Genomic DNA, 57,671 nt, shown 5'->3' with positions numbered 1-57,671 from the left:
TTTATAGCAGCATCTAAGAATCAACGCCCTACCGTAGAGTGTTCTTTAAAATATTATTTTTGTTTACATGATTTTTTTTCTAAGATATGGTTTATATGCTTGAATGTTAAACGTGGATATGATTTAAAATACCTGATTCAATTATCTCAACTTTATGATTTATACAAAAAAATAAGTAAATTGAATTTAAAAAACAAAAAAATAGTGACTTTTTGTGATGCTCATCCGGAAGATAATCTTATTTCTCAACTTTGTAAAAAATACTTTGAGTGTCATACATATACCTTACAACACGGTTATTATACTTTTTCTCCAGGGTCTATAAACCAAGAGGTGTATTTGAATTTTGTCTCCGATTTTATGCTTTGTTGGGGGAATACATCTGTAGACAACCTTGTTGACTGTGGTGTTGAACGAAAAAGGTTGATTCCTTTTGGGTGTTTTAAAAAAGCTGAATTAATTTCTGAAAAAGGTAGTGGTATATTTATACTCCTTAATGGGAGGCACAATGCTTTGGGAAATAAATATTTGCTCACTCTTGCTGAAGAAATAGCGTTACAAACAGAATTCAATGTTTTTGTTAAAAAACATCCTGATGATTTGGATGACTATTCATACATCAATAATGTGACTTTTATTGATTCGATAAAACAGGGTATGGAAAACTCAAAAGTTGCAATTTTGTCTGAGAGTGGTATATTTTTGGATTTTTATCTTTCATGTTTCCCTTTTTTCATTCTTAAAACACCTTATACAAAAATGGAGTTTTCCAGATTACCAAATGCCATCGATTTAGGTGAAATTATGGATATAATCCAAAACGAAAAACCAATTTCATCACAATTATTTCCATTGCTAATTACCATATCTCCAGATTTTAAGGTGCTATAATGAAGATAATTAGATTTTGGGGATGGTATAGTGACTATGATTGTTTCACGATTGACTCATTGCACAAATATTACAATGTAAAAAATATTTCAATGTCAAGAATGACAAGAATGTTTTTCAAATTTATCAGGTCTTTTTTTTCTTCGGATGTGGTTGAGAATTTTATCAAATTTATTTTGAAGAAAAAATTAAATCGTGATTTTGTTTTAATATTTAGTGATGATGTCTTACACTATTTATTTTTAGTTAATGAACTGAATAATCCAAGGAAAATAGTTGTATTCAGAAATTTAATTAATAAGGAATATAAGGCGAGAATTGAAAGGCTGCGTGAGAATGGTTTTGAAATGTATACATTTGATCCATTCGATGCACAATTTTTTAATATTCAATTCAAAGGGCAATATCTGCCTGTATATAAAGATGGAACGGATTTTTATGAGAATAAAGCTTATTTTTTGGGTTTGAATAAAGGAAGGCGAAAAATATTGGAACGTCTTTCTGAAAAATTAACAGAGAAAGGTATTAAGCCTGACGTTACCATAATTGAAGAAAATGATTTTTTATACTCACTCTTTCGAAAGAAAGTAAGTTATCTGGAGAATGTGAGTGGTGTATTAAATTCAAGTTATATTATAGATATAGTTCGTGAAGGCCAAAATGGCTTAACATTAAGAGTTCTTGAATCTGTTTTTTATCGGCGAAAATTAATTACCAATAATAAAAAAATTGAAAATTATGATTTTTTTAATTCAAGGAATATATTAATATTAGATGATGACATGAACATTCCTGATGAATTTTTAAAAACACCATTTATGGCTCTATCTGAAAATGTATTGGATAAATACAAATCAGACAATTATTACATTAGCATTATTGAAAAGGTATCCTAGTGTGATCCGAATTCTCGATTTATCAGCTATTCTTCTCATCGTGTTTATCTTTGCTTTTTTATTTGTGATGAAAAAAAAGAATGAAAAATTGTTTTTCTTGATTTTTATTATATACTGCATTTTTTTAAGCTTAAGAACAATTGGTGATGATACTGCCGAGTATGTTGATATTTACACGGCTGTAGTACCTCAGTTTTCATGGGATATGCTTCAGGTTGTTAATGGTTTCAGGATAGAAGTGTTGTGGTTTAATTTCATCGCTATTTTAAAAATGATAGGTCTGAAAAAACATTATTTATTTTTCTTTCTCTCTGCTTTTTTACCTTCACTAGCGATCATCTGGGTCTATAGAAAAACACGTTTGTTTTCAGTGTCTGTATCTGCATTTTTTTATTGTCTTTTTATATTAATATTATACCAATCTGCAATAAATGGAGTTCGTGCATTTGCTGCTAGTTGTTTCGTATTTCTCGCGTTATGGTTTTTTTATGATAAAAAAAACTTGAAATGTCTAGTAACGGCAATTTTTGCAATAATGCTGCATACTAGCGCTTTTATTATTTTGCCGTTTTTTTTGTTTTTTAAAATAAAATTCAATATACGTTCGATTATTTTGGTTTCTTCTTTATTCTTGATAACCATTGTTGTCATTTCTCAGTTGGATTGGGACGACCCTTTCTTGGCGTATATTTATTTTAAACTCGATTATTATTTATTTTCTATTGAAGATGACATGTTGAATGGAAATCTTGGTAGGGAATCGTATATCCTTTTTGTGCGGAGTTTATTTGTTGCATCAATTCTTTATAGTTTCATTTTGTTATTGTTAAGTAGTGACTCTTATAAACAAAATGCATTTATTGAAGGTTTGTACAAATGTGCAATATTCACAACGATTAGTTGTATGTTAATGATGATATTTGGTATTTATATATTTTCTTATAGGATATTGATGTTTGTACAGATAAATCTTATTTTTACCACCTTGTACAGCATGGTATATAAACCCAAAAAATATAAATTGCCTTTCTTTATAGTGGTGACAGGTTTTTATTGGATTCTATTCATATTTTATGCAAGTAGAGTTTATGATTCCTGATTTTTTGTAGTAATCGAACGATTATGATTATAATGTGCCTTTACATGATCTGTCCTTGATTTAATGCCACCTTGTTTTCAAATCAGTCAACGAAAGCGAGGTCACTATGACAAGACAACAATATACCCCAGAGTTCAAGCGCGGAGCTGTAGTGGATCACAAAATCGGGACACTGGGATAGCCTGTTTCCACTGTTCTTCATACACGCAAGGTGGTACGCCACCATTGTTTGTATGAGGACGAAAAGCATTGTAATAACGGTTTATCCAGTCGTTGATATCACGTATCGCATCACCAAAATCAGCATAGCCTCTTTTTGGTAACCATTCGCTTTTGAGACTGCGAAAGACTCTTTCCATTGGCGAATTGTCTAGGCAGTTTCCTCTGCGACTCATACTCTGCATTACTCCATGTCGCCAGAGTAACTTTCTGTATTTGTTGCTTTTATACTGACTTCCCTGATCCGAATGAAACAACAGCCGCCCATTACGTTGTCGCGTTTCCAGGGTATTACGCAAAAGCCCTGCACACCAAATCAGGATCGGCGGTTAATGAAAGAGCTGAACCGATAATTCGACGTGCACATAAATCAACAACTAGTGCGAGATAGCACCATTTGTCCTGCACGTGAATAAAACTTATATCACCGCACCAGACGCAGTTTGGTGCGGCAGGGTTAAACTGCCGACTCAATAAGTTTGGCAATGCCATGCTGTTATCATCGTTTATCTGGTAACGGTGGTTAACCGGTTGGTTGCTTGTCAGCCCGCACTCCTGCATCAGGCGTCGCGCCAGCTATCGGCCCGCATCAATCCCACTCTGTCGCAGCATCTGGTTCATTGTTCGGCTACCTGCGGCACCACGACTAAGAGCATGCAATGATCTTACCCGACTTCGTAACTCAACTCTTTGCACATTTATTGGACTCTTCAGTTGCGCGTAATAAACGCTGCGGTGAACACCGAATAGATGGCAAAGAACCAGCAAAGGCCACTTTGTTTTCAGCCGTGTGATTAACGCGATAGTTTTCCGGAGATTTCGCTCATCAGCACGGCAGCCTGCTTTAGTATTTCTTTTTCCATCTCAAGACGCTTTATCTGCGCTTTAAGCTGCTGAATTTCACGTTGCTCAGGTGTAATGGCATTCCCAACCGGCTCAATACCCAGAAGTTCTTGTTTATACAACCGTATCCATTTGCGCAGATGGTCAGGATTGAGTTCGAGTGCCAGAGCAACTTCTCGGGCATTGCGCTGGTATTTAACAACCTGCTCGATAGCTTCGAGCTTGAACTCTGGGGAAAATGTGCGTTTAATCCGACGAGTTTTGATTATTCATCACCTCATGTTAACCGTTCAACATTAACAGGATTTAGAAGTGTCCTGAATTACTGATCCACTCCACTACATTACCTAAAACAGGACGTTTCAGCACATCAGAAAAAGTCGCTACCTGAGATCGCTTTGTGGCTGATTAGGTGTAATCTTAGTGTCATGCGTGGCGTTGTGGCATTACCCTCGCTGGGTGAAAACGATCGGCCAGATCAAAATAGTTAGATAAAAACCATCAGATTGAAGAGAGTCAATCCATGACATCATTGAAAGCTATTATCCCTGTAGCAGGTTTAGGGATGAATTTGTTACCAGTGACCAAGGCAATTCCTAAGGAAATGTTGCCATTGGTTGATCGCCCGGTGATTGAGAAAATCGTCAACGAGTGTGTGAGGGCGGGGATTAAAGAAATTGTTCTGGTGACGCATGCGTCGAAAAACGCAATTGAAAACCACTTCGACACCTCGTTTGAGCTTGAATCTCTGCTGGAAGAACGTGCCAAGCGTCAACTGCTGGCCGAAGTACAGTCAATCTGCCCGAAAGGCGTGACGATTATGAACGTTCGTCAGGGGGAAACGCTGGGGTTAGGGCATGCAGTCTCCTGCGCTCGCCCAATCATTGGCGATAGTCCGTTTGTGGTAGTGTTGCCCGATGTGGTGCTGGATGAAAGCACTGCCGATCAGACGAAGGAAAACCTGGCGCTGCTGATCTCTCGATTTGAAGAAACAGGGCGTAGTCAGGTGCTGGTGAAACATCGTCCTTATGAGGTGTTGCCTGAGTACTCTGTCGTCGATTGTGACAAACCGCTGGTGAACCCCGGCGATGCCGCAGCGATTACGTCTATGATTGAAAAGCCTGAGGCACCATCTGAAACGGGGTCTGATCTATCTGCCGTCGGACGTTATGTGTTAACTGCCGATGCCTGGCCACTGCTGGAAAAAGCGGTCCCTGGTGCATGGGGACGTATTCAGTTAACGGATGTGATTGCCGACATGATCGCGACTCAGCAGGTTGATGCTGTGCAAATGTCAGGCAAGAACTTTAACTGCGGCCGTAAATTGGGTTATGCACAAGCATTTGTGTCCTATGGATTGCGCAATCCTGAGTTTGGTGCCGAATTTAAAGAAAGTATTAAGGCGCTGCTGAAAAAGTAATATTGAGTGATAACTCGCTGTAAAACCGCAGATCGTTGAATCGTTCTGCGGTTTTTTCTTTTTCCCACCATACGTTCCGATTGGGTGAGCTTTCGCTATCAAACCAATCACTACCCACTCACGCAAAGCTGAGTTACCATGTCGGCCTGTTTTTAAATTGCTTGCGAGGTCGCACCGCGAGACGTTGTCGCCGTTGCAGGCAGGTTATCCTTCAGACAGGAGTTGCTTTAATGTCCAAACAGCAAATTGGCGTTGTTGGTATGGCGGTGATGGGGCGCAATCTGGCGCTGAACATTGAGAGCCGCGGCTATAGCGTTTCCATCTTTAACCGTTCTTCCGATAAAACTGATGAAGTTATCGCGGAAAATCCGGGTAAAAAACTGGTGCCTTCTTACACCGTTGAAGAGTTTGTCGAATCCCTGGAAAAACCACGCCGTATTCTGCTGATGGTGAAGGCCGGTGAAGCAACCGATAAAACGATTGAATCGCTGAAACCTTACCTGGAAAAGGGCGATATTCTGATCGATGGCGGTAACACCTTCTATAAAGATACGATTCGCCGTAACCGCGAACTGTCCGCTGAAGGGTTTAACTTCATCGGTACAGGCGTATCTGGTGGTGAAGAGGGCGCGCTGAAAGGGCCTTCCATCATGCCGGGTGGCCAGAAAGAAGCGTATGAACTGGTTGCTCCGATTCTGGAACAGATTGCCGCGCGTGCTGATGGCGAAGCCTGTGTGACCTACATTGGTGCTGATGGCGCAGGCCACTATGTCAAGATGGTGCATAACGGCATTGAATACGGCGACATGCAGCTTATTGCTGAAGCCTATGCATTGCTCAAGCAGGCACTGGATCTGGGCAACGACGAGCTTGCCGCCACGTTCTCTGAGTGGAACAAAGGCGAATTAAGCAGTTACCTGATTGAGATCACTGCCGATATCTTCAGGAAGAAAGATGAAGAAGGCAACTATCTGGTTGACGTGATTCTGGATGAAGCGGCTAATAAAGGTACCGGTAAATGGACCAGCCAAAGCTCTCTGGATCTGGGTGAACCGCTGTCTCTGATCACGGAATCCGTTTTTGCCCGCTACCTGTCTTCACTGAAAGATCAGCGTGTTGCGGCCTCTAAAGTGCTGACGGGCCCAACGGCTCAGCCATTCGGTGGTGATAAAGCCGAGTTTGTTGAGAAAGTGCGCCGTGCGTTGTATCTGGGTAAAATCGTTTCTTATGCTCAAGGCTTCTCACAGCTGAAAGCGGCATCAGACGAGAACAATTGGGATCTGAACTACGGTGAAATCGCCAAGATTTTCCGCGCTGGCTGCATCATTCGTGCACAGTTCCTGCAGAAAATCACCGATGCGTACGAGCAGAAAGCAGATATCGCTAACCTGCTGTTGGCCCCTTATTTCAAGAAAGTGGCTGACGAATACCAGCAAGCGCTGCGCGACGTGGTATCTTACGCGGTTCAGCAAGGTATCCCGACGCCAACGTTCTCAGCGGCCATTGCTTATTACGACAGCTACCGTTCAGCCGTGTTGCCTGCTAACCTGATTCAGGCTCAGCGTGACTATTTCGGTGCACATACTTATAAGCGTACGGATAAAGAAGGCGTATTCCATACCGAGTGGCTGGAATAGCCGTTTCTTATGCTTAAATAGCGCTGTTTGTTAATAAAACGCCAGATTAGGAAATATCTGGCGTTTTTTGTATTGATGAATCAGTGGATTGATATCGTTAAGATATCTATGACTTTTTTTCTGGAATACTGTAAATTTCATTAAAGAAATCTGCTTTTTTACCGAGATCATTGCTGTTTATTACATTGGGATCTTGCTATTTTTAACGGTGTTGCAAAAATTGAGTTGTAGTTTGCTTTCTGGTGTTGTTTGTCAGAGGTGGTTTTATCTCATAGAGGGGTTGTTTCCTCATTGATAGTTTCATCGCCATTGAACTGTAACTCATTACTGGGAGGATCCCAGTAACGGTCGGTAACGGCACAAAACTCAATCGGTTTGCTGTTGTGCTGGCTGAAATGAAGGACGGGGTATGGTCTTTTCGACGGTACCCCACCCTGAAGTATTTCATGTTAAAAAGGAAATCGTAATGAAGAAAACGTTAATCACGCTGGCTGCGGTACTGGCCATGTCGTCAAACGCGTTTGCTGTTGATGGCGTCTCTAGCAGCACTGCTGCTGGTACCTCTACCACCACGACCACCAGCGCTGCTGCTGCTGGTGCCGCTGGTGCTGGTGGTGCTGGCTTTGCTGCTGGTACTACTGCTCTGATTGCTGTCGGTGCTGCTGCTGCGATCGGTGTTGCTGTTGCAGTTGCTGTTTCCAGCAACGATGACAGCTCTCCTGCGGGAACAACGACGGCAACTACTGGTACTCGTAGTTAATTTCGTTTTAATTCTAAGGCCACTTCGGTGGCCTTTCTTTTTCCGGGCTACGCTGTTCAACGAGAACTGCATTCCATGACAAAAATAAAACGAATGGCAAAGGTGAGAGCGCTAATTGCCATACCTCTTTTATCGATTGTGCTGACTGGCTGTTCCCAAAATGTGGATCAAGTGGGGAAAACCTTCAAGCTGGCATTTTTCGGCCAGGATGACACCCATGTGACGGCTAAACAGGTTGCCAATACGCCCTATGCATCGGCCTATCTGAAAGTGGGTAAAGCGCCACAGGCGTTTGTTGTGCTCGCTTTCGCCGAGCAGAATCAGTTGAAATGGATCGGGGCCGATAAAAATATGGTATCGACCCAATATGGGCGCTTGGTGAAAACGCAGGGCTTCGGCGAAGACATTACCTATGTGGATAACCTGCAGCACGATCCCCTGGCGTTAGGCCTATTGAAGACATCAACGCCAATGACATGGCAGAGCCGGGTTGAATGGGCTCAGGTCTTCCGAGGCGGATACGCGACCACGTCCGTTTTTCAGGCCCGCGGCAAAGAAACCGTAAAAATTCTGGATATCCCGCGTGAGCTGCTGCGTTTTGATGAGCAGGTGACCGTCCCCGCGTTGAATGAATCTTACACCAATAGCTACTGGCTCGATCCGACTAACGGAAGTGTGGTTCAAAGCCAGCAGTATATGGGGCCGGATATGGCATTGGCCACATTCACCGTATTAAAACCCTACGTACAATAAGGGGCTGCAATGTTGGCACTCAATCGTATCGCTACCTTGTTGCTGCTGGTTTCCGGCGTCGCGACGTCTGCGCAACTGACTGTAAAATCGCCTCAAGAGACAATCGCTGTCGTTAAACTGGACGACGGTACGCGTCTTGAAAAATTTTACGAACAGGTTTCCTGGCCACAGAATATCAATTGGCAGACGGCATTTATTTCTGATTTTGCAACAACACAGAAGGTACGTGCGCAAGGGGATGTCTTGCTGCAAAAGCTGGCTGAACTGGAAACGCGCTGGCGCAATTCAGGCGATGGCGATCTGGCGATCTCCGCCTGGCTGCTGAGAAAGACGATTAACCCGATTAATGTTGCGGGTCGTATCCGTACCGATCTGGATCCTGACCGCGTACGTGTCTATATAGAAAATAATCGCCCTCTGGTGGGGGAATATGCACTGTATGTGGCGCCTCATGATGACAAGTTGTCGCTGATCGGTCTGGTGAATACGGCCGCTGATGTGGGTGAGCTGGAGACATCGGGGAAAGTGGCGCTGCGCGCCGGATGGTCGGTCGAGAATTATCTCTCTGGACGTCGGCTTCTCGCGGGAGCGGATAACAGTTACGGCTATCTGATTGCTGGCAATGGCAAGTGGCGCAAAGTGCCGCTGGCGCTGTGGAACCGCCAGCATGTTGAACCTGCTGCGGGCGAAACGCTCTTTATTGGTTTTAATCCCTCAGTTTTGCCACAGGATATGTCATCACTTAACGATCAGCTTGCTGACTACCTTGCTAACCGGACTCCACTCGAATGACAAAGAACAGAAACGTTAAACTAAGCTGTCTGTCGTTGGCGATTGGCGGCATTTTGAGTGCACAGGCGATGGCGGCTGAAACAGAAAGCAGCCGTACTGCGACCAACCCCAATACGCGCTTTCAGCCTGCGGGAGTGTCACAGTCTGATTTTGGTGGCACGGGCCTGTTGCAGATGCCGACGGCGCGTATGGCGGAAACGGGCGAGTTTAGCCTCAATTACCGCGATAACGAAGAATATCGGCGTTATTCCATATCCCTCCAGCTTTTTGACTGGCTGGAAACCTCAGTACGTTATACGGATACTCGTACAGCACCGTATAGTTTTAGCTCTGGTTTTAGTGGCAATCAAACCCATAAGGATAAAGGCTTTGATGTGAAAGCGAGGCTGTGGCAGGAAAGTTATTGGCTGCCGCAGGTTTCTGTGGGATTGCGCGATATTGCTGGCACGGGGCTGTTTGATAGTGAATATCTGGTGGCGAGTAAACGTTTTGGGTCTTTTGATTTCACCCTAGGAATGGGGTGGGGCAACATGGCCGAGAGCGGCAATATTAAAAACCCAGCGTGTTCATTCAAAGCCAGCTTCTGCCAACGTAGTGACGGTTATTCTGGTCGCGGCGGACAATTTGAGGTTGGGAATTTCTTCCACGGTTCGGCTGCGCTGTTTGGGGGGATTGAGTACCAGACGCCGTGGGATCCGTTACGCTTAAAACTCGAGTACGATGGCAATGACTACAGCCGAGAGTTTGCTGATCGTTACCGTAGTGAAAAAATCAAACATGATTCCCCTTTCAACATTGGTGCTGTCTATCGCGTCGGCGATGTGCTGGATACCACACTGTCGTGGCAGCGCGGCAATACCCTGATGTGGGGCTTTACCCTACGTACTAATTTCAACGACCTGAAGCCGAACTATTTAGACGATGCACCACCCGTCTATGCGCCAGTGCAGGATGGTAAAGGCACTAACTGGCAGCTCGTTTCGAAAGAGCTGAATGATAAGGCTGGCTTTAAAGACGCCGATATTTACGCCGATCAAAATCAGGTCACTATCGTTGCCGATCAGACAAAGTATCGTGATAGCGAAGAGGCCGCACAGCGTGCCGCGACGGTATTGGCGAACCGTGTACCTGGCAACATTGATGAATACCACCTTGTTCAGCGCAGCCAGCGTTTACCGATTGCCAGTACTGAAGTGGATGCCAAAGCCTTCCATCAGGTTAAACAGGCTGCCGTTCCATTGGGTCAACCGGATCCTGAAACGCATCGTAAAGAGCCGGTATCCGACGTGCGTGGTCAGCAGGTGTTGCTCGCAGAACCCGATCGTCTGACGTATTCATTAGATCCGACGCTGACGCAGTCTTTCGGTGGCCCAGAATCTTTCTACATGTATCAGGTCGCACTGAAAGGTAACGTGGACTACCGTCTGAGCGATCACTGGAGCGTAGGCGGAACGGCAACGCTGAATCTGGTGAATAATTATGACAAGTTCAATTTTAAAGCGCCGCCGGCGGATGGCGCAGCGCTGCCGCGCGTCAGAACCTGGGTGCGTGAATACGTTACCTCTTCGGATCTGCTGTTGACCAACCTGCAATTGACTCGCATGGATAATCCCGCGCAGGACTGGTATACGCAGGTTTATGGCGGCTATCTGGAAATGATGTATGCCGGTGTCGGTTCTGAAGTGCTGTATCGTCCGTTTGGTAAAAGCTGGGCGCTGGGGCTGGATGTGAACTATGCCAAACAGCGTGACTGGAATGACATCATGAGGATGGCCGATTACGATGTGGTGACGGGTCATTTGACTGCGTACTGGGAACTGCCGTTTGTGGAAGGTGCGGTAGCGAAGGTGAGCGTGGGTCGTTATCTGGCAGGGGACAAAGGGGTAACTCTCGATCTGTCTCGCCGCTTTGACAGCGGAATTATTGCCGGTGCCTTTGCGACCAAGACCAACGTCAGCGCCGCGGAATATGGTGAAGGGAGCTTTACCAAAGGCTTCTATGTCTCCATACCGTTTGATCTACTGTTCACTGAACCGACGGTGAAACGTGGCGCGGTTGGTTGGGTACCGTTGACGCGAGACGGTGGTCAGATGCTACAGCGCCGCAGTTCGCTGTATGGCCTCACCGAGCACTAATCGATTTCAGTTGGTTTAGGCTTAATCAAGCCCGTCATGGCCGAGTGCCACGACGGGCTTTTTTGCACTTTTGTTCTTAGGATGGCGATGATCATTAAAAAAATACTGAGTAATAACGCCGTGCTGGTGTTGGCAGATGACCAACGGGAAATTGTGGCGATTGGTAAAGGTGTCGGCTTTGGTAAAAAAGTCGGTGACCCTATCGATCTGCAGCGCATTGAAAGCCAGTTCGTGAAGAAAAGCGATGGTATATCGGATGTGCTGTCACAACTGCTGGCAGATATTCCACCTGATTGTCTGGCTGTCACGCAGCAGATTATTACCCTGGCGCAAAAAACACTGCGGCTTGATGTGCAGGACACACTATTTCTGGCATTAAGCGACCATATTAATTTTGCTATTCAACGTCATAAAAAAGGGCAGACAATCAAGAACCTGATGCTGTGGGATATTCGCCACTTTTATCGCGATGAATTTGCCGTTGGGTTGGAGGCACTGGCGTTGATCCGTACCCGGCTGGATATCAACCTACCGGAGGATGAGGCGGGGTTTATTGCGCTGCATCTGGCGAATGCGACGAATAACAGCGATATGCAGAGCACGATGCAAAGCACAAGTATCATTAAAGATATTTTAACCATTCTGAAATACGATTTGCATGTCGTTTTTGATGAACAGTCTCTCAATTATCAGCGTTTGATTACGCACTTAACGTTCTTTGCTCTGCGTTTGTTAAATCGGGAAACGGTGAGCCACGGCGATGATTCCATCTATCAGGGGATTACCGAACTGATGCCGCGAGCCTACAACTGCGCGATGAAAGTTTATGAATATGTGGAAAAAAACTACAACTGCCAACTGACCACCGATGAAATCATGTTTCTGACCATTCATATCAACCGGTTACAGCCTTCTCCCTCTTAATCACATAGGCCATCCTGGTGGGTACATTCGCGGCAATGACCGGCAGGGAACGACAGCCACGGGTAAGACAGCCACGGGTAAGACCACCGCGTGTTAGCACTTGTGTTACCCTATTTCGCTTTTACGATAGCAGCTCGTTTCGTTATGTAACAAAATAAATTCAAAAATTGCTCACTGTTGCTGACATGCTTTCAGCCATAATGTTCTTTTTTCTCGCTATTTATTCGTGAACCGCAATGGGGGTCGTTATGTCAGCCTCGCCGCCGATGTTTTTGACGGTAGATGTACGTCGCTCAGGGCTACGCTTTTCCCAGCGAGTCTATATTCCACGGATTGTCGGTACGATACTGTGCGCTCTCTTTATTTCCTCGGTACTGATTACCCGGCCTATCCCAACGCTCTTGTGGGGGCTACTCTTCCTTAACACCTTTATCTGGCCTCACATTGCCTACACGCTGTCCCTGCGGTCGCGCGACCCGATGCAGTGCGAGAAGCGTAATTTATTGATTGATGTGGTGTTTGGCGGCATCTGGATAGGGTTTATGGGCGTGAATCTTCTGCCCAGTGCCCTGATTGCGGCGATGGTTGGGATGAACTGTACGGCTGGCGGAGGGGTAAAGCTGCTTGTTCAGGGCATCGTATTACAGTGTGTCGCCTGTGTGCTGGTGCTTGTGCTGTTTTCCGCGCCTGTCTCGCTGGAGACGACACCGCTACAGCTTTATGCCTGTCTGCCGATGTTGCTGGTCTACCCTATTTCTCTCGGTTATGTCACTTACACCACCGCGCTGAAATTGGCAGAACACAAACGTATGCTGATGGAAGTCAGTATTCATGACGGGATGACCAGCCTCTATAACCGTCACCACTGGGAGCGCCTGCTGAAACATGAGTATGACAGTTGCCAACGCTATAAGCGCACGGCGACGTTAGTCCTGTTTGATATCGACCATTTTAAAGCCTTTAACGATAACTTTGGGCATAACGTCGGCGATCAGGCGATATTGCTGCTGGCGCGTGAGCTGACATCCGGTTTTCGGGAAACGGATGTGATTGGGCGATTCGGCGGAGATGAATTTGCCGTTATTTTACCGCAGACCAGTGCGGGAGACGGATTGGACGCTGTGAATCGTATTCGGGAGAGCTTATCGCTGAAGTTTCTGAACCAGACGCCGCAGTTGGCGGTGTTTGTCAGCGTTGGTATCGCGGAGATTTCACCGGAGATGGGTCAATATATTGACTGGTTAAAGGCGGCAGATATGGCGCTTTACCGAGCGAAAAATAAAGGCCGCCGCCGAACCGAAGTGGCCTGAATACATAAAGAAACGGCGGGAGATTCCGCCATGATTCTCAAGATTGGTTTATAGCCAGCAGGCGGCGCAGTGTCACTCAAACGGATCCATCAGCAGGAAGGTGCACTCGGCCCGCTGGTGGCTATTGATCATCGGAACCAGACGCTGGAAGTGTTCGGTCTGGCAGTGAATATCCAGCGCGGCTCTATCCGGCCAGGTTTCGATAAAGGTAAAATGCCCCGGATCTTTCTGATTGATAAAAAGCTCATAGGAGATGCACAGCGGCTCCTGTCGGGTTTTCTCTACTAATTCGCGGTACAGCGGCATGACGATTTCAATGTACTCAGGCTTAATAAAATCCTGTGCGATCACTTTAAGCATAAAACGGCTCTCCCTCTCTGTGAGTCCTGCTGATTAAATGATTCCGACTAGCCGCGCTGCTGTTTTTCACTCTGATCTGCCCCGTTTCCCTGCCGGTAGGCCAGCGATACCATCAGCGATTGCACCAGACATAGCGTGGCGGACTGTGAACGGAACGCATCAACCTGCGCTTCCTTTACGACAAAGCAAACGTCGCTGAGTGTCGCTAGAGGGCTAATTTGACTGTCGGTAATCACAATTTGCCGCGCGCCGGCTTTCGCGGCCATCTCACTGACCATCACGGTTTCCTGTGAATAGGGCGAGAAGCTGATGGAAACCACCACGTCGCGTGAGTTGACTCGACTGAGTTGTTCACGAAACATGCCTCCCAAGCCGTTGACCAGAATCGGGCTGCTTTCCAGATGGCTGAGCGCATAGGTGAGGTAAGTGGCGACGCTGAACGAGCGCCGTAGCCCGACGATATAGATGGTCTCAGCCTGTGCCAGCAGATCGACGGCTTTTTGCAGATCCTCTGGCGGGGTGCGTGCCGCCAACTGCTGCATCGCCTGCGCGTTTGAGCGGGCAAACTCATGCAGAATATCCAGCGGCGTTTCTGGCACGGCGTCAGCTTCCATCGCCCGAAACAGCCGCGCCCGGTCGGTATAGCTGGCGGTTTCCTCCACCAGATTCATACGGAACAACTGTTTCATTTCGTTGAAGCCGCTGAAATCAAAGGCGTTGGCGAAGCGAATCAACGTTGAGGGGGGAACGTCAGCGCGTTCGGCGATCACCGCGACAGTATCGAACGCGATGCTGTTGGTATTATCCAGCACATAGTGCGCCACCTGCTGTAACCGCTTGCTGAGCGAATCATAACGCTCGCGGATCTGTTCCTGTAACTCTCTCAGGCTGGTTGCCATGGGCATATCGGGTTATCTCCCAAAGACGTATAAGAACCTATCCCATTAGGGCGATTTCATGACTGGCGCCTGAAACGGAACAGAAAATTCATTTCTGGATACGGTTGTTTTATCTGTACGACATTTTGGCGGCACACCTTTTATCGATACGGCTATTTTCAGAGGCTGCTCGCCTGTCTTTATGGACGGCTGTCTTCAAGTTTACATAAAAACTCGCAGCAGATCACAATAATCAACATTTATTTTATTTTTACGTTAAATGGAATATTCATTTCATATACTGTAATCCGATGTCAGCCGTTTGTCTCCTCAAAACCCACAAAGGTGTAAACATGGAAACCGTATCTAACTTCATTCAGGGGGCGATTGCCTCCAGCAACAGCCAACGCTACGCCGCGGTGTATAACCCAGCGACGGGCGAGCAGATTCGCCAGGTTGTGATGTCTGATAAGGCGGAAGTCGAGCAAGCGATTGCCAGCGCGGCGGCGGCATTCCCTGCGTGGTCAAAACACTCTCCGCTCCGCCGTGCGCGCGTGCTGTTTCGCTTCAAAGCGCTGCTGGAAGAACGAATGGATACGCTGGCCCGCCTGATTTCACAGGAGCACGGCAAAGTCTATTCCGATGCCGTGGGGGAGGTGACGCGCGGTCTGGAAGTCGTTGAATTTGCTTGTGGTATTCCACATCTGCAAAAAGGCGAACACTCGGCGAATGTTGGCACCGGTGTGGATAGCCATTCGCTCATGCAGCCGCTCGGCGTGTGCGTCGGGATTACGCCGTTCAACTTCCCAGCGATGGTACCCATGTGGATGTTCCCGATTGCGCTGGCGACCGGCAATACCTTTGTGCTGAAGCCCTCTGAAAAAGATCCGTCGCTCTCGCTGCTGTTAGCGCAACTGCTGAAAGAAGCGGGCCTGCCGGATGGCGTCTTTAACGTCGTTCAGGGTGACAAAGAAGCGGTGGACATCCTGCTGACCGATCCGCGGGTACAGGCGGTGAGCTTTGTGGGGTCGACGCCGGTGGCGGAATACATTTATCAGACGGCGTCGGCACATGGCAAACGCTGTCAGGCGCTGGGCGGGGCGAAAAACCACTGCATCCTGATGCCGGATGCCGACATGGACATGGCTGCCAGCGCGATCATGGGCGCGGCGTTTGGCGCGGCAGGCGAGCGCTGCATGGCGCTGTCGGTGGTGGTGGCCGTTGGTGATGACACGGCGGAAGCATTGCATCAGCGTCTGAGCGCACAGATCAAAGCAATGCGCGTCGGGCCAGGTCTGGTTGACGGGCAGGAAAATGAAATGGGGCCGGTGATCAGTGCACCGCACCGTGCGAAGATTGCCGACTATATTCAAAGTGGCGTCGAGCAGGGCGCGACGCTGCGCATCGATGGTCGCACGCTGTCCGTACAGGGGCATCCGCAAGGCTACTTTATCGGACCGACGCTGTTCGATAATGTCACACCGGAGATGACGATCTATCAAGAAGAGATTTTTGGCCCGGTGCTGTCCGTGGTGCGGGTGCCGGATTACCAGACGGCGGTGACGCTGATTAACAACCATGAATACGGCAATGGCACCGCTATTTTTACCCGCGATGGTGAGACTGCACGCCAGTTCTGCGAAGAGGTGCAGGCAGGCATGGTCGGCGTGAACGTACCGATTCCGGTGCCGATGGCGTTCCACAGCTTCGGCGGCTGGAAGCGCTCCATTTTTGGGCCGCTGAACGTCCATGGCAGCGACGGTGTGCGCTTCTACACCCGTATGAAAACCGTCACCAGCCGCTGGCCTGCCAGTGTCCGTCTGGAACACCACACCAGCAGCTTCGTCATGCCCACGCTGGAGTGAGGATGTGTGTCACGTTAGTAACGATAACAAGAACCAGAAATGTGCTGCATCAAGAATGTGTAGTTTTAGGGGGAACACGGGGATGAGGTTCCCGCAGGGACGCCTCGCCCCGTGGTATACCCGTGTATCTCGATATTGCAGCAGGGATCAGTAATTTAATCCTCCCTTACGTGAAGGAGTAGATCAATGGATACGTGTCGCATCACCATGGCGCAGGCGCTGGTCAGGTTTCTCAACCAGCAATACCTCAGCGTAGACGGTGAAGAATCCCCCTTTGTGCAGGGCGTCATGACCATTTTCGGTCACGGTAATGTGCTGGGCATCGGCCAGGCGCTGGAGCAGGAGGCGAATCGTCTCACCGTGCATCAGGGGTGCAACGAACAGGGAATGGCGCAGATCGCCGTCGGATTTGCCAAACAGCACAAGCGGCGGAAAATCTATGCGGTAACCTCATCCGTAGGGCCGGGGGCGGCGAATATGGTGACTGCGGCGGCGACCGCCACCGCCAACCGAATTCCGGTGCTGCTGCTGCCCGGCGATCTCTTCGCCTGCCGCCAGCCGGATCCGGTGTTGCAGCAGGTCGAGCAGTATCACGATCTGTCGATTAGCACCAATGACTGCTTCAAACCCGTTTCCCGCTATTGGGATCGCATTAATCGCCCTGAACAACTGATGAGTGCGCTGATTAATGCGATGCGCGTGCTGACCGATCCGGCTGATACCGGTGCGGTAACGCTGTGCTTGCCGCAGGATGTGCAGGCGGAAGTCTGGGATTATCCGGCATCGTTTTTCCGCAAGCGCGTCCATCACCTCGAACGACGCCCGCCGGATGCGGCACGACTGGAGGAGGCGGCAGCGCTGATTGCGAAAAAGCGTCGTCCGATGCTGATTTGTGGCGGTGGTGTCCGTTATTCCGGCGCACATGAGGCGCTGGCGCAGTTTGCCGAGCAATTTGCCATTCCGTTTGGCGAAACGCAGGCAGGTAAAGGTGCGATTGTGTCATCACATCCGCTGAACTGCGGCGGTATTGGCGTGACGGGCGGGCTGGCGGCGAATCGGCTGGCGCATGAGGCGGATCTAATTATCGGCGTCGGGACGCGTTTAACCGATTTCACCACCGGTTCCAAGTCGCTGTTTCAGACCCCGAACGTCGAATTTTTACTGCTCAACGTTGCCGAGTTCGATGCGTTAAAACTGGATGCGCTACCCCTGATCGCCGATGCGCGTGTCGGGCTGGAAGCGCTGTCTGAACGGCTGGCGACGGCATCGTATCGTAGCGGCTGGCAGCAGGCCGTCGCTCAGGTTCGTGCGGAATGGAAACGTGAGCTACAGCGGCTGTTTACCGTGCAGGATAACGGTGAACGGGTGCCAGAAGTGGTGGATGGTCTGGAAGACAAGCTGGATGAATACCGCCAGATGCTGAATACCCATCTGACGCAAACGCGCGTGCTGGGCATACTGAATGAGGAACTGGAAGACAACGCGATTGTGGTGGGGGCGGCGGGTTCGTTACCGGGCGATCTACAGCGCGTGTGGCAGGTGAAAACGCCGGACAGCTATCATCTGGAGTATGGCTATTCCTGTATGGGATACGAGATTGCGGCGGCGATTGGTGCACGCCTTGCGGCACCGCAACAGCCGGTCTACGCGATGGTCGGCGACGGTTCCTATTTAATGCTGCATACCGAACTGCAAACGGCGGTACAGGAGGGCATCAAAATCACCGTGCTGCTATTCGATAACGCGGGCTTTGGTTGTATCAACAACCTGCAAATGAGCCAGGGAATGGGAAGCTTCTGTACGGAAAATCGCTACCGCGATGCGGAGTCGGGACAACTGCGAGGCGCACTCATTCCGGTGGATTTCGCCAAGAATGCGGAAAGCTACGGCTGCAAAGCGTGGCGAGTACATGATGAAGCCTCACTCAGGCAGGCGCTGACGGAATCACGTAAACATCCGGGACCCGTGCTGCTCGATATCAAAGTACTGCCGAAGACCATGACGCACGGCTACGAATCCTGGTGGCGCACTGGCACGGCACAGGTTGCCGACAACCCGGAGATCGAGGCTGCTGCCAATAGCGTGAAAGCCGCGCTCTCCCGCGCACGGCAATATTAGGTGATCTCCCCTTAGTGGCTATTTCTGAGTCACAAATAATGTCGGGACGTAAGTGGGATTTGGGCGTTACTCGGCGTAAAAATTATGCAGCGGTGGGCGTGAGCATCGAGTGAGCGGCATGGATGCCGCGAAAGCCAGTGCCGCGTAGGACAAAAACGTCAGAGACGTTTTTGAACAGCACTTGTGCTGGCCCGAAGGGCGAGTCCCATTTATGGGGCGAGTAAACGCGTCACTGGCGGCTCGAATCGTGCTCATGAACACCGATGGCATCGCGAAGCGACATAATTTAGCCGGAAGCCTGGGTTCGCAGGGCGGCGGCGACTGAGCGCCCTGCGTCGGGTGCGTGCTACGAGGTAGCATGGAATGGCAGTATTGTAGCGCACGAAACCTTCTCCTCGTTCGCATACAATTTGACGAAGGGACAGCCTGTGCAGATGACGTTTGCGATCTTTAGTGCTGCCTAATCCTCCCTCTAGACTCCCGAATTAAACTGAAATATTCATTTCATTTTCAAACCACGGTTTCATTTTCTCTCCTATTGCGTTCCTGTGCTGCTTCGATCCGCTGACAGCCTTGTATACCTCCACAGACGTACTCATACGATGTGTGATTGGGGTTGCAGAAAACAGCGAAGATGTCATGAAAATGTTAACTGGCACGCAAAAACATAATTTTCAATTTATACAAAACTGAAATAAATGTTTTATTTTATCTATCAGGATTCGCGGTAAAGAGCGGGTGATGGGGCTGGGGAGAATGCGACTAGCCGTTATCCGTCACTTTTTCAGTCTGGCATTACACGCCACTCAGGCAGCAAGGGAGCATCTATGTTTAACATCGCTTTACTGGGCGCGGGCCGCATCGGTCAGGTCCATGCAGTGAACATCGCGGCACACAAAGAAACCAACCTGTACGCGGTGGTCGATCCCAACCCGGCAAATGCCACGGCGCTGGCAGAACGTTATCATACCAAAGTAAAAACGGTTGACGAGGTCATGAACGATCCGGCGGTGCACGCCGTCCTGATTGCCTCCGCGACCGACACGCACGCCGACCTGATTGAGCTGGCTGCCAAACACGGCAAAGCCATTTTCTGTGAAAAACCGGTGCATCTGGATATTGCCCGTGTCCGTGATTGCCTGACCGTCGTCAAACAGCAGAACGTACCATTGTTTGTCGGCTTCAATCGCCGCTACGACCCGCAATTCCGCCGCGTCAAAACGCTGGCGGGTGAAGGTCGTATCGGCAAGCCGGAATCTCTCCTGATTATCTCCCGCGATCCGTCGCCGCCGCCTGCTGAGTATGTCCGCGTTTCCGGCGGTATGTTCCGCGACATGACGATCCATGATTTCGATATGGCACGTTTCATTATGGGCGAAGAGCCGGTGTCGGTCTTTGCGCAAGGCAGCAATCTGGTCGATCCAGCAATCGGTGAAGCGGGCGACATCGATACCGCGTTTATCGTGCTGAAATTTGCTTCTGGCGCGATGGCGACCATCGTCAACAGCCGCCGCTCTGGCTACGGCTACGATCAGCGTCTCGAATTGCATGGCGCGAAAGGCGTGCTCAGCGCGGGCAACATCCGCGAAAACGTGGTCGAGCAGTGGACCGACGACGGTTGTCTGGCGGCGAAACCCGAATACTTCTTCCTGCAACGCTATCACGCCGCCTACGCGGCAGAGTGGCAGCACTTTGTCGATGTGCTGAATGGCCGCACGCAGCCGGAATGCTCCGGGCTGGACGGTGAGCGTGCACTAAATCTGGCGGATAAAGCCTTTGAATCATTAGCTCAAGGCAAGGAGGTTGCCGTGTAACCGTATCGGCATCGGCACATCGCGTTTTACCTGCTTTCAACCCTACACCCATACCTATTACAGAAGCAGAGAAAAGACATATGAAAAAGATCATTAGCGTTTCCGCAATCGCCATCGCACTGGGTCTGTCTGGTTTTGCTCAGGCTCAAAATGAACAAATCGTTTTCAGTACGCCGAATCTCGCTATGCCGTTTGAAGTACACATGCAGCGCACCGCCGTTAAAGCCGCCAAAGAACTGGGCGTGAATTTGCAGGTGCTGGATGGGCAGGGTAGCTCACCGAAGCAGGCCGCCGACTTGGAAAATGCCATTACGCGTGGGGCACAGGGCTTCGTGGTGTCACCGAATGACGTCAACGCGGTGTCCAGCGCGGTTACCGATATTCAGGATGCCAAGCTACCGGTGGTGACGCTGGATCGTTCGGTAAAAACAGAAAAAGCGGTGCCGCACTTTGGTGCCAATAACTATAAAGGCGGTCAGGCGATTGCCGACTATGTCAAAACCAAATTCCCAGATGGCGCAGAGATCATTCTGCTGACCGGTCAACCGGGTTCGTCTTCTAACATCGAGCGGACGCAGGGGATTCGCGACAGCCTGAAAGCAGGCGGGAGCAAATACCACATCGTCGCAGACCAGACGGGGAACTGGATGCGTTCCGAAGGGATGCGCATCGTTGAAAGTGTGTTTCCTTCGCTGCCTAAACGCCCGCAGGTGATCCTCTCAGCAAACGACGACATGGCGCTGGGCGCGATTGAAGCGTTACAAGGGCAAGGTCTGAAACCCGGAGACGTGATGGTGACTGGCTTTGACGCCGTGCCGGAAGCGCTGGCTCGCGTACGCGACGGCTGGTTGGCGGTAACTGCCGATCAACGTCCGGGTTACGCGGTGACCACTGCGTTGACTCAGTTGACCAATAACATCCGCAGTAAAGCGCCTATCACTGGGGCTGACTACCAACCGACCATGATTACCAAAGATAACCTGAACGATGCCGAGCGTATTGGCGAAGCGGGTAAATAAATCGCTCTCTACATAACAGGTATTCAGCAGGCCGCGTCCGCGCGGCCTTGCCGGAGGAAGGTAAACATGACGGAACCCCTACTGAACATTACCAATTTGGCAAAGAGTTTCTCCGGCGTTTGGGCGCTGAGCAACGCGCAGTTGACCGTACAGCCGGGAGAGATTCATGCGCTATTGGGAGAAAACGGCGCGGGCAAATCGACGCTGTTGAAGGCGCTGGCAGGGGCGCAGCCGCAGACCAGCGGCGATATCTGGTTTGGTGGCGAGACGCTATTACCGCTCGAATCACCCGTTGAGCGCCAAAAGCGGGGGATTATCACCATTTATCAGGAATTTAATCTGCTGCCAAATATGAGCGTGGCGGAGAACATGTTCCTGGGACGTGAGCCGCAGCGTAGCAGCGTATTCGTGGACGCGCTGGCGGTGAATCGCGAGGCGAAAGCGGTACTGGATTATCTGAAATTGAACATTGCGCCGACGACGCAGGTCGCGCGTTTGAGCGTGGCGCAGCAGCAGATGGTGGAAATCGCCAGAGCGCTAACGCTGAACGCCAAGCTGATTGTGATGGACGAACCGTCGGCGGCGCTGAGCGACAGCGAAGTCGACAGCCTGCACCGCGTGGTGCGCGAGCTGAAAGGGCGCGGTGTGAGCGTGGTGTATGTCACACATCGGCTGCACGAAGTCTTCCAACTGTGCGATCGGTTTACCGTCTTTCAGGACGGCCGCTATACCGGTTCCGGGGATGTCGCCAGCACGAATGTGCAGGAGATTATTCGCCTGATGGTCGGCCGTGACGTGGTGTTTAACCGCCGTCCGCCTGCGGAAACGCATCATCAGGATAAGCCGGTACGACTGGCGGTCAAGGGCTTAAGCCGGGAAAAACCGCCGCTGGATGCGCACGGCATTGCGCTAAAGGACATCAGCTTTCAGGTGCATGCGGGCGAAGTGCTCGGTATTGCCGGGCTGGTGGGCGCAGGACGTACGGAAATCGCGCGCTGCCTGTTTGGTGCCGACGCGTTCTCTACCGGTGAATTTGTGCTGGATGACGAACCCTATTATCCCTCCACGCCGCTGCATGCGTTGTCGCAAGGCATCGCGCTGGTGCCGGAAGATCGCAAGAAAGAGGGCGCGGTGCTGGGGTTGTCAATCAGGGAAAATATCTCGCTATCTAACCTCTCGTCGCTGATGCGCTGGCGCTGGTTTGTCGACATCCGTAAGGAGGACGACCTGATTGAGGCCTACCGTCAGGCGCTGCACATCAAGATGGTGAACAGCGAGCAGGAAGTGCGCAAGCTGTCGGGCGGTAACCAGCAAAAAGTGATTCTTGCCCGCTGTATGGCTCTGAATCCCAAGGTATTGATTGTGGATGAGCCCACGCGCGGCATCGATGTTGGCACCAAGTCCGAGGTGCATCAGGTGCTGTTCGATATGGCGAAACGGGGCGTCGCCGTGATTGTGATTTCCTCCGACCTGCCGGAGATCATGGCGATTTCCGACCGCATTATCACGCTCAGCGAAGGGCGGATCAGCGGGGAAATTCATGGCGATGACGCCACAGAAGAAAAACTGATGACGATGATGGCCATTTGCCACGACGCATTACACGCAGCATAACGGAGGTGACGCATGTCCCAGCAGCCGCTTTCTAAGAGCATTACGCCGTCCAATCCGCGTGGACGTTTTGATCCGATTGCCTTTTTTGAACGCTTTGGCGTGTTTATTTTCATGATTCTGCTGCTGATCTTCTTTCAGTCGCAGAACAGCAATTTCCTGTCTGAACGCAACATCACCAACATCCTGACCGAAGTCTCCATCTACGGGATCATGGCCGTAGGGATGACGTTCGTCATTTTGACAGCCGGGATCGACCTGTCCGTCGGTTCGATTCTGGCGGTGTGCGCCATCACCGCTGCCTCGGTGATTAAAGGCGACAACTTCACCACCGTCGATCCGGATGCCTGGTACGGCTTGAGCTGGCTGGTTGCACTGGGCGTCTGTCTGGCGATGGGCACCTTCATTGGTTTCCTGCATGGGTTGGGTGTCACCAAACTGCGTCTGCCGCCGTTTATCGTCACGCTGGGCGGGATGACGATCTGGCGCGGGTTAACGCTGGTGATGAATGACGGTGCGCCAATTGCCGGTTTCGACCCAGGCTATCGCTGGTGGGGACGAGGCGAGATCCTGGGTATTTCGGTGCCGATCTGGATCTTCGCGCTGGTCGCCTTGCTGGGTTATTTAGCGCTGCATAAAACCCGCTGGGGTCGCTTTGTGTACGCCATCGGCGGCAACACCGAAGCCGCACGGCTGGCCGGGGTGAATGTGCAACGCGTACTGGTCAGCGTCTACGTCGTGATTGGCTGTCTGGCTGGGCTAGCGGGCTTTATTCTCAGCGCCCGTCTCGGCAGCGCCGAAGCGGTCGCGGGGATCACCTTCGAGCTGCGCGTTATCGCCTCGGTGGTCATTGGCGGTACATCGCTGATGGGCGGCTACGGCCGGATTAGCGGCACGATTATCGGCTCGATCATCATGGGGATCCTGATTAACGGACTGGTGTTGATGAACGTATCGGCTTACTACCAGCAGATTATCACCGGGTTAATTATCGTGCTGGCCGTGGCGTTCGATACCTACGCCAAGAGCCGTCGCGGCGCTATCTGAGCCGCACCCGTACCGACTCTTTTTTCGCACCGAGGTGGATATGAAGGATGTACGCATTGGGTTAATCGGCACCGGCTATATCGGTCGTGCGCATGCCATCGCCTACGCGCAGGCGCCGACGGTCTTCCCGCTGAAAGGCAATCTGGTGAAGGCGATGCTGGCAGAAGTGTCGCCGGAACTGGCGGCCAAACGGGCACAGGAGTTTGGCTTCCAGCGCTCAACGGGGGACTGGCGTGCGCTGGTGGCGGACCCAGACATTGACGTAGTGGATATCTGCGCGCCGAATTTTCTGCATAAAACGATGGCGATGGCGGCTATCCAGCACGGCAAGCACGTTTACTCGGAAAAACCGCTGGCGCTGAACGCGCGTGATGCCCGAGAAATGGTCGATGCCGCGCAGCAGGCCGGCGTGAAAACGCTGGTGGGGTTCAACTACATGAAGAACCCGACCTCACAGCTGGCCAAAGAGATTATCGCCAGCGGCGAGATTGGCGAAGTGGTGCATTTTTACGGCACGCATAACGAAGATTATCTGGCCGATCCGAATAAACCCGCCGATTGGCACTGTTTTAAAGAAACGGCAGGGCTGGGGGCGCTGGGGGATCTGGCGGCGCATATCGTCAACATGGCGCAGTATCTGGTGGGCGATATCGCCAGCGTCTGCGGCGATTTGCAAACGGTGATTACGCAGCGTCCAACGGCACCGGGCAGCAGCGAGCAGGTGCAGGTGGAGAATGAAGATCAGGCGCATGCGATGGTGCGGTTTGTCAGTGGCGCACGCGGCGTGATTGAAACCTCACGCATTGCCTGCGGCCGCAAAATGGGCCTGACCTACGTGGTCACTGGCACCAAAGGCACGCTGAGTTTCACGCAGGAACGTATGGCAGAGCTGAAACTCTATCGGCATGACGATCCAGAGAACCGGCAGGGATTCAAAACGCTGCTGACCGGGCCGCAGCATCCTGACTATGCGGCCTTCTGCGCCAGCGCCGGACACGGTATTGGCTTTAACGATCAGAAAACGGTAGAGGTGCGCGATCTGATCGACGGTATTGCGGCTGACGTCCCCATGTGGCCGGATTTCGAAGAGGGCTGGAAAGTCTCGCGAGTTCTGGATGCGATCGTGCAGTCACACGAAACGGCGCGTTGGGTGAATGTGGACGAGGTGGGCTAATCAGCCAGCTGACGTGATTTCTTCTTTTTATACCCGTCATACTTCAAGTTGCATGTGCGTTGGCCGCGTTCAGTCACCCGAATCACTTACTCAAGTAAGCTCATCGGGATTCCTTCGCTTGCCGCCTGCCTGAAACTCGAATTATTTAGGGTATATAAGGCTTTTTTACGCGACTTTTTTACAGGATTGGCCGCTATGAGTAAGGAAAAGACGTTTGATGTGATTTGCATGGGGCGCGTTGCTGTCGATCTGTACGGGCAGCAAATCGGCGCGCGTCTGGAAGATATGGGCAGTTTTGCCAAGTATCTGGGTGGGTCGTCCGGCAACGTGGCTTACGGCACGGCACGACAGGGGCTGCGTTCTTCTATGTTGGCGCGGGTGGGCGACGAACATATGGGGCGCTTCCTGCGTGAAGAGCTGAATCAGGTCGGTTGCGATACCAGCCATTTGATTACCGATAAGGAACGTCTGACGGCGCTGGTGCTATTGGGCATCAAAGATCGTGATACCTTTCCACTGATTTTCTACCGCGACAACTGCGCTGATATGGCGATCTCGTCGGAGGATTTCACCGAGGATTACATCGCGTCGTCACGCTGTCTGGCGATTACCGGCACGCATCTTTCCCACCCTAACACGCGTGAAGCGGTGCTGACGGCGCTGCAATACGCGCGGCGCAACGGGGTGAAAACGGCGCTGGATATCGACTACCGTCCGGTGCTGTGGGGGCTGACGTCGCTGGGCGATGGCGAAACGCGTTTTGTTGAAGCGCAGGTGGTCACGGAGCAGTTGCAGCAGGTGCTGTCGCTGTTCGATGTGATTGTCGGCACCGAGGAAGAGTTCCATATTGCGGGCGGCAGCACGGATACCTTGCAGGCGCTGCGCACGGTGCGGCAGCACACGCAGGCGGAACTGGTGTGCAAACGCGGGGCGCTGGGCTGCTCGGTGTTTAGCGATTCGATTCCCGACCATCTGGATAAAGGCATCACGATCAAAGGCGTGCGCGTGGATGTGCTGAACGTGCTGGGGGCGGGCGATGCGTTTATGTCCGGCCTGCTGCGTGGCTATCTCAACGGTGAAGGCTGGGAGAAAGCCTGTGCGTACGCCAATGCCTGCGGCGCGCTGGTGGTGTCACGCCACGGCTGTGCGCCAGCGATGCCAAGCAAGATCGAACTGGATAACTATTTAGCACGGGCGGCTAGCGTGCCGCGTCCCGATCTGGACGAAGAGCTTAACCATCTGCATCGCGTTACGACACGGCGTAAACAGTGGCATGAACTGTGCGTGATCGCGTTCGATCACCGTAGCCAACTGGAAGACATGGCGCTGAACTGCGGTACGGAAATCAGCCGTATTCCGGCACTGAAAAAGCTGATTCTGCGTGCCAGCTATGACGCGGCACAACAGGCGGGGCTGGAAGGTAAAGCCGGTCTGCTGTGTGACGGCACGTTCGGGCAGGATGCGCTGAACGACATCACCGGAAAAGGCTGGTGGATTGGCCGACCGATTGAGCTACCGGGATCGCGCCCGTTAATGATGGAGCGCGGCAATATTGGCTCACAGCTGGTGAGCTGGCCGCTAGAGCACGTGGTGAAATGCCTGGTGTTCTTCCACCCAGAAGATGCCCACGCGCTGCGGCGCGAGCAGGAAATGAAGGTGATAGAGGTCTATCAGGCCTGTCGTCAATCCGGCCATGAACTGCTGCTCGAAGTCATTCTGCCCGCGGGGATGCCGCACAGCGATGCGCTTTATCTACGTGCGATTCAACGCTTCTACAACCTCGGCGTGCGGCCAGACTGGTGGAAACTGCCGCCACTGTCTGCCGCAGGCTGGGAACAACTCACGCCGCTGCTGGCACAGCGCGATCCCTACTGTCGGGGCGTGGTCATTCTGGGGCTGGATGCGCCGCTGGAAACATTGCAGCAGGGATTCAGCGCCGCCGTAGGCTTCCCTATTGTGAAAGGCTTTGCCGTCGGCCGCACCCTGTTTGCCCAGCCTGCGCAAAAGTGGCTGCGTAACGAGATCGATGACGCCGAATTGATTGAGCAAGTTAAACATAACTACCTGCAACTGATCGCCGTTTGGCGTCAGCGCGGTTAACCCGTTTTTGTGCTCTAAATAATTCGAGTTTCAGGACAAAAACGGCAAGGCGTTTTTGAACAGCGCTTGCGCTGACCCCGAAGGGGTGAGGCCATCAGGCCGAATAATGCGGCAAGAGAAGGAGTCCCGATGAGCTTACTCAGGTAAGTGATTCGGGTGACTGAACGTAGCCAACGCACATGCAACTTGAAGTATGACGAGCATATCTATTTGAATAAAGGGACATAACATGACCGTTCAACTTGGTATTAATCCACTCACCTGGACTAATGACGATCTGCCTTCTCTGGGCGCGGACACGCCGCTGGAAACCTGCCTGAGCGAAGGGCGGCAGGCCGGTTTTGCCGGTTTTGAATTAGGTAATAAATTCCCGCGTCAGGCCAGCGTGCTGGGGCCGATCCTGCAAGCGCACGATCTGCGCTTAGTCTCCGGCTGGTATTCCGGCGAACTGCTCACTCGTTCAGTAGAAGAAGAGATTGAGGCGGTGCAGGGACATCTGGCGCTGTTGCGCGATCTCGGTGCGACGGTGCTGGTGTTTGCCGAAGTCACGGGCGCGATTCACGGCGACCAACAGAAACCCGTTCATCTGCGCCCGCGTTTCCCCGAAGAGCGCTGGCCGGAATACGGCAAAAAGCTGACCGAGTTTGCGCGCTACACGCAAAGTCAGGGCGTGCAGATTGCCTATCATCACCATATGGGCACGGTGATTGAAAGTGCGCAGGACGTGGATAATCTGATGGAACATACCGGGCCGGAAGTCGGGCTGTTGCTGGATACCGGACACTTTACGTTCGCAGGTGCCGATCCGGTGGCGGTGGCGAAGCGCTGGATTAACCGCATCAATCACGTTCACTGCAAAGATATTCGCCCTGATGTGCTGAAAGACGTGAAAAACCGCAAGACCAGTTTTCTGGATGCGGTGCTGAGCGGCGTCTTTACCGTGCCGGGCGACGGCTGTGTCGATTATCCAGCGGTGTTCAGCATCCTGAAAGCCCATAACTACAGCGGATGGCTGGTGGTCGAAGCGGAACAGGATCCGGCTGTTGCGCATCCGCTGACGTACGCGACGCTAGGCTACAATAACTTGCAACGTTTCGCCCAGCAGGCGGAATTGATCTGATTCGTGGTGATATCCCCCGCATCTTCAAGCTGCCAGTAGATCAACGTGCAGGCAGTTTGAAATCGGGGGAGATAAAGGAGGCAAAAGATGTCCCGACTATTATCACGCCATCGCGTTCCTGACGAACACGGACGTACGCAGCACATCACACCGGAAACGGCGGGTTGGCGCTACGTGGGGTTCGAGGTATATCAATTGGCACCGGAACAAGTGCTATCACTGCCCGCCAGCGATAACGAACGCTGTCTGGTGCTGGTCAGCGGCAAGGCAACGGTTGTCACGCCGAGTGAACGCTTTGAGCAGATTGGCGACAGAATGAGCCCGTTTGAGCGCAGAAAACCCTATGCGGTTTATGTCACGACGGGAGAGACGATTACGGTGACGGCACACACGGCGCTGGAGTTGGCGGTTTGCGCCGCACCGGGATTCGGCACGCATCCGACCCGGCTGATCGCGCCGCAGGATATTGACGCCGAGCAGCGTGGCGTCGGCAACAACCAGCGCTATGTGCATAATATTTTGCCGGAGGAGAAAGCGGCAGACAGCCTGCTGGTGGTCGAAGTGTACACCGATGAAGGCTGCACCAGCTCTTATCCCAGCCACAAGCACGATGTAGATAATCCGCCGCAGGAAACCTATCTGGAAGAAACCTACTACCATCGTTTGAATCCAGAACAGGGATTCTGCCTGCAACGTGTCTATACCGATGACCGTTCATTAGATGAATGTATGGCGGTCTACGATAAGGACGTGGTGCAGGTGCCGCGTGGCTATCACCCGGTTGCCACCATTGCAGGCTATGACAGCTACTATCTGAATGTGATGGCTGGCCCGACGCGCCAGTGGCGCTTCACTTGGGAAGCGGATCACCAGTGGATCAATAGTCCCGAGTATGCGGATAAGCATAGGCAGGGCAAGGTGTAGCGATACTGGCAAACGAACATAAGAATGGGCAGTGGCTTATGGGGAACCTGTAGGTTACTGCCATAATGTACTTGGGAAAGTTAGCTAGCTAACCCAATATTTTTAATCAGTTTCATCTGACAGCAGGTCGCTTTCATAATCCTGTCCTCCATGCCAAATGCCCAGAACTGTTACCGTTTTTTTCTCTTTTTCCACCATAAAAGCAATGAGTGTTCGTTTGCTGTGATTAGTGACGCGCAGTCCAGGAAAAATATCGTTGCGCTGGTTTCCCCTTTCAGGAAATAACTCAAGCGATTCACAGTAACTGACAATGCTTTCGGTGTAGCTGAGAGCAGTTTTGGGTGACGAAACCCTCGCGATGTAGCGGTACAGTGCTGCGAGTTGTTCCTCCGCTTCCGGTGCGAATACGACCCTGTAATCCATTACTCTTCTCCGGTCATCTTCCTGAACTCGGCTTTTAATCTGTTCCTAATGTCGCTACTGCTGAGGCTTTCTGTTTCACCGCGTTGCAGCGCGTTCCAGGCGGGAACGACTTGTTCCTGCAGCCAATTCTCTACTGCATTATCGCGTGCAATCAGCGCTCGAAGTCCTTCCCGAATAACCTCACTTTCTGACGCGTATTCACCGCGGGCAACTCGGGCTTTCACCTGCGCAGCCATTTCATTTGGCAGCGTTATACTCATCTGCTGTGTTGTTCTCATTGTCTACCCCTTTAACATACCGATAGGATTTAATCATACTCATTATTTCCCATCTTGTCAGGGATGAACCACCTGAATCAGACGTCTCGGGTCACCGAAATATTATCGAGCTTGCCTGCTTTCAAATAACCAATATGGCTGGCCATTAGCTCGGCTTCCTGTTCGCTGTGTGTGACCAGAAGCGCGGTTTGTCCGGCATCGCGTAGGATGTCGCGTACTTCCTGTCCCAGCCGTTTTCGGCTGTCGGGGTCGAGGCTGGATAGCGGTTCGTCTAGCAGCAGGACGGCGGGCTGCGGGGCTAGCGCCCGCGCGAGTGCAATACGCTGCTGCTGTCCGCCGGACATTTCATGCGGATAGCGCTGTGCCAGCGAGACGAGATCGACCAGCTCAAGCATGGCGCGCACGCGCGACTGCTGGAGATCCTTCGACTGTTTTCTCAGGCCAAAGGCAATATTCTGCGCGGCGGTCAGATGGGGAAACAGGGCATAGTCCTGAAATACCATCCCGACGTTGCGCTGTTCCGGCGGCAGATGCACTTCCGGGCCCGCCACGCAGCGCCCGCCGACGTGAATCGTTCCCTGAGTCAGGTGCTCAAAACCCGCAATTGCGCGTAAAGCCGTGGTTTTACCGCATCCTGATGCACCCAACAGGCAGGCCAGTTCACCGGCGGCAACTTCCATGGAAAAACCGTTCAGCACGTGATGAACATTATGCTTGTGCCCGTAGGCGACGTGGACATTATTCAGAACGAGTGTAGCCTCAGACACCTTGACTCTTCCTCATGATTTTCATTCTTTCTCAACCGACGTTTTTAGCTGACTGCGAGCCAGCAGGACAACGGGGAGCGTACCCGCCAGTACAATCAGCAGTGCGGCAATCGCGCCTTCTTCGTAGGTGCCTCTGGCGGCTTCGGCATACAGAACGGTCGCCAGCGTTTCGAAATTGACGGGGCGCAGCAGCAGCGTAGCGGGGAGCTCTTTCATTGCATCAGCAAACACCAGCAGCGCACTGGTCACCAGTGCGGGGCGCAGCAGGGGAAGGTGTACGCGGAAAAAGGTGACGAATTCACTTTCGCCCAGCAGGCGCGATGCCTGTTCCATTACGGGGGGAATGCGCGTCAGCCCGGCATCAAGCGCACCAATCCCAATCGCCATAAAGCGAATGGCGCAGCAGATTACCAGCAGGATACCGGCGGAAAGCAGCGGCAATCCCTTATAACCTATCAATTCAGCGAGAAAATTATCCGTCGCCATACCGGGCGTCAGCATGCCAATCGCCAGTACCGTACCGGGTACAGCATAGCCCAGCGAGGCAATTCTCAATAGGGTGCGACGGCGTTCCGGTGAACGGTCAGCGATGGCGGAATGACGGGCATACCACGCAATAATCAGGCTGACGAACGTGACGACCAGCGTGACGCCAACGGCCAGCAGAAGTGAGTTCTGCAATGACTGTATCAGGCCTGCGGAGATCGTCACGCTATCGCCCAGCCGCTTAGCGCTTTCCCATGCCAGAAAGAGGGCAGGAGCGATGAAGCCGAACAGGATAGGCAACGCGGTCGCACCGGTTGCCAGCCAGGCGCGTACCCCTTTCAACGGGGCGGGCAGAATGCCGCGCATCTGTCGGCTGGTGCCGTAGCGCTGGTTTTTCCGGCCGTAATACTCCAGCGTCAGCAGCAGGATGACGACCGTCAGCATCGTGCAGGCAATCTGCGCGGCGGCGGGTAAATCCGAACGGGTGACCCAGGTAGTGTAAACCGTCACGGTCAGCGTATTGACCCCAAGGAATTCGGAGGCGCCAATATCATTTAGTGTTTCCAGCAAGGCCAGGCTGGTGCCAACGGCCAGCGCAGGGCGCGCCATCGGTAGGGCAACGTGCAGGAAGGTACCTGTTGCGCTCAACCCCAGCGTGCGTGCGGCTTCCAGCAGGTGTGCGGGCTGGCTGATAAACATCGCACGCATCGTCAGATAAACGTACGGATAGAGCACCAGCCCGAGCAGCAGAATAGCGCCCGTCATGGAGCGCAGATCCGGCAGGCGGAACTGACGCGGGCTGTCATAGCCCAGCACACTGCGGATCGCTTCCTGAATCGGCCCTATAGGATGCAGCAGATCGAGCCAGGCAAAAGCGACAATATAGGTTGGCATCGCCAGCGGCAGCAGCAGCGCCCAGCTAACGAACTGTCTGCCGGGGAAATCAAATGCCGTCACCAGCCAGGCGCAGCCTGCACCAATCACCATGACGAGCACACCTACGCCGACGAGCAGAATCAGCGTGTTGAGTGCGGCATCGGGCAGCACGTAGCGCATCAGGTGATCCCAATGGCCGACGCCCGCGCCAGCGGCTAGCCAAAGCAGGGAAACCAGCGGAGCCAGTACGCCGAGAGCAATGACAACAGCAGCGATGCGAAGCGGAGAAAAAAAGAGGCGCGGCCGCCCGAAGGCGCCGCGCATGGTTGACGAACCGGTCTTATTGATCGAATCCAACTTTATCTACCAACTGACTGGCCTGTTTACGGAATTTAACGATGTCGGTTAGCGGAATGCTATCCACAGTAACGTCACCAATCGTGCTGCTAATGGTGGAATCCAGCGTGACGCCTTTGCGAACCGGATATTCATAGTTTGCCTGTGCGTAGATCTGCTGAGCCGGCGCGGAGACCAGATATTCCATCAATTTCACGGCTTGATCTTTATGCGGCGCGTGACGTGCAACGGCTGCACCGCTGATATTGACGTGTGTGCCTCCGTTTTCAAAGGTAGGCTGAACGACTTTGATGGCATCGCCCCATTTGCGGGCGTCGGTGCCTTCTTTGGCGTTCTTCATGTGGCCGACATAATAAGAGTTCGCCAGACCTACATCGCAGATGCCGCCGAGGATATCGCGCGCAACGTCGCGGTCACCACCGGTGGCTTTACGCGCCAGATTGTCTTTCACACCGCGCAGCCAGGTTTCGGTTTTGGCTTCACCGTGGTGGGCAATCATCGCGGCAACCAGTGCGGTATTGTAAGGGTGTTGACCCGCGCGGATACACACTTTGCCTTTCCATTTCGGATCGGCCAGATTTTCGTAAGTAATGCCGGTCAGCGGCAGTGATTTTTCTGCATAGAGCACGCGAGATCGCATCGACAGACCAAACCATTGGTTATCTTTGTCACGCAGCGCTGCCGGGATAGCCTCGGTTAATGCACTGGACTGAATCGGCTGCGTGACACCGGCGTCTACCAGATCGATCAGGTTACCGGCATCAACCGTCATCAGCAGGTCAGCCGGTGAGTTCTGGCCTTCTGCCTTCACACGTTCCAACATGCCGTCCTTGATGAACACGGTATTGACTTTAACCGACGTCTCTTTGGTGAACGCATCCAGCAGCGGCTGAATCAGGCCGGGTTCACGCGTGGTGTAAAGCGTCAGAGAGTCATCTGCGGCAGCAGCAGGCAGGGCATAGGCAACCATTATCGATGAGGCCAGCGTCAGCAGGCGTACTTTTTTGCGCAGAACAGACAGCGTTTTTGACATGTTATTATCTTCTCCAGAGTGAATGTGATGCGTAAATGAATAAAATAAGGAGATATTTTCGGCAGGTGACTAAAACAATATATGATAATCACTCTTGTTTGCAATCTCATTAACGCGGTTTATTCACTATCGTGATAGAGGTCAACATACTGACTCTCTAGGAGAGAGCGTGGTGCGGACGGTTTCCTTACGGCCTGCGAGAGACGAAAGGCGTGTATGATTTCTGTAACATGAAGAGATCATAGTAGCTATAATCAGTTTACACAGATGGCATTTTGAAGTACGCCACATAATATGTTAATTAATTGTTTTTTTTATTTAAAAATATACTCCGTTAGGATTTATTGTTATGACTGATAATTTGCTTTCTCACCTTTCGGGCGCATTACGTTCAGAGGCTTCTTTCGAGGGGTTGGTTCGCCAGTTACTGGTCATGCTGGAACTGGTCACCGACCTGGAATCGACGTACCTGACACAGGTTGATACCGAAGCGGGTTTCCAAAATATTCTGTTTGCTCACAATACCAAAACGCTCGATATCCCTGAAGGGATATCGGTTCCGTGGCATGACACGCTGTGCAAACGTGCGCTGGACGAAGGGCAAAGTTATACGCCGAATGTGGCCGAATGCTGGGGTGATTCGCAGGCGGCGAAAGTACTGGGTATTATGACTTATGCTAGCACGCCGGTGCGTATGGATGATGGACAATTATACGGTACTCTCTGCGCAGCAAGTTCCGACCATAAACCGCTGACGACCAAAGGCGAACAAATCCTGAGTTTATTCGCCCAGCTTATTGCTCAGCAGGTGCAAAAAGAGTGGTTGGTGCAACAATTGACGGCCGCGAATGCCGCGTTACATGAGTACTCTTACACCGATTCGCTTACTGGGGTGCTTAACCGCCGAGGCGTCTTTTACTCTCTGGAAGCCCTATTTTCTCAGGCCGAGAATGATAATCAGCAGGTGTTGATGGTATTCATTGACCTCGATGGTTTTAAGAAAATTAACGATCAATTCGGCCATGAAGCGGGTGATATCTTCTTACAAGAGGTGAGTCAGCGCTTATTAACGTGGGGCAACTCGGGAGATGTTGTCGGGAGACTCGGCGGTGATGAATTTGTTTTTGCTCGGATGGTAGAAATTGCATTGGGAGAAAGCGAGCATGTCATTTCTTCCTTCAGAGACAGTATTATGCCGCTGTTGCAGGGGAATTATCCGCTCGGTACGGTCAGCATTGACTATTTAGGTGCAAGCATGGGGATCATCACGGCAGACCCTTCCGTTGATGAACCTGATGGCGTGATCCGCCGAGCAGATGCTGCAATGTACGCTAATAAAGTTACGCGGAAAAAAGTTCAAGATAGTGCTTTTGATGTCATCACTGCACAGCGTTAAGTGCCTGTGCGGGTGTCATTATGTTCTTTCGTCTTTCGTCTTTCGTCTGGCGTAGGGCACAGGGGGCGCTTGTTAAGTCAAAAGACATCCAGCGCCTATTTTTTTAAATGAGTATGGCTGTATTAACCGCTAAATCTTAAATAATTGGAGTTGCATGAAAAACAGCATGAATTATGATGATGCTATGTCGTTTTACCAGCCGCAGACGTTCGTTTCTTCATCTGCATCGTAACCACGCACGATATTAACCAGTTCTTTTACTGCTTCAGAAGAAACCGTCTTATCTTTCAGTTCTGCAAGCGTGGAGAAGTCTTTATCAACGGATACGCCGTTGTTATTATTGATTACGGTAAGCAAAAAATCGTTATTATTTTCGCCGGTTAATGCCAAGTCGTCAATCAGTTCAGAAACCGCGCCAGCAGCGAATTCCGGTACATAAAAAGCCATCGGTTTAAGATAAGTTTTTTCTGCTTTTACGTTATTGCCGCGATTCAAGAGTGCTAATGAGTATCCTTTATTTTCAGTTGTCATTCTTTTTACCTCAGCCTTCTATCAGAATTTTTGGATCGACATAAAAATCTACGTTGAATAACGTATCATCAGACAACACTTCAATTCTGTGCCATTTTTCTGGGGGGAATATGCCAAATTGTCCGGCTTCGATAGTCAGCGTTTCAACGGGCTCAGGACTTGTCTCATCGGCATAGCCATAATAACGAACCCTCCCTTGCATCACGCACAAACGAGGGTAAACGCCTTGCCGTGTTCCTGCATCCAAATGGCGCTGCCAGATAGACACCGGTGCTGTGTCCTTGGTCCAAAACGGAGTGGTGCGGGTGTGAATATAATTCGCTGGTATTACAATTCGTTCCATGTTTAAACCTCATGTTTTACCCAGCCATGCTACGAGTGGGAAGGAAAAAATAATATGATGCATATCATATACCTCTTTTGGCGCTTGTGAATTATTTTTTGCTAGTTAATTTTTACAATACTGAAACACGCCGTAGAAAGGCTGTATTACTGAGAGACAGTGTTTATTATTTCGGTTATTTTTATCATCATAAAAATAGATGTAAAAACTAACATTATGGAATAGTAACATTAAGTTATTTTCTAATAACCTACTTATTAGGCATGGTAAATTAAAAAATACCATCACCGATACTCAATTATGGTTATTGTTAAAGAGAAACTAGCAGAGTAAAAATGTGAAAGTATAATATCACTCTATGATGAGGTCAGAACCAAAATGAAAAAGAATGTAAAACCAAGTTCATTTTATTATGGATTCCCAGTTTTCCTTGTGACGACAACGGATAATAACAGCGAAAATATCAATGTTGCTTCTATATCATCGTCAATCTCTCTTGGCGATAAAATTATTATCGGTGTCAGCAAGGGAAGTAAAACTCACAGTAATTTACTATCTGGTTCTGATGTCGTTGTCAATATTCCTGATTATAAACTTTGGGAGAAGGTTGAAGCGCTCGGTAAATTGACCGGAAGTGATACGTTATCTGAAGGTCAGATAAAATGGGGGGTTCAGATATGCCACGATAAATTCTCCAAAGTAGGGCTCCATACTGAAGCCTCTACCGATATTACCCCGCCTCGGGTTATTGAATGCCCTATCCAGGCAGAGTGTAAGACAGTCGGCACGACAGACAAAGGTCGTTTTATTCTTGTCGAGCTGGATATTGTGAATGTCTGGGTGGACAGCGAGTTATTAGGCTCAAATGATGTCATCGACTCGTCAAAATGGAAGCCTCTGATATACAACTTCCGCGAATACGGCACCACAGGGGATGCATTAGGCTTTAATTTTAAATACGGTCATTAATAGTACCATAGAGAGAATTCCGTCGCTCGGTGAACCGTGCTATTGGGTTCACCGACGTACCCCGATATATCTGGCGTTCAGATAAATTTGGGAAAAGAAGTGTTCTTACAACATGGTAAATATGTGGATATTTGATTGCATAAAGTAGAACGATAATGTGAAAAGTTATTTAGAGAGCATCTTATTTATTAAGAAAAGAAGAAAATAAGTGGTAATGATTAATTTAATAAATATATTAAATTTAACGAAAAAGTTAGACTAAAAAATGGTGGTTTGTTGGTGGGTCGTGCAGGGTTCGAACCTGCGACCAATTGATTAAGAGTCAACTGCTCTACCAACTGAGCTAACGACCCAACGGGATGATTATTCTCTTCCCAAGAGCACCTGTCAAACACTTCATATTAATTTTTAATACGCGATAATTGCGTTGTTAGCAGTTAGCAATTTTGTTAGTCTGCCCAGTCGGTATATCTTTGCTTTTCATCGTGAATACCCTCTTCATTTTAGAGCAAAAACATACAGCATTACTATGCATCATTATCCACCTTTTTATGCCTAGTTATCTCAGACATCCGCTGTAATAAGTACTGTGGTTGCGCTATCTTATCCGTTTTAATTTTCGCAAACGAGAGCGGCCAAAGAGCTCAAAAAAACATCACAGACAGAAACAGGAAAGTGTACTAAATGGTCGAACAATCAAAAGAAGCCGCAGATCTCACACCTGAACAAGGAGAGGGACTGCAACGGAATCTGACTAATCGTCATATCCAGCTTATCGCCATCGGCGGAGCGATCGGTACTGGGCTGTTTATGGGCTCAGGAAAAACAATCAGCATGGCTGGCCCTTCGATCATATTTGTTTATATGATCATTGGTTTTATGCTGTTTTTCGTCATGCGGGCTATGGGAGAGCTGTTACTCTCCAATCTCAACTATAAATCGTTCAGTGATTTCGCCGCCGACTTACTTGGGCCATGGGCTGGTTTTTTTACTGGCTGGACTTATTGGTTCTGTTGGGTTGTAACCGGTATTGCCGATGTCGTGGCCATTAGTGCCTACTCTCAGTTTTGGTTCCCTGATTTATCGCAGTGGATTTCTTCCTTGCTCTGCGTTCTGCTACTGCTTACGTTAAATCTGGCAACCGTGAAACTGTTTGGCGAAATGGAATTCTGGTTCGCGATGATAAAAATTGTGGCTATTGTCGCGTTAATCGTGGTTGGCGTCGCACTAGTTATGATGCAATTCTCTTCTCCATCAGGAAACGTCGCCTCTTTTACCAACCTGTGGAACGATGGTGGCATGTTTCCTAAAGGTATAAGTGGTTTCTTTGCTGGGTTCCAGATAGCTGTATTCGCTTTTGTTGGTATCGAACTGGTAGGGACTACTGCCGCTGAAACTAAAAACCCAAAAGTGGTGTTGCCTCGCGCGATTAACGCGATCCCGATTCGCATCATCATGTTTTATGTTTTTGCGTTAATTATGATTATGTCAGTAACACCGTGGAGTGCGATTACAACGGAGCGTAGTCCTTTCGTAGAAATGTTTGTGCTTGTCGGCTTACCTGCGGCTGCCAGCATGATCAATTTCGTTGTACTAACATCAGCGGCATCCTCAGCCAATAGCGGTGTATTCTCGACCAGTCGCATGCTTTTTGGCCTAGCCAAACAAGGCGATGCACCAAAACGTTTTGGTATGCTATCTAAACGTGCAGTTCCTTCAACTGGACTGATGTTTTCCTGTATTTGCTTGCTTTCAGGTGTGGTGTTGATCTATCTGATTCCAAATGTGATGACCGTTTTTACGCTTGTTACTACCGTCTCCGCGATTTTATTCATGTTCATCTGGAGTATCATTCTGTGTTCTTACCTTACATATCGTAGAAAGCGTCCTCAGTTACATGCCACATCATCATATAAAATGCCGTGGGGGTTTTTTATGTGCTGGGTATGCCTAGTTTTTTTCGCCTTTGTTATTGTGCTATTAACCTTACAGCCAGATACACGGCAAGCACTTATTGTCACGCCACTGTGGTTCATTGCTCTGGCTATTGCTTATCAGTTTATTCGTCGGAAAAAACAGGCTGTTGCCGCGGACTAAAGCGTATAATACAAGAAAGGCGTGGACAATGTCGGCGCCTTCAAATTTTTTCCAGGAAAGTCATGGATAGCATAAGCATTCTCTGTTATTGAATATAAAAAAATCATGTGCAGAAATTAATATGTGGCCAAGTAATGCCGTCGCCATTGATATATGAAAAACTATTCCCGTAACGAAACGGTTTTGATTCGATTGATGTTTTTCATTAATAGCTCGAAAGCTAAGTAATTTCGTTCATCCTTTCGCTGCGAGGCATCAGCAGCAACACCTTCAATTTTTTTATTTAATTCATTGATTTTATTATCATCAAGCGTTGAAACAATGGCAGAAATCAGCATCTCTAACGATTCAATCTTAGCGTTAAGCGCTTTTTCTCCAGCTTCTTTTTCTGCCAACTTTATTAAAATATGAGAGAGGATATTATTCATTTGAACTCCTTAATCAAAAAAATAACCGTCATACACCCATAAGGCAATACCTGCTCTTTGTCGCAGAGGATTAGAGAAAACATAACGAGGATTAATGTAACACTGTGAATACCCTGATCGCTAGTGTCTATTATCATTTTAAGGAAATCACATTCATATTGCGGCGGTAAAATGGAGTTGCAAATAAATAAATCAAATAAATAAAAAAAATAAAACTATATTTTATTTTTTAGGGTGAAAATCATCCTTTGAAAAAAATAATAATCTTATGAATTGTGATTTTTTTCACGGAAAAAATAAAAAATATATGATTGTAATGGGCAATGGATAAGAAAATCAGATGGATAGCCAACCATCGGGAAATGGCTGGCTCTATGATTAATGTTTACGCATTCATTGATTGCCGCGCACCACTTACTGCGTCCTTTGCTTGTTCACACTGCGACAATATTGTCTGTGCGTGAGAATAAAGAATTTTTCCCGCTTCGGTAGGCGTAACGCCACGCCGACTTCGTACCAGCAGTTGTTTTTCGAGTTCACTCTCTAGCGTCGCGACCTGCTGGCTCAGCGCCGGTTGTGCAATATGCAACAACTCAGCAGCCTGTGTCAGGCTACCGATATCAACGATTTTCACAAAATACTTGAGCCGTCTAAGATTCATGTCTGCCTCCTGAGTAGTTACTCTAAATAGGTAGCAAGAAGTGCGCCATATTATGCTCCTATACCTAGGGGAAACTGATACCTCATTGATAAGAAACAGGTAAAATAAGGAAAAACAATGATTCTGCTAACTAACGATCCTGATTTTGTATGGACAACATGTTATCGGGCCAATGCTTGTCTGCACTATCCTAAAGCAATCCTGCTATTTTAGGGTGCAGTCCTGCCAACTAATTAGCGTATTTTATTCGTTTGCAGTGTTCAACTTGAGCCATAATTTCAATATGTTGGTTATTAGTTCGGCAATCAAACACAACGAGTGATAACAGCCTTTGACAACCCGAAACGCTACCGCTATTATCCATCGCACTTAACCGATTCCTCTGTAGTTCAGTCGGTAGAACGGCGGACTGTTAATCCGTATGTCACTGGTTCGAGTCCAGTCAGAGGAGCCAATTTAAAGAAAGCAGACGTTCACTGACGTCTGCTTTTTTGCTTTCTATCAATTGCTTACCCTCTTTTTCAGGTTCACCCTCTTCCACCAAAAAACGCTACTACCCACTACTTTTGTTGGTAGAATCGTTGATATCTCTGGTTCGATTTTGCTTATACCAACAACTCAAGGGGGTAAGTCATGTCACTTACTGATTCCAAAGTAAAAAATGCCAAGCCATCAGAAAAGGTAGTTAAGCTAACTGATTGGCTCGCACTCTATGTACATAACTTAGTTCGATTGCAAGTGTGTGATGTTTGGCTATTGATCAGATAGTACAATTTCCCTTCAAGTGATCTACTATTTTGTGATAATGAAATGGACACCTCCCCACAATCGGCTTCAATGCGTCATGCTGTCAGTGTGTGCCAACAGCAAAATGAAAGAGGTATCCAATGGAACAAATTATAGGAATTGATCTGGCAAAGCGAGTGTTTCGATTACACGTTGCCACTTTGCAAGGACAGATAAAAGCCAACAAGATGATCACACCTTTCGTTGTTTAACAACCACCGTCAAGAATAGTCATTGAAGCCTGCGGTAGTTCGAATTACTGGGCTCGTCAGTTCAGAAAATACGGGCATGATGCTAGGCAAATCAGTCCCCAGCATGTTGTCGCGCTGGCAAACAAGAATGCTCGAATGGCTTGGGCACGGATCAATCAGCAAACTATTTATGTACCGAAGTGATATACGTTTTTAAGTAAAGTCAATGAGTTGATGTACTGACAGGTAGAACGACTCTCTGTGAACCTAGCAAATAACTTGGCTGTCAGAAACCATGGCGATAATGAGGTCAGAGAGTACGGCTGTTCATCAGGGTTCATCGAAGCCGAATATAGGTTTGTGGCAGACCGTCCGCCGTTATATTCGGATGCAGGACTCACCTGCTAAAGCCCGTTATTCTGAACGCTTTCCCCGACCCGAGAAGCTGGACCCGTTTAAGCCCTATATTCTTGAACGTGTTGAAGCTGCCAGACCCCATCGGATACCGGCCAGCGTTATGCTGAGTTCGCGGGTACGCCGGTGGATACTGCATGTTGACGGCTTTCTTGCTTCCGCTTAAGCAACAGCCGAACGATCCCGTCGTGCGTTTTGAGACGCAGCCCGGTGAGCAGATGCAGATCGATTTTACGGTGAGCAGACAGGGCCGGAACCCGTTGCTGGCATTTGTCGCGACGATGGGCTGGAGTCGGGCAACCTTTGTGCGTTTTTATCCCCGCCAAGATACGGCGGCATGGTGTGACGGTATTGAACAGGCGCTTTTGGCCTTTGGTGGAACGCCGAGACATCTCCTGTTTGATAATGCTAAGACCATTATTCTTGAACGTGACGTTCATGGCGACGGCCGTCACCGGTGGAACCCACCATTACTGGCTCTCGCCGAGAAGTACGGTTTTACTCCCCAGGTGTGCAGGCCTTATCGAGCAAAGACCAAGGGTAAGGTTGAACGGTTCAACCGCTATCTGAAGCACAGCTTTGTCGTTCCGCTGGCCACCACGTTTAAACAGGCCGGCCTGCTATTTGATGTCGACTCAGCCAACAGCCGCATCGGGCCTTATTACCGTGGCCAACGCCCGCAAGCATGGCACGACCGGTGTTCCACCAGAACACCAGCTGCAACAGGAGTTGGCTGCGCTTCTCCCCCTTCCGCGAGTGGAGAGAACGGCATCCGTAGCCAAGGATAATCAAAGGGTTATGCCAAGAGAGAGTTTTCAACATCCGCTTTCTGTCTACCAGTCACTGCTGGAGGCGGGATTATGAGCCTTCAGCACCAACGTATCAGCGAGCTCTGTGCCGACTTCAAGCTTGAACGTATTGCCAGTGAGTGGCCCGCACTGGCACAAAAAACACTGGATAATACCGGGATATTCGACGACTTTTTGGAACAGCTGCTACAACTGGAGATGAGTAGCCGTAACGAACGTCGCCGGCAGACGCTTTTGCGGTTATCAGGACTGCCAGCGATTAAGACACTGGAGCAGTTCGACTTTACGTTCGCCAGCGGCGCACCAAGAGCTCTGCTTCAGGAACTCGCCGGACTGGCATTCATCGAGCGGCACGAGAACATCGTGCTACTGGGTCCCTCGGGCGTAGGCAAAAGCCATCTGGCCTGTGCGTTGGCACATAAAGTCGTCAGAGTGTTCGGTTTATAACGGCAGCAGACATGATGTTGCAGCTGGTCGCCGCTCACCGACAGGGAGATCTCAAGGGATATTTAGGGCGCTGCGTCAACAAGCTGCGGCTGCTGGTGATTGATGAGGTGGGGTATCTGCCGTTTGGTAAGGAAGAGGCTAATTTATTCTTCCAGGTTGTCGCCCGGCGCTATGAGACTGGAAGTCTGATCCTCACGAGTAATCTGCCGTTTACTCAGTGGTCAGGTACGTTTGGTGATGATGAAACGCTGACGGCTGCGATGTTAGATCGATTGCTTCACCACGCACACATAGTCCAGATAAGTGGTCAAAGTTATCGCCTGAAAGACAAATTGAAAAGTGGTCAGTTAAAGAAATCGAAGGTCACTGAACCACAGGAATAATCATTGGTGGGTGGGTCAGGTTTACTTTGGCGGGGTGGGTCACAATTCAATCGGTATTGACACATACGACATGATTAGAAAGAAGGACTATTGCTATCTATTGCTCAGCAGGAAGCTGTGTCCTGCATCCTGAAGAGTAGCGAGAAAGTGCTATGCTATAGAAGATAGGGGGTCTACAGATCGCATTATGAGATTGATAATTGAATCACTCTAAATAATTTGAGTTGTGGGATAACGTGTTAGTATTTTGAATTACGCAATGCATTTTTCCTCTAGGGTGAGGCACATGTAGGGGATGGGTAGTGCAGCCAATGAACATGCTGCTTTGAAACCAACAAGCATGTAAATGGTTGTGGCTACATCTATTAGGGGCGCTGGCGTTTCCTGGTCTAGCCATAAGCAAGTTTCTGCTTGATTTTGGAGGTTCATATGGGATTCGAAAAATTACTAGCTGTCATAGAAAAAAGTCACCAGGATCCAAAATCGGTTATCTCGTTGTCTGAACTAAGTCAGGCAATCCATGAGATAATTTGTACGGAAAGTTCAAAAGAGTACAAAATAAATGAATGTTTCACCGAGCTGAGGGAACTGGTTGATGAAAGAAAAGCACTTTCCAGGAAACAGTTCCTAGACAAAGTGTTGGTGACGGAATTAACACAATATAAAAAGAAAGAAGAGGCACTACTTTTGAAGCTTATCAGCATTGGAAATAAATAGACGAGGGTCTCTATTTTTAAATCAGGAAAGGCAATACTAAATATCACTACACCGCCAGATCAAATTACTGAGATGATGGTGTAGCAAATAGTGCTATTTGCGGTAGCTGGTTTTGATTTGTTTAATCGTGTTATCAAAAACAGCAGCTTGCTCGGCATCTTCCAATTGAGCAATATATCTTTCCATATTCACGATAACTTTACCGGCATCTGCTTGGCCGATTGCTTTTAATAACAGCGTAACCATAGCCTTCAGACAGGTAACCTCATGGGCCAGTGTTTCAGCGGATGCGGTAGTAGAAAAATCTACGTTGCTCATGTTTTCTCCTCAACAAGAAAAAGATGTTTTCCTTTGCCTGCTGCGGGCGTTACCGCTGGCACAACAGGAAGAACTAGGTGGGCAGGAGTATAACATAAAGCATATTATGGATTGATATTATTCGTGGATAACGTCATTTTATTGACTGTTTTTTATGCATTTAATTCATCTAAATAGCGACTATGTTTGGGATGCTTTTTTGTGGCAAGTACTATAGATGTGTTTTGTTTAATACATATGATGTTCACTATGGACGTTTTTCCCTGAATATATTATTTGTATAATACAGTTGTAGGTAGTGATAAAATTCGTAGCAATACCCTGCTTACAATAGTGATTTTTTATTGACATTTAAGATGTAAAGCCAATTGTATGCCATCTGATTTGCATTGTTTTTTATACATTTTGTGTCATCGTTCTGTTTATACTGTATAGCGTATTTGAAATGTTAAGAATGTGATCAACATACACCATCAAGTTAACGATATATTGTTATGATCGGGGAACGCGCTTTATTCTTTTTCGGCATATTTTAAAATACATATTCATATAAATCTGTGTTCATTATTTTTTGAAACCAACGTAGTATCACCTGCAAGCAATTTTTCATGTAAGTGTTACTCCCTTTTTTGGAGAATTATTCTTTGATTAGCGTTTTTCTTGTTGATGACCATGAATTGGTGCGGGCAGGGATACGACGCATTCTTGACGACATCAAAGGTCTGAAAGTGGTTGGTGAGGCATGTTGTGGTGAAGATGCCGTCAAATGGTGTCGAAGCAATGATGTCGATGTTGTTCTGATGGACATGAGCATGCCGGGTATCGGTGGACTTGAAGCAACGCGTAAGATCTTGCGTTTTACTCCAGATATAAAAGTCATTATGCTCACTATTTATACGGAAAACCCACTACCTGCGAAAGTAATGCAGGCTGGTGCCGTGGGATATGTTAGTAAAGCTGCAGCCCCTCAGGAAGTGATCTCCGCTATTCGAGCAGTACACGCGGGCAAACGGTATATTGCTTCTGATATTGCTCAACAAATGGCATTAAGTCAGTTGGAGCCGCAGACGGACGCGCCGCTTGAGTGTTTGTCTGAACGCGAATTACAGATTATGCTAATGATAACGAAGGGACAGAAAGTGACTGAAATCTCAGAACAGCTCAATCTTAGCCCTAAAACAGTGAACAGCTATCGCTATCGCATGTTCAGCAAGCTGAATATCAACGGCGATGTAGAGTTGACGCATCTGGCTATAAAGCATGGGCTTTTTACCGCGGAGACATTGTTAAGTAGTGAGTGAGAGTTTCGATGCTTCGGCATTTTTAAAAACGGTAACGAGCCAGCCTGGGGTCTACCGTATGTACGATGCCAGCGATACGGTCATCTATGTTGGTAAGGCAAAAGACTTAAAAAAACGACTTGCCAGCTATTTCCGCAGTCATGTTGCCAGCCGTAAAACTGAGGCGTTGGTCAAAAGCATCAAGCATATTGATGTCACGATCACGCATACAGAAACTGAAGCCTTACTGCTAGAACACAACTACATTAAGCTGTATCAGCCGCGTTATAACGTCTTATTACGCGACGATAAATCCTATCCCATGATCTTCCTGAGTGGCGATGCTCATCCACGTCTGGCTGTTCACCGCGGCGCTAAGCATGCAAAAGGCGAATACTTCGGCCCGTTTCCTAACGGCAATGCCGTACGTGAAACGTTAATATTGCTGCAAAAACTGTTTCCGGTGCGCCAGTGTGAAAATAGCGTCTATCGCAATCGCTCTCGCCCCTGCCTGCAATACCAAATTGGTCGCTGCCTCGGGCCTTGCGTTAGCGGTTTGGTTAGCGATGAGGATTATCAACAGCAGGTTGATTATGTTCGCCTGTTTTTGTCTGGCAAAGATCAGCAAGTATTGAATCAACTCATTTCCCGGATGGAAGCGGCCAGTCGCGATCTGCATTTTGAAGATGCAGCCCGGATTCGCGATCAGATCCAGGCGGTTCGGCGGGTGACGGAAAAACAATTTGTTTCCGGTGACGGTGACGATCTGGATGTTATCAGTGTTGCTTTTGATGCTGGCATGGCCTGCGTCTATGTCCTGTTCATCCGACAAGGAAAAGTGCTTGGCAGCCGCAGCTATTTCCCCAAAGTACCTGGCGGTACGGAATTGGGGGAAGTCGTGCAGACGTTTGTCGGGCAATTCTATTTGCAAGGAAGCTTAGGCCGAACGCTTCCTACAGAAATTCTGCTTGATTTCACTCTGCCCGATAAAGATTTGCTGACGGAATCTCTGACAACGGTCGCGGGAAGAAAAGTACAGATTCAAACCAAACCCCGTGGCGATCGTGCTCGTTATTTAAAATTAGCGCGGACAAATGCTGCCACGGCGCTGGTCACAAAACTGTCTCAGCAGTCCACCATTCACCAGCGTTTGGCTGCGTTAGCTAACGTCTTGCAGTTGCCAGAAATCCACCGAATGGAGTGTTTTGACATCAGTCATACTATGGGGGAACAGACTGTGGCATCCTGCGTAGTATTTGATGCCAACGGTCCGTTACGTTCGGAATATCGCCGCTATAATATCAGTGGCATTACGCCAGGCGATGATTATGCCGCCATGGCGCAAGTCCTCCGACGTCGGTATGGTAAAGCGCTGGATGACAGCAAAATACCGGATGTCATTGTGATCGATGGCGGGAAAGGGCAGCTCGGCCAGGCTCAGGCCGTGTTTGACTCGTTGCAAGTATCATGGGATAAAAACAAGCCGCTGTTACTTGGTGTCGCGAAAGGCAGCGATCGTAAAGCCGGACTGGAAACGCTGTTTTTTGAGTCGACGGGCGAGGGTATGGCACTACCGCCTGATTCTCCCGCATTGCACGTTATCCAGCATATTCGCGATGATTCGCATGACCATGCAATTGGCGGACATCGTAAGAAGAGAGCAAAAGTAAGAAATACCAGTACGCTGGAGCTTATCGAAGGCGTCGGCCCTAAACGTCGTCAAACCCTGCTGAAATACATGGGAGGGCTGCAACCTTTGATGAATGCCAGTATTGAGGAGATTGCAAATGTGCCAGGAATTTCACATGCATTGGCAGAAAAAATCTTCCATGCATTGAAACACTAGGGACAATGTTGCAACATACTCTTAGTATCCACTCCAGCCAGATAGTTACCTAAGCGCTATGCAATTTAATATACCGACGTTGCTTACCCTGTTTCGTGTTGCTCTTATTCCGTTTTTCGTGCTGGCGTTTTATCTTCCATTCGTCTGGGCACCGCTGCTCTGCGCGTTGATTTTCGTGTTTGCTGCCGTGACGGATTGGTTTGATGGTTTCCTGGCCCGCCGCTGGAAACAGACCACGCGTTTTGGTGCCTTCCTCGATCCTGTTGCGGATAAAGTGATGGTGGCTGTCGCGCTGGTGCTGGTTGCGGAATACTATCATTCTTGGTGGATTACGCTGCCTGCAGCGACAATGATCGCGCGCGAAATCATTATTTCGGCATTGCGAGAGTGGATGGCTGAAATTGGCAAGAGAAGTAGCGTTGCCGTGTCGTGGATAGGGAAGGTTAAAACCACGGCCCAGATGATGGCGCTTTTTGCTTTGCTATGGCGCCCAGAACGCATTGTTGAAGGCGTTGGTGTTGTGGCGTTGTACATCGCGGCTGTACTGACTTTCTGGTCCATGTTTCAATATTTGAATGCTGCTCGACACGATCTGCTTGAACCTTGATCGGAGCGCCGTAAAAACCAGCAAACGAACGCGGTTGCTTGATAATTTTATTGACTCACTGCGTCATGTCAGTAGAATGCACCGCATCAACAGCAACGCTGGTTTGTAAGAAGTTAAGAGAATCAGCGGGTTCTGTGTTGCGGGAATAGCTCAGTTGGTAGAGCACGACCTTGCCAAGGTCGGGGTCGCGAGTTCGAATCTCGTTTCCCGCTCCAATTTAAAACATCGGCAATTGCGGATGTCGGTCACTAAGACCTGAATATTTTGGCGCGTTAACAAAGCGGTTATGTAGCGGATTGCAAATCCGTCTAGTCCGGTTCGACTCCGGAACGCGCCTCCAATATTTAAGCCCGGGTGGTGAAATCGGTAGACACAAGGGATTTAAAATCCCTCGGCGTTCGCGCTGTGCGGGTTCAAGTCCCGCCCCGGGCACCATTGATTTAACTTCAATAAAAACAAGAAGTTACAAAATAAAATTCAACCACCGAAAGGTGGTTTTTTTGTGCCTAAATTAACCCTTCACCATATTTTCGCCATATCACTTCGCCATATTCTGACCACCGACAACCGGAACAACCGCGATTTTTCTGTCGTATCTTGCCGTCTGGGTAACATTTTTATGGCCGGAAATGGCTTGTTTTTCGTACAGATTGCCATCCAGATCTGAAATGCCTTTCGCCTTCAAATCATGAAACGTGAAGTCGAAACTTAAATCCGGATGTAATTCCTCCGCTTTTTTCTTTGCCTTCATCCAGTGTGCGTTAAAGCTGTCGCGGGTGAATCGCGATCCTGATGGTTGGTGTAGTACGTATATGCTGGACATACCTGATTTTAGCGAGAGAGACTCTGCGATTTTTATTGCCGCTGACAACCGATCAGACCACGCTTTTACTTGGACGCGGCGACAGCTGAGAGATTGTTAAAAACTGGCGTTGTTCAGTATGAGTGTGCAGTAAATCAGTTAGTTCGAGTTCCGATTACTCAGAATCAATTCGATGCTCTCGTTTCGTTCACATACAACCTCGGCATACGCTCGCTCTCTACATCGACGCTACTGAAAAAACTGAATGCCGGTGACATCGCTGGCGCGGCTGCTGAATTTGCGCGCTGGAATCGTGCTGGTGGTAAAGGGCTGGTTGGGCTAACTCGTCGGCGAGAGGCAGAGCGTGCTCTGTTTCTGTCGTGAGTATGGCACTGGCAAAACGCTACTGGTTACAGTTGCTGGTGGTGTTGGTGTTGGTAATCGGATCGCTGGCCCTGCTGGTGAATCACTACCGGGATAACGCGATTACCTACAAAGGTCAGCGTGACGAGGCTACTAAGAAGCTCGGCCTGGCGAACGCCACTATCAGCGATATGCAGGTGCGCCAGCGCGACGTCGCCGCACTCGATGAGAAATACACGAAGGAGCTCGCTGATGCGAACGCTGAGAATGCTGCTCTGCTGCGCAAGCTTGATGCTGGTGGCAGGGTGCTCGTCAAAAGCAAGTGTCCAGTGCCAGCCGCAACCGAAACCCCCGGCACCTCCAGCGTGGGCAATGATGCCGCCATCGAACTCTCTGATGTTGCTGGACGAAACGTTCTCGGTATCAGAGCCGGAATCAAAAGCGATCGGTCAAAAATAGCCGCATTGCAACAGTACATTAGAGAGCAGTGCCTGAAGTAATTAGAGCCGTACTTGAAAGTAAAAAATCCATCCCCATTTGTTTATTGCTTTAGGAAAAAAACACTTACCAAGGGGCTACTCATGAATGAGTTAAGTAATGAAGACTTGAAGTTGATAACTAAGGATATCTCAAAGTTTAAAAAATATTTTGCGTCAGGCATCCAACAAGCCTATCAAGACAACACATTTCGCCTTAGTTCCCTAACCTTGAGCGGCCAAGACGAAGGCTTCCTTCACTTCAATTTTGAATATAAAGGGCAGTGCTCTTTGTACCCTGGTGATGGTAAGCACTCTGACAAAGTATCAATATCTGAACTCACTTCACCAGGTGCGTTTTTCCAAGCAATTGACAGAATTATAAGTCAAAGGGTGAGTGAAAGCTTCATCAAGGTTCGCTAACCCACAACACTACGCCTAAAGCTTAATTTACCGCCTACGGGCGGTTTTTTTTATTACCATCACACTATTCATCCCCGAACGAGTGAATAGCGTAATGGTTTTATCAAAGCGAGGATGATATGCCCAATACTCCGGACTGGGGGGCCATCGAAACGGCCTACAGCGCCGGAGTGTTGTCCCTCCGCAAGATAGAAGCACTATACAACATAAGCGAAGGGGCTATAGCTCGATGCTGCCATGTGTTCGCTGGTGGCTTACTACATCAATGATGGCTTATCTGCTCTGGGATGGGATTCGAATTTTGCGTCGATGGGCAGTGTGTTCATCGGATTCCTCGGTATTGATTACATCAGCTCTATTCTGCGCCGCGTTGTTGGCAGCAAGACTGGATCGGAGGTAGGCAATGCAGATCAGCGCTAACGGTATCAACCTCATTAAACGGTTTGATGGTTGTGAACTGGCTGCCTATCCAGACGTTGTTGGCGTATGGACTTTGGGTTACGGCTGGACGCAATCAGTTGACGGAAAACCCATTCGACGCGGCATGACAATTGATCGCGCTACCGCCGAACGGCTGTTAAAAACTGGCGTTGTTCAGTATGAGCGTGCAGTAAATCAGCTAGTGCGAGTTTCGATTACTCAGAATCAATTCGATGCTCTCGTTTCGTTCACGTACATTCGACAATCGTTATCTGCTGATGAGTGTGCTCATTGTTACGTTCCTGCTGCCGCTGTTAACAGCCTGCTCAAGCAGGCGGACAGAATACGCAGTGGCTCCAGTGGTGCCGATCCCCGCTGAATTGCTGATTGACTGCATCGTGCCGGAAATACCGCTTCAGATGACATTCGGCGATAGCGTTGAACTGAATGAGCGACTGCTGACCTGCGCAGCATTCGTGAAATCGAAGAATCACGAAACACTGATACGGCAATACGTCCGTGAGCCGTGATTGAAATGAATGGTAATCCAGTTTAATTAACTATACTAAATACGGGTTAACGTTAAATACTGATAAACTGGGAGTTAATTATGAGTGATATTTTCACTACACTGGATTTTGAAAACGGTGCAGACATCACGCAAGCGCAGCTTGCTAATGCTGTAGAGCAATATAAATATGTCCAGATTGATCTGACCAATGGCCATTTTTCACCCAATATTTATGTGCCTGATGAAGTGCCACTTAATGGCAATGTGGTTGATACTGCGCTGATTTATCTCACTAATACGGCTGATGAATCATCGGTTGTACATCTGTACGGGCGAAAATATACAGTAGCTCAGGGAGAGTGTGTGACACTGATGCCAAATCCGATAGTTAAAATGTGGCACCTAGTGCGCCCGGCTAAATAATTAATGGTTTTATAAAATGCTAATAACTCCAATGGTACCACGTAGTAAACAGCATATCGTATAGGTTTGTATGGCTTTGCATGCACGGTACCATAGGGTTTATAGTTTCCAATGTAGAGGATTTTTCTGTATGGCATCGAAAAAGCTCACGGCAGAGCAGCAGGCGCTTTTCGATGTGCTGACTCCGCTGCAAAAAAGATTCGCTCTGGCAATCCTCAAAGGAAAGAATCAGACAGACGCATATAAGTCCGCTAAGGGAAAAGCGAAAACAGCAGAGGCCGCTCGCAACTCAGATCTTTACAAATCTTGGTGTGCAGGTGTTTTTGAAATGCGTTCAAGGTGAGGTCATAAACGACGCTATCATGACGTATGAAGAAGCGATGGAGCGCCTCACTGCGATGGGGCGAACATCAATAGCTGATCTCGCAACGTTCGGCACTCACGTAGTTGGTGAAGACGATGACGGCAAACCCATCAGCCAATCGGTATGGTCATTCAAGAACGCTAGCGAACTCAAACCGGAACAGATGGCCGCCATCTCTGAACTGACAGCAGGGAAGGACGGACTGAAAATAAAACTCCACGACCCGACAGCTGGCAGAAATGCGCGGCTGGGAGGCACCGAGGAAAACCGAATTGACGGCAACGGTCAAATCCGAAAACGTCAACATGACGCCTGATGAGGCAGCGGAAGCCTATAAAAAGCTGATGGGGTAAAACTGCAAAAATAGCCACTTCGTGCAGCAAACAGGCTATGCACTTTCACCTCTGCTTTATGCACGATTTATTCACCGCTTTTTGGCCGACTTCCGCGAGAAAACATAGAGAAATAAGCGCTTCACGCGTCTTGCGCGATGAGTGCTGATCCGGTTGTCAAGGCTAAGTAGAAGTGTCCGGCCCATGTTTAGCTGTAGGCAAAAAGAAGAAGAACAAATACCAGATTAAACTAATCCAGTACTCAAACTTCGCGGCCAGTTCTTCGCAAATGCTGAAACTAATTCTGGTTCGGACTCGAGTTACTAGAGCCACTTTCCCAGTCAGTTTTAAATTCATTTGTTGCTCCTCAAATTAAGCATAGTTAATAACATAGCTCTGAGTGACATGGCATAATCAAGGCGATTTGGTGAGTTGAGTAGCGCCCCATCATCTGAACTGGGGCGGGGCGAATTTGTATTTATTGACAGTGCATAGCCACAAGCTACCGAGAAGCACACGTCGAACAACGATCAGAAGCTATATGTCACCTTCAGGCTGCCAGTGGGCGATGTTTTTCGTTGAACAATTGGACTATTTCGTGCATCACCAGCCAACTGCGTAAAACCTGCAGCGGCAACTACGCTCCAGTCTTGATTAAGCTTGTGCGTCCAGTCCATATTCAGTGAATAGGCATAAATTCCAGACTTGGCATCATATCGAGTAAACCCCGATGCGGCCGACTGTGATGCACTTACCCCGTAGTAAGTCTGCATGTACTTGCTGGTCCCCCAACTACTGGTCAGCGCCAGCGTCACAGCGTTTTTCGATGACGTATAGAGCGGGCTGACAATGCTGAAATGCAGGGCCTCACCATTGCTTCGCTGAGAAATCGGCACCTCAGCCTGCAATTGCAAATTAAGCCAGTCGGTCACCTCGTATCCTAGGCCAAGCAAACCGATAGCTGAGCCCTTAACGTCACCCATACCTCGCAAGTAGTCGCTACCGTAGCTGAGCGAGTCGCTGTCCACGTCACGATCCTTTCTGCCTGCGCGATAACTCAGCGCAGCGCTGTAATCAAATTTGCCGATGTTGTTACCGTAACCGATACCACGCGTGGAGCTGACGAAGAAACCATTTACCATAGAGTAATCAATCACTAGGGCCGTTGTGACTCGGCTTTCATCCGAACCAGAATAACGTGGCGCAACATCCACGCCTCCTCCTAGGGTCAACTCGTTGCCCTGTTTCTGTTCTGCTGCCAGTATTGGGGTTGCCAATAACGCGAGGACAAATCCTGACAACAATTTTTCCAGGGTATGCCCCGAGAGTGAATGGAGGAACTTATGACTCAGTTCGATGTTTCTCATTAAGGAAGTCCTTGTGGGTTCAACTGACTACGATACAAGCGGTTTTAAACGCCAGAACGCTCAGTTTGAATGCTGACCCTGAAGTTCTCATGAGCCAAAAATGAAGAAATACTGAAGTAAGTACCCGTTCTGCAAACCTGATAGATTTACTGACACCGTTTTTTTCTTCAGACGTTCTTCATTCACTGTTGATAAAGTAACTATTGTGAAAATTCTCCTAATCGAAGACGACATCGATCTCGGCAATGGCGTACGTATTGCCCTTACAGAGCAAGGATTAGATGTCATATGGGTTCGCCGTAAAGTGGATGCTCTGCATCAACTCGATGTATGCGTGCCAGAACTTGTATTGCTCGACCTCGGCCTGCCCGACGGTGATGGCATGAGCCTGATGGCGCGTCTGCGTCAGCAGCTCAAGGGGATCCCCGTCATCATCCTGACTGCTCGGGGCACTCTGCAAGATCGCTTGACTGGGCTGGATGCCGGTGCCGACGACTATCTCGTCAAACCTTTTGTTCTCGCTGAGTTATTGGCCAGGGTGAGAGCACTTGTGCGGCGCAGTTACGGTTTTCAGAATGAGGTGATAGAGATTCGAGGGCTATCTCTCCATGGGCCGACTCGTCGCGTGACAGTGAGCGAAAGTCATGTTGATTTGACGGCAAGTGAATACGCGCTGCTTGAAACGTTAATGTTGCGTTCTGACCGTGTTCTGACCCGTAGTTTTCTGGAGGAAAGGATCTTCGGTGCAAAAGAAAATATGAGTAATGCGCTCGATGTACATATGGGAAATTTGCGTCGCAAGATCGGTGACGGCTATGTGCGAACGGTGAGAGGTGTGGGGTTTGTCATTGATACCGTACCCATTCAGAAGGGGGGAGGTTGATGCGTAATTTTTGGCATTATCTGAGAATCCCAACGCTCGTACGGCGAATTATGATCGCCCAGATGCTATTACTCACGCTGATTTGGTGTATTTTTCTGACCTACATTTTATGGGATAACTTACGCAGCCCTCCAATGCTATCAGGCAACAAAACCTATGAAACCATTCTGACATTGGTGGATCGTATGGGGGATCGCCCGCACGATCTAACCGATGTGCTGGAAGCATTCAGCAAGGCATTGCGGGAAGGCTATGGCGGAGGTGAAGACCCAAAAATGTCAATCAGCCTAATCGTTCGGAAGAATAAAGAGATAATTTATTCATCTGATGGCGCTCCAGTAGGAGTGACAAACACCAGTTATGGGATGATTCAGAGTGTTCAGAGTAACGGCCGCACCTGGACTAGTCGTACTCTGAAGTCTAGGAGCTCCGACACAGAGGTAACACTGCTCACTCCTGCTGGCGGTTGGAACTTCTTCATATACCTGAACTCGCGCGGATACTACATATTACCGCTGCTGGTATGCATTCCTTTTCTTTTGTTTCCTGCGTGGCTGTCAATCCGCATTGCAATGCGTCCCTGGAACAAGGTGGCAAATGAAGTTTCCTTACGAACACCAGAAGATCTTTCTCCCTTAAAAGCAGTGCCAAAGCACAAGGAACTTCGCCAAATAGTGGACGCGATTAATATATTCCTTGCCAGGGTACGAGAAAGCACTGAAAGGGAACGGACTTTCATTGCAGATGCCGCTCACGAGTTGCGTACTCCCCTGGCTGCAATGCGAGTCAATGTTGAGGCTTTGCAGTCCGATGTAAGCAACTTTAGTCAACAGGAATTGCTTGCAGGGATTATTCGTAGCAATAGCCGTGCTGCTCGTCTCGTCAATCAGTTGCTGGTGCTGATGCACAGTGAAGCACGCATTGACACTGTTATGGAGCCTGTGCCGTTGACGACGCTCATACAAGAGCGAATGGCTGAGTTGGCACCGCTAGCTGCTGAGAGCAGAATTGAGCTTGAGTTCTACTCTCATGATGAAGTCCGGATTACAGGTGTCAGGGAACGCCTGATGTCGCTGATCGACAACTTAATTGAAAATGCTGTGAAGTACAGTCCTGAGGGCGGGCGGGTTGAGGTAGAGGTACGATCATTAGATAAATCCACTCAATTGCGTATCTCAGATGCAGGGCCCGGAATCAGGGTTGAATTGAGGGAGCGGGTGTTCGACAGATTTTTTCGTGATCCCAATCAGATACAAAGCGGGAGTGGATTGGGGCTTGCAATAGTCAAAGCGGTTGCGCAGCAACACAACAGCAGTGTTTTACTAAGTACGTCTGCAGAAGGTGGGCTCATGGTTATTGTTGATATCCCAAATCACAATTCCGTCTGAAAGAGAACGCAATTTTAGTCCCAATCATGCGTAGGACATTTACCAGAATAATGGAGCATAAATTGAAATATTTGGCCCTGGCTACAATATTATTTTCTATATCACTTAGCGGATGCGCCATAACCGTCAGCGATTTGAAAAACAGCAAATCCTCCTTAGACGGCAGTTTCATTAGCAAGACGGGGTCCTCCGATACTTATCGAACCATAAGGCACATGGCAAGGCAGTGTATGGAATATGAGACATATTCAGGAAATCCGGTCATCGTATTAAGCGAGTTTGACGGTGAGCGTAAAGAAGGTGAGATCACTCAAAAGCTTCTTTCAGAAGGACTGCTGATCAACAACACGCTAATTCAGATAGAAAGTCATGATGGTGACAAAGCTAAGATCAGCCTATACACAACCAAGAATATCTTGAGTACGGGCATCAGATCGCCAAAAGTGAGTGATATCAAGCGCTGGGCTGATGGCGATAGAACTTGCTAACACGACACTCTCGTACAACTCAGCTGTATTAGCTCAGACTTGATCTGACAGTTACCGGTTATTTATACAGGTGTCTGTCAGATTACATCTGGCTTAAATTTTTCTCAGCCCAGATGCGTTTTCCATCAAGTAATGTTTCCATCGGCGTTCGGCCACAACACCGTTTTCCCTGATGGGTTCGCTCATTATTATAGTGAGCCAGCCATTCATCAAGATTCGATTGTAACGTGTCGATATCACCATACTACTTTTTACGGAATGTCACCTGATAAAACTCGTTCAGTATCGTTTTATGGTACCGTTCGCAGATATCGTTGGTTTGCGGTGACATCGCTTTCGTTTTGGTATGGGCAATGTCATTTATCGCCAGATAAAGCTGATAGTCATGCTGCTCTACTTTACCGCAGAATTCTGTGCCTCTGTCAGTCAGTATCCTCAGCATCGGCAGACCATGAGACTCATAAAATGGCAGCACGCGATCATTCAGCAGGTCTGCTGCTGTAATCGGTGTTTTGGTCACATAAAGCTTACAGTGGACCACTCTTGAGTACGTATCAATGAAGGTTTGTTGATAAATACGTCCGACGCCCTTCAGATTGCCGACGTAGAACGTATCCTGTGACCCAAGATAGCCTGGATGGACAGTTTCTATCTCACCACAAGCCTCGTCATCGCTGGCTTTACGCTCCAGAGCAACTATCTGCGCTTCTGTCAGTTGGATACCCTCACGGGCTACTTTTTCCTCCAGTGCTTTTAGCCGCTTTTTGAAGTTCTCAAGGTTGTGACGCAGCCAGACAGAACGGATGCCACTTCCAGAGATAAAGATGCCTTGTTTACGCCATTCATTACTGCTTCTGTGCTGACCACGTGCTGGGAACCCGATAGCGTAGTCAACCACGGCCTGCTCAGTTGCATCATCGGTACGATTTTTGAGATTAGGAACGCGTCGACTACGGTTAATCAGTGCATCCATACCGCCTTCATCGGCAAGCTCGCGGTATCGATAGAATGTATTGCGTGAAACACCCATAATTTTACAGGCTTTAGACACATTGCTGAGTTCTTCAGCCAGATTAAGCAAACCGGCTTTGTGTTTGATGACGGGATTATTAGTATGATGCCTGAGAGTTGCCTCGTGTTTTGTATAAGGATTCGACACCCATATCAAAACCGGTAACTCTCAACCTTTCAAGGTCCAGTGTCAGATCAAGTCGCGACTAATACAAATTACACTGTTAACACCAAGCGGTTTTGTCGTACTTTAATTACCACGCGATTC

General features: G+C 49.2%; 51 protein-coding genes, 5 tRNA genes and 8 pseudogenes (1 of these 64 running past the window's edge). 47 read left to right on the top strand and 17 right to left on the bottom strand.

What is annotated here, in order from left to right; translation table 11 throughout:
- The 3 genes in view from K7X24_RS11475 to K7X24_RS11465 are tightly spaced (at most 1 nt apart) and all read left to right on the top strand, a layout consistent with a single transcriptional unit that may run on beyond the window.
- Positions 1–891, top strand: the 3' portion of a protein-coding gene (locus K7X24_RS11475) for a hypothetical protein (RefSeq protein ID WP_224555011.1). 144 nt of this gene lie to the left of the window's left edge; 891 of the gene's 1,035 nt are visible here — the last part of the coding sequence; the start codon falls outside the window, past its left edge; it ends in the stop codon at positions 889–891.
- Positions 891–1,787: a lysine N(6)-hydroxylase/L-ornithine N(5)-oxygenase family protein gene (locus K7X24_RS11470; RefSeq protein WP_224555009.1), complete on the top strand. Its 897-nt coding sequence runs from the start codon at positions 891–893 to the stop codon at positions 1,785–1,787. Before K7X24_RS11475 ends, K7X24_RS11470 begins: the two co-directional genes overlap by 1 nt.
- A 1-nt stretch (position 1,788) precedes the next feature.
- Entirely contained in the window at positions 1,789–2,886 is a 1,098-nt protein-coding gene (locus K7X24_RS11465) for an EpsG family protein (protein WP_224555007.1), read from the top strand.
- A 134-nt stretch (positions 2,887–3,020) separates the two neighbouring features.
- Here K7X24_RS11465 and K7X24_RS11460 read toward each other — a convergent pair.
- Positions 3,021–4,217, bottom strand: a pseudogene (locus tag K7X24_RS11460) (IS3 family transposase).
- Between the two features lie 254 nt (positions 4,218–4,471).
- Between K7X24_RS11460 and K7X24_RS11455 the strand changes: the two are divergent.
- The 8 genes from K7X24_RS11455 to adrA all read left to right on the top strand — a co-directional run bounded on the left by K7X24_RS11455 (position 4,472) and on the right by adrA (position 13,679).
- Positions 4,472–5,368 (top strand): sugar phosphate nucleotidyltransferase, encoded by an 897-nt coding sequence (locus K7X24_RS11455; protein ID WP_014914740.1) that lies wholly within the window; start codon positions 4,472–4,474, stop codon positions 5,366–5,368.
- Positions 5,369–5,598: 230 nt separating this feature from the next.
- On the top strand, positions 5,599–7,005 hold the full coding sequence (gndA, locus tag K7X24_RS11450; protein ID WP_039492568.1) for an NADP-dependent phosphogluconate dehydrogenase: 1,407 nt from the start codon (positions 5,599–5,601) through the stop codon (positions 7,003–7,005).
- A 466-nt stretch (positions 7,006–7,471) separates the two neighbouring features.
- On the top strand, positions 7,472–7,765 hold the full coding sequence (locus tag K7X24_RS11445; protein WP_010296810.1) for a hypothetical protein: 294 nt from the start codon (positions 7,472–7,474) through the stop codon (positions 7,763–7,765).
- Positions 7,766–7,840: 75 nt separating this feature from the next.
- Complete coding sequence (locus tag K7X24_RS11440; protein ID WP_224555005.1) at positions 7,841–8,518, top strand: YjbF family lipoprotein; 678 nt, start codon at positions 7,841–7,843, stop codon at positions 8,516–8,518.
- A 9-nt stretch (positions 8,519–8,527) separates the two neighbouring features.
- Complete coding sequence (locus tag K7X24_RS11435) at positions 8,528–9,310, top strand: capsule biosynthesis GfcC family protein (protein WP_039506667.1); 783 nt, start codon at positions 8,528–8,530, stop codon at positions 9,308–9,310.
- The gene (locus K7X24_RS11430) at positions 9,307–11,445 is read left to right on the top strand and encodes a YjbH domain-containing protein (protein WP_224555003.1); all 2,139 of its coding nucleotides are present in this window, start codon (positions 9,307–9,309) and stop codon (positions 11,443–11,445) included. The genes K7X24_RS11435 and K7X24_RS11430 overlap by 4 nt, the downstream gene beginning before the upstream one ends.
- Before the next feature lie 87 nt (positions 11,446–11,532).
- Complete coding sequence (gene licT, locus K7X24_RS11425; RefSeq protein WP_224555001.1) at positions 11,533–12,369, top strand: BglG family transcription antiterminator LicT; 837 nt, start codon at positions 11,533–11,535, stop codon at positions 12,367–12,369.
- 248 nt (positions 12,370–12,617) lie between these two features.
- A complete protein-coding gene (adrA, locus tag K7X24_RS11420) occupies positions 12,618–13,679 on the top strand; it encodes a diguanylate cyclase AdrA (RefSeq protein WP_224554999.1) in 1,062 nt (353 codons plus the stop codon).
- Positions 13,680–13,751: 72 nt separating this feature from the next.
- On the opposite strand, the gene K7X24_RS11415 is transcribed toward adrA, so the two are convergent.
- The gene (locus tag K7X24_RS11415) at positions 13,752–14,039 is read right to left on the bottom strand and encodes a putative quinol monooxygenase (protein WP_109225982.1); all 288 of its coding nucleotides are present in this window, start codon (positions 14,037–14,039) and stop codon (positions 13,752–13,754) included.
- 47 nt (positions 14,040–14,086) lie between these two features.
- Positions 14,087–14,944, bottom strand: a complete 858-nt coding sequence (locus tag K7X24_RS11410; RefSeq protein ID WP_010296832.1) for a MurR/RpiR family transcriptional regulator — start codon at positions 14,942–14,944, stop codon at positions 14,087–14,089.
- Between the two features lie 326 nt (positions 14,945–15,270).
- Here K7X24_RS11410 and K7X24_RS11405 point away from each other — a divergent pair, with 326 nt between their 5' ends.
- The 10 genes from K7X24_RS11405 to iolB all read left to right on the top strand — a co-directional run bounded on the left by K7X24_RS11405 (position 15,271) and on the right by iolB (position 29,709).
- Positions 15,271–16,782, top strand: a complete 1,512-nt coding sequence (locus K7X24_RS11405) for a CoA-acylating methylmalonate-semialdehyde dehydrogenase (RefSeq protein WP_103860297.1) — start codon at positions 15,271–15,273, stop codon at positions 16,780–16,782.
- A 186-nt stretch (positions 16,783–16,968) separates the two neighbouring features.
- Positions 16,969–18,900: a 3D-(3,5/4)-trihydroxycyclohexane-1,2-dione acylhydrolase (decyclizing) gene (gene iolD / locus K7X24_RS11400; protein ID WP_224554996.1), complete on the top strand. Its 1,932-nt coding sequence runs from the start codon at positions 16,969–16,971 to the stop codon at positions 18,898–18,900.
- An 827-nt stretch (positions 18,901–19,727) separates the two neighbouring features.
- A complete protein-coding gene (iolG, locus tag K7X24_RS11395) occupies positions 19,728–20,714 on the top strand; it encodes an inositol 2-dehydrogenase (RefSeq protein WP_010308440.1) in 987 nt (328 codons plus the stop codon).
- An 80-nt stretch (positions 20,715–20,794) separates the two neighbouring features.
- Positions 20,795–21,733 (top strand): substrate-binding domain-containing protein, encoded by a 939-nt coding sequence (locus tag K7X24_RS11390; RefSeq protein ID WP_010308444.1) that lies wholly within the window; start codon positions 20,795–20,797, stop codon positions 21,731–21,733.
- 66 nt (positions 21,734–21,799) lie between these two features.
- A complete protein-coding gene (locus K7X24_RS11385) occupies positions 21,800–23,347 on the top strand; it encodes a sugar ABC transporter ATP-binding protein (RefSeq protein WP_039540701.1) in 1,548 nt (515 codons plus the stop codon).
- A gap of 12 nt (positions 23,348–23,359) precedes the next feature.
- A complete protein-coding gene (locus K7X24_RS11380) occupies positions 23,360–24,391 on the top strand; it encodes an ABC transporter permease (RefSeq protein WP_010281439.1) in 1,032 nt (343 codons plus the stop codon).
- A 40-nt stretch (positions 24,392–24,431) separates the two neighbouring features.
- A complete protein-coding gene (locus tag K7X24_RS11375; RefSeq protein ID WP_039540703.1) occupies positions 24,432–25,565 on the top strand; it encodes a Gfo/Idh/MocA family protein in 1,134 nt (377 codons plus the stop codon).
- Between the two features lie 195 nt (positions 25,566–25,760).
- On the top strand, positions 25,761–27,665 hold the full coding sequence (locus tag K7X24_RS11370; protein WP_224554994.1) for a bifunctional 5-dehydro-2-deoxygluconokinase/5-dehydro-2-deoxyphosphogluconate aldolase: 1,905 nt from the start codon (positions 25,761–25,763) through the stop codon (positions 27,663–27,665).
- Positions 27,666–27,894: 229 nt separating this feature from the next.
- Entirely contained in the window at positions 27,895–28,785 is an 891-nt protein-coding gene (gene iolE, locus K7X24_RS11365; protein ID WP_103941545.1) for a myo-inosose-2 dehydratase, read from the top strand.
- An 87-nt stretch (positions 28,786–28,872) separates the two neighbouring features.
- On the top strand, positions 28,873–29,709 hold the full coding sequence (gene iolB / locus K7X24_RS11360) for a 5-deoxy-glucuronate isomerase (protein ID WP_224554992.1): 837 nt from the start codon (positions 28,873–28,875) through the stop codon (positions 29,707–29,709).
- Between the two features lie 102 nt (positions 29,710–29,811).
- Here the strand turns inward: iolB and K7X24_RS11355 are convergent, their stop codons facing one another.
- The 5 genes from K7X24_RS11355 to K7X24_RS11335 form a co-directional block, all read right to left on the bottom strand.
- Complete coding sequence (locus K7X24_RS11355) at positions 29,812–30,132, bottom strand: type II toxin-antitoxin system RelE/ParE family toxin (protein WP_010304714.1); 321 nt, start codon at positions 30,130–30,132, stop codon at positions 29,812–29,814.
- Positions 30,132–30,410 (bottom strand): type II toxin-antitoxin system ParD family antitoxin, encoded by a 279-nt coding sequence (locus K7X24_RS11350; RefSeq protein WP_010304717.1) that lies wholly within the window; start codon positions 30,408–30,410, stop codon positions 30,132–30,134. The genes K7X24_RS11355 and K7X24_RS11350 overlap by 1 nt, the downstream gene beginning before the upstream one ends.
- Before the next feature lie 77 nt (positions 30,411–30,487).
- Positions 30,488–31,177 (bottom strand): ABC transporter ATP-binding protein, encoded by a 690-nt coding sequence (locus K7X24_RS11345; protein ID WP_224554990.1) that lies wholly within the window; start codon positions 31,175–31,177, stop codon positions 30,488–30,490.
- A 21-nt stretch (positions 31,178–31,198) separates the two neighbouring features.
- Positions 31,199–32,896, bottom strand: a complete 1,698-nt coding sequence (locus tag K7X24_RS11340) for an ABC transporter permease (protein ID WP_224554987.1) — start codon at positions 32,894–32,896, stop codon at positions 31,199–31,201.
- Positions 32,880–33,929: a Fe(3+) ABC transporter substrate-binding protein gene (locus K7X24_RS11335; RefSeq protein ID WP_224554984.1), complete on the bottom strand. Its 1,050-nt coding sequence runs from the start codon at positions 33,927–33,929 to the stop codon at positions 32,880–32,882. Before K7X24_RS11335 ends, K7X24_RS11340 begins: the two co-directional genes overlap by 17 nt.
- A 349-nt stretch (positions 33,930–34,278) precedes the next feature.
- On the opposite strand from K7X24_RS11335, the gene K7X24_RS11330 reads away from it, so the two are divergent.
- A complete protein-coding gene (locus K7X24_RS11330) occupies positions 34,279–35,325 on the top strand; it encodes a sensor domain-containing diguanylate cyclase (protein WP_224554982.1) in 1,047 nt (348 codons plus the stop codon).
- A gap of 192 nt (positions 35,326–35,517) precedes the next feature.
- On the opposite strand, the gene K7X24_RS11325 is transcribed toward K7X24_RS11330, so the two are convergent.
- Positions 35,518–35,856, bottom strand: a complete 339-nt coding sequence (locus tag K7X24_RS11325) for a DUF1869 domain-containing protein (protein ID WP_224554981.1) — start codon at positions 35,854–35,856, stop codon at positions 35,518–35,520.
- A gap of 10 nt (positions 35,857–35,866) precedes the next feature.
- Positions 35,867–36,199, bottom strand: a complete 333-nt coding sequence (locus tag K7X24_RS11320) for a DUF1971 domain-containing protein (RefSeq protein WP_224554979.1) — start codon at positions 36,197–36,199, stop codon at positions 35,867–35,869.
- A gap of 378 nt (positions 36,200–36,577) precedes the next feature.
- Between K7X24_RS11320 and K7X24_RS11315 the strand changes: the two genes are divergently transcribed.
- The gene (locus K7X24_RS11315; protein WP_224554977.1) at positions 36,578–37,168 is read left to right on the top strand and encodes a flavin reductase family protein; all 591 of its coding nucleotides are present in this window, start codon (positions 36,578–36,580) and stop codon (positions 37,166–37,168) included.
- Positions 37,169–37,445: 277 nt separating this feature from the next.
- Here K7X24_RS11315 and K7X24_RS11310 read toward each other — a convergent pair.
- Positions 37,446–37,521 (bottom strand) — tRNA-Lys (locus tag K7X24_RS11310).
- Positions 37,522–37,852: 331 nt separating this feature from the next.
- Between K7X24_RS11310 and cycA the strand changes: the two genes are divergently transcribed.
- On the top strand, positions 37,853–39,265 hold the full coding sequence (gene cycA / locus K7X24_RS11305) for a D-serine/D-alanine/glycine transporter (protein ID WP_224554976.1): 1,413 nt from the start codon (positions 37,853–37,855) through the stop codon (positions 39,263–39,265).
- 161 nt (positions 39,266–39,426) lie between these two features.
- On the opposite strand, the gene iraP is transcribed toward cycA, so the two are convergent.
- On the bottom strand, positions 39,427–39,693 hold the full coding sequence (gene iraP, locus K7X24_RS11300) for an anti-adapter protein IraP (protein ID WP_224554975.1): 267 nt from the start codon (positions 39,691–39,693) through the stop codon (positions 39,427–39,429).
- A gap of 394 nt (positions 39,694–40,087) precedes the next feature.
- Positions 40,088–40,354 (bottom strand): annotated as a pseudogene (locus K7X24_RS11295) (LysR family transcriptional regulator); the annotation flags it as partial.
- Between the two features lie 378 nt (positions 40,355–40,732).
- Here K7X24_RS11295 and K7X24_RS11290 point away from each other — a divergent pair.
- The 5 genes and pseudogenes from K7X24_RS11290 (at position 40,733) to K7X24_RS11275 (ending at position 44,101) form a co-directional block, all read left to right on the top strand.
- Positions 40,733–40,808: transfer RNA gene (locus K7X24_RS11290), tRNA-Asn, on the top strand.
- 179 nt (positions 40,809–40,987) lie between these two features.
- A pseudogene (locus K7X24_RS22085) lies at positions 40,988–41,071 on the top strand (DUF4102 domain-containing protein); the annotation flags it as partial.
- A 555-nt stretch (positions 41,072–41,626) separates the two neighbouring features.
- Positions 41,627–42,609: pseudogene (istA, locus tag K7X24_RS11285) on the top strand (IS21 family transposase).
- Positions 42,606–43,384, top strand: a pseudogene (gene istB / locus K7X24_RS11280) (IS21-like element helper ATPase IstB). Before istA ends, istB begins: the two co-directional pseudogenes overlap by 4 nt.
- Before the next feature lie 429 nt (positions 43,385–43,813).
- Positions 43,814–44,101 (top strand): hypothetical protein, encoded by a 288-nt coding sequence (locus K7X24_RS11275; protein ID WP_224554974.1) that lies wholly within the window; start codon positions 43,814–43,816, stop codon positions 44,099–44,101.
- A gap of 93 nt (positions 44,102–44,194) precedes the next feature.
- Here K7X24_RS11275 and K7X24_RS11270 read toward each other — a convergent pair whose 3' ends face one another.
- Positions 44,195–44,419 (bottom strand): DUF2594 family protein, encoded by a 225-nt coding sequence (locus K7X24_RS11270; RefSeq protein WP_224554973.1) that lies wholly within the window; start codon positions 44,417–44,419, stop codon positions 44,195–44,197.
- Between the two features lie 644 nt (positions 44,420–45,063).
- Between K7X24_RS11270 and uvrY the strand changes: the two genes are divergently transcribed.
- The 6 genes from uvrY (at position 45,064) to K7X24_RS11240 (ending at position 48,587) form a co-directional block, all read left to right on the top strand.
- Positions 45,064–45,720 (top strand): UvrY/SirA/GacA family response regulator transcription factor, encoded by a 657-nt coding sequence (gene uvrY, locus K7X24_RS11265; protein ID WP_224554972.1) that lies wholly within the window; start codon positions 45,064–45,066, stop codon positions 45,718–45,720.
- Positions 45,713–47,545 carry an excinuclease ABC subunit UvrC gene (gene uvrC, locus K7X24_RS11260; RefSeq protein WP_224554971.1) on the top strand — a complete coding sequence of 611 codons (1,833 nt, stop codon included), beginning with the start codon at positions 45,713–45,715 and terminating at the stop codon, positions 47,543–47,545. The genes uvrY and uvrC overlap by 8 nt, the downstream gene beginning before the upstream one ends.
- A gap of 58 nt (positions 47,546–47,603) precedes the next feature.
- Entirely contained in the window at positions 47,604–48,152 is a 549-nt protein-coding gene (pgsA, locus tag K7X24_RS11255; protein WP_010279374.1) for a CDP-diacylglycerol--glycerol-3-phosphate 3-phosphatidyltransferase, read from the top strand.
- Between the two features lie 139 nt (positions 48,153–48,291).
- Positions 48,292–48,367, top strand: a tRNA-Gly gene (locus tag K7X24_RS11250).
- A gap of 51 nt (positions 48,368–48,418) precedes the next feature.
- Positions 48,419–48,492, top strand: a tRNA-Cys gene (locus tag K7X24_RS11245).
- A gap of 8 nt (positions 48,493–48,500) precedes the next feature.
- A tRNA-Leu gene (locus tag K7X24_RS11240) sits at positions 48,501–48,587 on the top strand.
- A 103-nt stretch (positions 48,588–48,690) separates the two neighbouring features.
- Here the strand turns inward: K7X24_RS11240 and K7X24_RS11235 are convergent.
- A pseudogene (locus K7X24_RS11235) lies at positions 48,691–49,047 on the bottom strand (integrase); the annotation flags it as partial.
- Here K7X24_RS11235 and K7X24_RS11230 point away from each other — a divergent pair.
- The 9 genes and pseudogenes from K7X24_RS11230 to K7X24_RS11185 form a co-directional block, all read left to right on the top strand.
- A pseudogene (locus K7X24_RS11230) lies at positions 49,048–49,338 on the top strand (lysozyme); the annotation flags it as partial.
- Positions 49,339–49,340: 2 nt separating this feature from the next.
- Positions 49,341–49,817, top strand: a complete 477-nt coding sequence (locus K7X24_RS22185) for a lysis protein (protein ID WP_411961342.1) — start codon at positions 49,341–49,343, stop codon at positions 49,815–49,817.
- Between the two features lie 81 nt (positions 49,818–49,898).
- Positions 49,899–50,216, top strand: coding sequence for a hypothetical protein (locus tag K7X24_RS11215; protein ID WP_224554969.1), 318 nt, complete (start codon positions 49,899–49,901; stop codon positions 50,214–50,216).
- A 249-nt stretch (positions 50,217–50,465) separates the two neighbouring features.
- Positions 50,466–50,636, top strand: coding sequence for a phage holin family protein (locus tag K7X24_RS11210; RefSeq protein ID WP_318013137.1), 171 nt, complete (start codon positions 50,466–50,468; stop codon positions 50,634–50,636).
- Positions 50,620–51,015, top strand: a complete 396-nt coding sequence (locus K7X24_RS11205) for a lysozyme (protein WP_224554967.1) — start codon at positions 50,620–50,622, stop codon at positions 51,013–51,015. The genes K7X24_RS11210 and K7X24_RS11205 overlap by 17 nt, the downstream gene beginning before the upstream one ends.
- A complete protein-coding gene (locus K7X24_RS11200; protein WP_224554966.1) occupies positions 50,987–51,166 on the top strand; it encodes a hypothetical protein in 180 nt (59 codons plus the stop codon). Before K7X24_RS11205 ends, K7X24_RS11200 begins: the two co-directional genes overlap by 29 nt.
- Positions 51,167–51,246: 80 nt before the next feature.
- A complete protein-coding gene (locus tag K7X24_RS11195; protein ID WP_224554964.1) occupies positions 51,247–51,570 on the top strand; it encodes a hypothetical protein in 324 nt (107 codons plus the stop codon).
- A gap of 130 nt (positions 51,571–51,700) precedes the next feature.
- Positions 51,701–51,913, top strand: coding sequence for a hypothetical protein (locus K7X24_RS11190; RefSeq protein WP_224554962.1), 213 nt, complete (start codon positions 51,701–51,703; stop codon positions 51,911–51,913).
- 19 nt (positions 51,914–51,932) lie between these two features.
- Entirely contained in the window at positions 51,933–52,250 is a 318-nt protein-coding gene (locus tag K7X24_RS11185; RefSeq protein ID WP_224554960.1) for a hypothetical protein, read from the top strand.
- A 546-nt stretch (positions 52,251–52,796) separates the two neighbouring features.
- Here the strand turns inward: K7X24_RS11185 and K7X24_RS11180 are convergent.
- Positions 52,797–53,633 (bottom strand): MipA/OmpV family protein, encoded by an 837-nt coding sequence (locus K7X24_RS11180; protein ID WP_224554958.1) that lies wholly within the window; start codon positions 53,631–53,633, stop codon positions 52,797–52,799.
- 205 nt (positions 53,634–53,838) lie between these two features.
- Here K7X24_RS11180 and K7X24_RS11175 point away from each other — a divergent pair, with 205 nt between their 5' ends.
- From K7X24_RS11175 to K7X24_RS11165, 3 genes are read left to right on the top strand one after another with little or no spacing between them, the layout of a single operon-like run.
- Positions 53,839–54,516, top strand: coding sequence for a response regulator (locus tag K7X24_RS11175; RefSeq protein ID WP_224554956.1), 678 nt, complete (start codon positions 53,839–53,841; stop codon positions 54,514–54,516).
- Entirely contained in the window at positions 54,516–55,904 is a 1,389-nt protein-coding gene (locus K7X24_RS11170) for a sensor histidine kinase (protein ID WP_224554954.1), read from the top strand. Before K7X24_RS11175 ends, K7X24_RS11170 begins: the two co-directional genes overlap by 1 nt.
- 50 nt (positions 55,905–55,954) lie before the next feature.
- Complete coding sequence (locus tag K7X24_RS11165; RefSeq protein WP_224554952.1) at positions 55,955–56,392, top strand: hypothetical protein; 438 nt, start codon at positions 55,955–55,957, stop codon at positions 56,390–56,392.
- 82 nt (positions 56,393–56,474) lie between these two features.
- On the opposite strand, the pseudogene K7X24_RS11160 reads toward K7X24_RS11165, so the two are convergent.
- A pseudogene (locus K7X24_RS11160) lies at positions 56,475–57,551 on the bottom strand (IS481 family transposase).
- Positions 57,552–57,671 lie beyond the last annotated feature (120 nt).

It is taken from the genome of Pectobacterium versatile, from assembly GCF_020166435.1.
GTDB lineage: Bacteria > Pseudomonadota > Gammaproteobacteria > Enterobacterales > Enterobacteriaceae > Pectobacterium > Pectobacterium versatile.
Note: the sequence above shows the minus strand (reverse complement) of the source record. Positions and strands in the feature narration are given on the sequence as shown.

Bases quoted from the DNA above. Each gene is read 5' to 3' on its own strand.
- licT (WP_224555001.1), top strand. From the start codon at position 11,533: ATGATCATTAAAAAAATACTGAGTAATAACGCCGTGCTGGTGTTGGCA.
- K7X24_RS11440 (WP_224555005.1), top strand. From the start codon at position 7,841: ATGACAAAAATAAAACGAATGGCAAAGGTGAGAGCGCTAATTGCCATA.
- K7X24_RS11390 (WP_010308444.1), top strand. From the start codon at position 20,795: ATGAAAAAGATCATTAGCGTTTCCGCAATCGCCATCGCACTGGGTCTG.
- K7X24_RS11375 (WP_039540703.1), top strand. From the start codon at position 24,432: ATGAAGGATGTACGCATTGGGTTAATCGGCACCGGCTATATCGGTCGT.
- K7X24_RS11435 (WP_039506667.1), top strand. From the start codon at position 8,528: ATGTTGGCACTCAATCGTATCGCTACCTTGTTGCTGCTGGTTTCCGGC.
- iolB (WP_224554992.1), top strand. From the start codon at position 28,873: ATGTCCCGACTATTATCACGCCATCGCGTTCCTGACGAACACGGACGT.
- gndA (WP_039492568.1), top strand. From the start codon at position 5,599: ATGTCCAAACAGCAAATTGGCGTTGTTGGTATGGCGGTGATGGGGCGC.
- K7X24_RS11445 (WP_010296810.1), top strand. From the start codon at position 7,472: ATGAAGAAAACGTTAATCACGCTGGCTGCGGTACTGGCCATGTCGTCA.
- K7X24_RS11180 (WP_224554958.1), bottom strand. From the start codon at position 53,633: ATGAGAAACATCGAACTGAGTCATAAGTTCCTCCATTCACTCTCGGGG.
- K7X24_RS11350 (WP_010304717.1), bottom strand. From the start codon at position 30,410: ATGAGAACAACACAGCAGATGAGTATAACGCTGCCAAATGAAATGGCT.
- K7X24_RS11455 (WP_014914740.1), top strand. From the start codon at position 4,472: ATGACATCATTGAAAGCTATTATCCCTGTAGCAGGTTTAGGGATGAAT.
- K7X24_RS11195 (WP_224554964.1), top strand. From the start codon at position 51,247: ATGAGTGATATTTTCACTACACTGGATTTTGAAAACGGTGCAGACATC.
- K7X24_RS11320 (WP_224554979.1), bottom strand. From the start codon at position 36,199: ATGGAACGAATTGTAATACCAGCGAATTATATTCACACCCGCACCACT.
- K7X24_RS11325 (WP_224554981.1), bottom strand. From the start codon at position 35,856: ATGACAACTGAAAATAAAGGATACTCATTAGCACTCTTGAATCGCGGC.
- cycA (WP_224554976.1), top strand. From the start codon at position 37,853: ATGGTCGAACAATCAAAAGAAGCCGCAGATCTCACACCTGAACAAGGA.
- K7X24_RS11275 (WP_224554974.1), top strand. From the start codon at position 43,814: ATGGGATTCGAAAAATTACTAGCTGTCATAGAAAAAAGTCACCAGGAT.
- K7X24_RS11170 (WP_224554954.1), top strand. From the start codon at position 54,516: ATGCGTAATTTTTGGCATTATCTGAGAATCCCAACGCTCGTACGGCGA.
- K7X24_RS11470 (WP_224555009.1), top strand. From the start codon at position 891: ATGAAGATAATTAGATTTTGGGGATGGTATAGTGACTATGATTGTTTC.
- K7X24_RS11185 (WP_224554960.1), top strand. From the start codon at position 51,933: ATGACGTATGAAGAAGCGATGGAGCGCCTCACTGCGATGGGGCGAACA.
- adrA (WP_224554999.1), top strand. From the start codon at position 12,618: ATGTCAGCCTCGCCGCCGATGTTTTTGACGGTAGATGTACGTCGCTCA.
- K7X24_RS11415 (WP_109225982.1), bottom strand. From the start codon at position 14,039: ATGCTTAAAGTGATCGCACAGGATTTTATTAAGCCTGAGTACATTGAA.
- K7X24_RS11410 (WP_010296832.1), bottom strand. From the start codon at position 14,944: ATGCCCATGGCAACCAGCCTGAGAGAGTTACAGGAACAGATCCGCGAG.
- iraP (WP_224554975.1), bottom strand. From the start codon at position 39,693: ATGAATAATATCCTCTCTCATATTTTAATAAAGTTGGCAGAAAAAGAA.
- K7X24_RS11330 (WP_224554982.1), top strand. From the start codon at position 34,279: ATGACTGATAATTTGCTTTCTCACCTTTCGGGCGCATTACGTTCAGAG.
- K7X24_RS11205 (WP_224554967.1), top strand. From the start codon at position 50,620: ATGCAGATCAGCGCTAACGGTATCAACCTCATTAAACGGTTTGATGGT.
- K7X24_RS11405 (WP_103860297.1), top strand. From the start codon at position 15,271: ATGGAAACCGTATCTAACTTCATTCAGGGGGCGATTGCCTCCAGCAAC.
- iolG (WP_010308440.1), top strand. From the start codon at position 19,728: ATGTTTAACATCGCTTTACTGGGCGCGGGCCGCATCGGTCAGGTCCAT.
- K7X24_RS11165 (WP_224554952.1), top strand. From the start codon at position 55,955: ATGGAGCATAAATTGAAATATTTGGCCCTGGCTACAATATTATTTTCT.
- pgsA (WP_010279374.1), top strand. From the start codon at position 47,604: ATGCAATTTAATATACCGACGTTGCTTACCCTGTTTCGTGTTGCTCTT.
- K7X24_RS11385 (WP_039540701.1), top strand. From the start codon at position 21,800: ATGACGGAACCCCTACTGAACATTACCAATTTGGCAAAGAGTTTCTCC.
- K7X24_RS11355 (WP_010304714.1), bottom strand. From the start codon at position 30,132: ATGGATTACAGGGTCGTATTCGCACCGGAAGCGGAGGAACAACTCGCA.
- K7X24_RS22185 (WP_411961342.1), top strand. From the start codon at position 49,341: ATGGCACTGGCAAAACGCTACTGGTTACAGTTGCTGGTGGTGTTGGTG.
- K7X24_RS11380 (WP_010281439.1), top strand. From the start codon at position 23,360: ATGTCCCAGCAGCCGCTTTCTAAGAGCATTACGCCGTCCAATCCGCGT.
- iolE (WP_103941545.1), top strand. From the start codon at position 27,895: ATGACCGTTCAACTTGGTATTAATCCACTCACCTGGACTAATGACGAT.
- iolD (WP_224554996.1), top strand. From the start codon at position 16,969: ATGGATACGTGTCGCATCACCATGGCGCAGGCGCTGGTCAGGTTTCTC.
- K7X24_RS11270 (WP_224554973.1), bottom strand. From the start codon at position 44,419: ATGAGCAACGTAGATTTTTCTACTACCGCATCCGCTGAAACACTGGCC.
- K7X24_RS11430 (WP_224555003.1), top strand. From the start codon at position 9,307: ATGACAAAGAACAGAAACGTTAAACTAAGCTGTCTGTCGTTGGCGATT.
- K7X24_RS11315 (WP_224554977.1), top strand. From the start codon at position 36,578: ATGAAAAAGAATGTAAAACCAAGTTCATTTTATTATGGATTCCCAGTT.
- K7X24_RS11335 (WP_224554984.1), bottom strand. From the start codon at position 33,929: ATGTCAAAAACGCTGTCTGTTCTGCGCAAAAAAGTACGCCTGCTGACG.
- K7X24_RS11215 (WP_224554969.1), top strand. From the start codon at position 49,899: ATGAATGAGTTAAGTAATGAAGACTTGAAGTTGATAACTAAGGATATC.
- K7X24_RS11370 (WP_224554994.1), top strand. From the start codon at position 25,761: ATGAGTAAGGAAAAGACGTTTGATGTGATTTGCATGGGGCGCGTTGCT.
- K7X24_RS11190 (WP_224554962.1), top strand. From the start codon at position 51,701: ATGGCATCGAAAAAGCTCACGGCAGAGCAGCAGGCGCTTTTCGATGTG.